The sequence below is a fragment of the Sporotomaculum syntrophicum genome, from assembly GCF_009932395.1.
In the GTDB taxonomy this organism is placed as follows: Bacteria; Bacillota; Desulfotomaculia; order Desulfotomaculales; family Desulfallaceae; genus Sporotomaculum; species Sporotomaculum syntrophicum.
Window position 1 is genome coordinate 703,924 of record NZ_LSRS01000003.1, and the last position, 57,671, is coordinate 761,594.

A 57,671-nucleotide genomic window follows, 5' to 3' on the forward strand; every position below is an offset into this window, starting at 1 on the left:
GGATCATCCCCGCACGCGCGGGGAGCACATAAATATTTAATTGTAGATAATGATAATCCTAGGATCATCCCCGCACGCGCGGGGAGCACTTTGCAATAGTTTAGTTGCTTATGCTTTAGGTAGGATCATCCCCGCACGCGCGGGGAGCACACAAAGTTTACTATCCGAATGAATTTTGGTATAGGATCATCCCCGCACGCGCGGGGAGCACTAACCAGGTACGTGATAAAATGGATGCCATGTTGGGATCATCCCCGCACGCGCGGGGAGCACTAGTATTACAGTGTTCGCAAGTATTGCCGATAGGGATCATCCCCGCACGCGCGGGGAGCACTCTTTTTTATATAATAATCTTCTAAAAGTACCAGGATCATCCCCGCACGCGCGGGGAGCACACTTATTAGTAGATGCCAAGTAAAAAAATCACCAGATCATCCCCGCACGCGCGGGGAGCACCCAATTTATTGAAGATAAAGATAGCTTTAGTTTAAGATCATCCCCGCACGCGCGGGGAGCACACACACTAAGGAATCCCTTATAAAACGGGCATTCCTTCAAACCAAAGTATATCATTTTTATTAGTTTCATGTGCAGTAAATTGAGCATTGTTTTCATGATGACCAACCACGTTAAGGGAATTTTTTGGCCTGCTCAGCGTTGATATTTATTGTTAGCTTATACAATTTTTATCAGTTTCTCGTACAACATATGAATTGTCAAACAATCCGCCAGACTTCGATGAGATGTGTTTGTTTCTATCTGAAATTTTTCAGCTAAGTTTTTTAACGAATAGTTTTTTACACCCAGAACATATTTTTTCGATAACTCCAGCGTATCAATCAGCTCGTTGGCTATCAATCCAACTCCGTGTTTGGCACACGCAGCATTTAAAAAGCCCATATCAAAGGACATATTGTGGGCTACCAATGGATACACTCCGATAAACTCAATAAAAGATTTTAAAGCCATTACCGGTTCTAGGCCCTCTTTTTCAATCAATTGGCCGGTAATGCCCGTTAGTCTCTCGATATTTGGCGGAATAACGCTATTGCTGGCCACCAGTACCTCAAAAGTATCTATCACTTCGTGTTCAACTATTTTAACAGCGCCGATTTCAATTATTTCATTTTTCTCCGGTGATAAACCGGTGGTTTCAATATCGATAACAGCATATGAAGATGGATATTTAGCCGGCGGCCTGCTATTTGCACGGTTAGCCGCTTGCTTAGCCAAGCGGCGTTTGCTAGCCTTACTATAACCCAGCCGGAGCGCAGACAGCTTTTTAACCCGGGCGGGGCTTGGATGCAGGATTAGTTTAATCCCGTCGAAATCGATAGGCTCCCATTCGCTGTTATGCACTCTAAAATCCAGGCGCTGCTCATTACTGGCGTTAAACACCATTGTAGCCCGTCCGTTCTTGGCAAACTTTTTTACCAAGGCCCAGATATTCTCGCGCACCCGCGCGTTTACCCGGCCTACGAAAACACCGGGATTTATTTCCAACAGCCATTTGGTTAAAACGCCTCGCAACGCTGCCGGGCAATCAGTTAAAGTGATGACAACCACTATTCATCCTCCAGTATTGTCCCATACCCTTCTGTTAAAACAAATTCGTCGTCTGCCAGGTCGGGCTCATCCAGCTCTTTACCGTAAGAAACCGCATTTTTAACAAAACCGTTTTTTTCATCCCACAGATTCACAGTATTGGTTATGAAATCTTCTTCTCTCGCATCCGTCAAAAGTAAATTGCGGATATCAGCGGCTATCCGCTCCATGATCTTACCGTCTGCAATGGCGTCGCGCACAGCGCGCCTGGTAACAGCCCCAATATCATCCGGGTTTTGAGAAGCTACGTCAAAAGCAATCGGGATGGTAATTTCGGCTTTGTATAAGTCAGCAATGTCATATACAAAAGAACGCTCGTGGCCGGTATGCACAAAACCCAGCCCCGGCGCACAACCCATGGCTACGATCACGCTATGGGCAACTCCATATAAACAGGCGTGTGCGGCGGAAAGCGCCTTGTTTACCGGATCGCTATCCGAATAATCGTCCGGGTTATACTCCCGTCCGTTCCAAGGCACACCGGTTTTCTTGGATGCGAGCCGATACACCGCGCGTATTCTGGCGCCTTCTCTGCCCCGCAGCTGCTGCATGGTCATTTGGGAAACATCTTCATTGGGAAAACGCATCTGATACATCTGCCGGGCAACGGCAAGTCTCGTTCTGATATTGGAAACCAGCGCTGCTTGAGTTTCCAACAGTCTTGAGGAATGCGTCAGCGGGCGTCCATGTGCATAATAGCGAACGCCCCGCTCGCCTACCCAAATAACGCTGGCCCCGGTGTCGCCGATAAGCTCCATAGCCCGGTGTGAAATATTAGCGCCCGGACCCAGCAGTATCACGCCCAAAGTAGCAGCCGGTACATGAACGGTTCCACGTTCGTCAGTGACAGTAATTGCGCTGTCATGCCGATTGATCAGGCAGCGTTCCAGGTACAGAAATGATATCCGTTCTTTTATTTGCGGCAGTTCTTTCAGCTTTGGCTTATCGATTCCTTCAAACTTGCCCATCATAACCTCGCTAAGGTCATTAAACCGCAACCGTAAGCTTTAGCGCGGCCAATGCCGGCTAACAGTGATTGCACAAACGTTTCAACGTTTTCGATTAATAAAACTCCTTCAAATGCAGCAACGCTGAGAGTTACCGGTTTACCGCTGCGGGTAAATTTTTTCGTCTCCCGCTGTACAACATCGAATCCTGCTGAATTGTCCAGATTAAAACCATTAGCTGTGGCTCTGCCGGATAGCCATTGTTTTTGCTGTTCTACGGTTATATGGCCTAAAACTCGGCCGCGTCCGGGGGCGTCTTTTTCTTTCACACTATGCACCGGATTAGCGCGCAAGCGGAAACGCCATGTCTGGCCATCTTTTAATCGCGCTAAAAATGCGTCGTATTCTTTGGTCTCCCATGTTTGCTCCGCCGCCGGCCAGCCGAATTGCTCTACAATATGTGTAAAATCAGGCTTTTGCCGGCTTTGCAGCAATACATAAAGCGACTGGTTTAATTGATCGACGCGCCATAGATTACGTTTAGTCTCACCCGCCGTATTGGGGAAGCTGCTTTCCAGCGCCGCATGCATAATCTGAGGCGAGCTAAGCGCCAGCATGGTTTGCCTGCGGCGCGGATTTACTTCTATACGCGATAGATACAAATGCTACACCTCCAATTCGGCTAGGGGGTCGTGCGCGGTAGGCTGCTCGGCTGGAATACTAAGCGGCACGGCGTTTAAATCGCTAAGCACATTACGGAAAGCGTATTTTCTGTGCTCCTGGTTAAAAGAGACCGGATAATCGCGGATTGTATAAGCGCCAATATCATCTGTCCCTGCGTCGGATACAATTTCCAGATAAGCAGGATGCTGTTTATTCTTTTGCAATTGTTTTTTATACCAATCTGCAGCTTGCCAGGGTGTAACGGCTAAATCCTTCAACGCGTCCAGCAAGCACACCCCTTCTTTAATCCCTAACGATACCGGACCGACGGGCGGGCAGGCACGACGGCCTAAATACAAAGGGAATACCGGGTTTTTAACGGCTTGATCAATTTTTTGCAATAAATCTTCTTCACCTTCCAGACCCACAACGAATAATGCATCGGCAAGATAATAACGGCTCGAAATAAATGCCTGCTTATTATCGAAAGTATGGGCGGTATGAAAATCCTTTATCAGCTGTCCTTCTTGATCTATCCGCACGCCAAATTTTAAGCTTTGCAAATCGCTGATATCATCGGTGCGGCTTCTGCCAAGGGCTGCGGCAATCATGCCGATAACACCGCTTTTAGTCGGCTCGCGCTCGGTCATTCTTTTATTAAATTTGCTGGAAGAGCCCCAGGCTTGCAGTGGGGCGGCCAGCCTAAGCAATAGAGTACTCATTTTAAAACCTCACTAGCATGTCCTTTTCCAGTTCATCCAACAGTTCCTTAAATGATACATTCTCCGCACCGGTTAATTTTGCCATGTTTTCTCCAACAGCATATGCTTTTTCGGGCGGACACGAAAAACTACCATGTGTATTCATGGCATATGCGGCTAGTTTGCTTACTGACTGATTAGCAAACCCGCCTTCATTTTGTACCGGCTCCTCAAAAGCACCCACTAAATTAAGAGGCTGATCTTTGCGGATGGATACCATAACCGCGTCGGGTAAAGTACGATTGGCAAAGGTGTTTTGTTTGCCGGTGGGCATAGATGTTACAAAAGCGCGGGCAAATTCTTTTATTGTACGGGCCAAAGCCGCCGGTTCCTCAGATAACTGTTTAAACAGCTCATGGGCCGCTACCGTTGCATAGCGATATAAGGTAGCTGAATTAAACTCCACAGTACCTATCATGCCGGCGCCGGCGGAGTCTTCCGGAGACATGTCATCCATGGCAGTGTAATAGTCATATTCGTTGTCTACGCGGTGAGTTGATATGCTATGCGCAACTTGGGATGAAGCGTCGGTATTGAGTGCGGGCTCATCCGCCACCATACGGCCGAATAAGGCTACGTCAATGCCATGATTCTTATTCAGTGCTAATTGAGCGTCTTTTTTATTGGGCGCCCCATCCCGCAAAATCAGCTCCGCTAAGTTCTGCGCTTGCTTGGTACTCATAAAAAATAACGCTTTTGCTGCTTTGTCCTTGGTACTTACTCCCGCTGTGTTGATCACCTTTTCAGCCAAAGATAACGCTTCTTCTTCTGTTTTCGAATCATCTTGAACTCTAATGCATTGAGCTACCAAGTCAATAATCTTCTTGGTTCTGACGCCTAATTCCGACTCGTCAAAATTCTCACGGAACATCATTCTCATGGCCCGCTTCCAACTCTGTGATGAAACCCGAGCCCGCCTCACTCCACCGTACACAGCGGTTTTGGGGCTGCCGGTATCGTCACGGTTCACGCAACTGGGCGGTACGGTTTGAATAACATGAAAATCTACAAATGTTTTTTCCATTTTCTATCTCCTTTACTTGTCTCTAGACCATTATCCTTGTCCATTTTCGGTTTTCTCAGCGCTATCCCTAGCTGAAGCCCAAAAGTCCTGCCCCCAGCGCAATCTAACCTGATCACGCGCATCAGTAAACTGATATCGATACAAATCTGCGGCGAAACGGGGATAATCCAAGGTAACCGGCGGTTCCGCCGCCTTAAAGAGCTGCACCAGCCCTCTGGCGTGATGCGCTAATTCGGGTAAATCTTTGGCTGTTGTAACAGCATCAAACCTTCTTTTAAGTGACTGTTCATTATTCCCGTCGGGAGATTTAAGCTTTCTGGCCGCCGCCCCTAAAGAATTGCCGGCTGCACTCATCGAGGCGCTTTTACCTTGCCGGTGCAAAGCATATAGGGTTAAAGCGGTGTGGATAGCCCATTCTGCAGCAGTGGGTTTGTAGTTATCATCTTTCCCTTTAAACGTGAGCTGTTTCGGCAAATCGCCCAACGTGATCTCCCAGATTTCCGGGTTCTCTCCGGGTGTTTTGCCGATGCCCCGGCGCAGTTTAGCCAGCGCCGCTTTTGCCCAAGGGGAATCTTGATCTAAGACATTAGTTTTGCTTCGCACAAAAGCGTACACCATCTCAGTTTTATTAATCTACACCTACCCCCTTATTATTTTATTAATACTCGCCTTAAATTTCAGATAAGCCTTTGGTGCAGTCTCAATTGTTGTCACCCCTTTATTGGCGTCTTTCTTATAGATACCAATAAAGGCTTTTTCACCGGCATCTTTAACCAACTGCTCGCCCTGCCGGAGAATAATTTTTTTCATTTGTTCCAGCCACACAAACATTGTTTTATCCAGCTCATCCGTTTCCGGATTAATCCTGGCCAGCCAATTTCGGAAGGGGATATCTAAACTAAAGTACGCTTGCTCCCGCGCAGTTGCACTGATGCCCTTTTTGCTCGAAGTATCATCATTGCCTGATGCGGCTGCAAGTTCATAAGCAAGTGTTCCAAGCTGCCACACACATTGATCAGTTATTTTGATGTTATCAAAAATCCGAATAAGCCATGGTTTGCCAAGATTAGTTAAAATATTAATATTTAGTGATAAAGAATCAGCTATTATTTCATTGACTACACCTTGCATAGCGCCGTACTCACTGCCGACCGCATTGATATTCACACGGTCAAAATTGATACATCCATATGTTTTTAAAACTGCCGCCCAAATAACAATACCTGGCGCCACATTACCTTCTACACTTCCATCTGTTTGCGGCAATATAGATTCCAAATCTCTCCACATGCTTCTACTGGAACTGTGCAAGTTAGGTATATACTTATCCGATGCCTTTTTTTCTGTACTCTTATGCCAGCCGCTCATTTGTTCAACGAAGGTATTCTCTTTATCAAAAACATCACCATAGGATGATAAAACACCTATAACAGCGTCATTTTCCTTAAATAATTGAATTCTTCTGGATTGCCAGGTTAACAGTTCTATATAACCATTGGGGCGAAGATCTAATTTAGTAACTGTTTTAGGCTTCTGTTCCCAAATAGGTGTAGCTGTAGCTAATAATTGACCGTCCCGATCCAGCAATATCATATTCAGCAAAAGCGTCTCGAACATATTTTGCTGCTTAGCATAAACTACCCCCAGTTTGCCCAACCAGCCGGTTCCGCCCCCGTTAGGGCTGCCTCCGATGGTGGAAGCTTTTTTACCGGCATAATCCCAAGCTTGCAAATTGATCAGCCATCTGGCAGCTTCCGCAAAACTCAGTTGCTGTGCAGAATTACCACATTTAGTTGTAAAAAATCTTCGTTCTATGCGGCTTGGCACATCAGCAACTACCTGTGCAATAGGATTAATTTTTTTATCACTGGTTGTCAGTCCGGCCACCTGATAAAAAGGTGTCTCGGGGTGAAATAAATAAAACCGCTCTTCATAATACCTGAGATATTGCTCAATGGCCTGATAAGGGAAAATGCCCATTCCCCACAGCCGCTTCCAGCGTTCTAGAGCTTCATCTGTACTTGTAATACCTGCAGCATTGCCGTCCGTATCGACCCTGGTAAAGACGGCATAAAGAATAGCCAGTAATAAGCGCAGCACGGCTACATCCTGAGTTGGCAGCTCGCCGGCTAATGTCTTGAATTGATGAGCGCGCTTGTAGAAATCCAGTAATGATACTTCTTCTTCTCTGCCCTGCATATTTATGACTTTTATCCACGGTTCGTCAATTAAATTAAACTCTTTTTCAGTCATCAACGACCTCCATGCTTTCCGTTAATAAACCATATTTCTCATCGTACTTTAAGGTATAAATTGTCTGGGCAATGCTTATTTCTGCACGGTAACCTTCATCTAAAACAATAAACAGCTCACCTTTGAGCCAGGATGAATCTTGCCAGCAGCCCGGGAGTTCAGCAATATTACTTTTTTCCAGCGCATCTATTGTTTTATTGATCATCCACGAGGCGGCAAGACTACGGGGTAAGTTAACTGTACACGAGGACATCAGCGCCGCCATTTCATCATCAGGCGTATAATCAGTTGGTATTTTTTCTCCTCCTCTGGTTTCCAGCCAAGGCAGCAAATAAAAGCTGCCATTGCGTTTTTTCTGAATTAAAATGACTTCCAGGGAACTATCAATGTCGCGCACGGTTGCTTCCGCCTTTTTCCCGGTATTATCATTAACGCCGGTATCCAGCCATCCGATTAGTGTGCCTAAATTATGACGGCGATCGGGGCTGAAAATTTGAAATTCGCTTGCTTTTTGTTCTTTTTCCTTGATCTTTTTTTCCTGGTCGAGCTTAGCTTTGGCGTATTTTTCTGCCAGTTCGGGCTTAACCTCTACGCCTTGCGGTGCGTATGCTTTTTGCACTAATACCGGAATATCGGCAGGTAAAGAAATTTTCGATTCTAGTAACGCTTGGCTATTCATCAGCAGATACTCGCCATATACTGCTTTAGCGCCTTTATCAAAACCATCTTCTTTTACTCCGGTAACAAAGCACAAAGGAGTTTTTAGCTTGTCGGGCCTTAGTCTATCATGCCTATGCAGACGGCCTATACGCTGTATCAGCAAATCCATAGGACAAATATCAGTTATCAAAACATCAAAATCCACATCAAGAGATTGTTCCATCACCTGCGTACCGACTACTATGACCTTATCCGGTCTTTCTTTGGCCGCAGGTCCAAGCATATCCCTAACTCTTAACTCCTTGGTTACCCGGTCAGTGTTTATAAACCGCGAATGAAGCAAGTGAACCACATCTTGGCCAAAATGGTCGGCCAATTGTTTAGCTAGCATTTGCGCACGTTTAACCGTGTTCATAATAATTCCAGCGCATCCCCCACTGCTGAGCAGTTCATCCAGTTTAGCGATAATGTCCTCATCTTTTAAGTAAGCCACAGTCACATCGTATGAATGTGTGGTAGTCGAAACTTTACACTGTTTCACCTCACCGTCGTCAGAATAAGTAATTATCGGGTAATAATAATTAGTTGCCCATGCAGGCAGTTCTGCCTTTTCTGCGGCAACATTCAGCCAGGGAACCGCCCCATGCTGCGGCGTTGAATCGATGCCCAGGTAGGCGTTAATTAATTTGAAACGCTTGTCCCCCGGCAAAGTGGCGGAAAGCACAAGCACCGGCACATGATAAGCGCCCAGCCAACGCAAAATTTTAAATAAATATTGACTCATGTAAGCATCATAAGCATGGCATTCGTCAATAATCACTACCTTGTTGGCCAATCCTAAATGACGCAAAGCTAAATGCTTTTGCTTAAGGCCACCCATCAGCACCTGATCGACAGTGCCCACCACAAAGTCGGATAATATCCCTTTTTTCCGGCCGTCAAACCAATCATGAACCAATACATTGTCCAATTCCCCGTCCAGGCCGCCAACGTTGGAGTTATATATGATTTTTTGATATTCTTTATTAAAGCGTGATTTACCGTGCGCCAGGAACAAAGAATGCGCTTCTCCGTCAGCACTCAAATTAGTTATCCAATTATGTACGCGATTAAAAATACCGTCCGCGGTTGCTTGAGTCGGCAAGGCAAAAAATACTCCGCCTCTGCCGGTTTTTTGCGCTAACATCTCCGCTGCCGCAAGCGCCGCCTCGGTTTTTCCTGCTCCCATAGGCGCTTCAATAACCATAATCCCCGGCGAAGTTGTTTCCCGTATTATGTCAATAACCGCTTCTTGCACCGGTCTGGGATTGATGCCAAACCTATCCTCGAATAGATCATACATTTCCCAGGCATCCGACGCTTCCCAATAAGACGGCAAATCTAAATCATCCCATGCATCTCTGACCCGCTGTTCAGAAGATTTCATTTTCAAGTTGGGCTGTAAATACTGAAAGCGATATTCATCACTAACCAGCCAATCAACCATAATCACTAACCCGGTCAGCAACACTTGCCCCGGTATATCAACTTCCATATTTCGCGTTTCATCAATATCTACTAGGCCGGCCAGCTTAAGAGCATACATAAGAAGCTCGTCTTGAACCGCCGTCCAGCTCATGTTATTAAATCCTGTGTTATCGCGATAACCGGAGAAATTATTAAGCTGCGTATAAGACGGTGGTTTGCCGTGATGTCCGCCCAGAATAACCGCACAAGTCCTATGCAGCCCATTGCGTTCCAATATCCTTTGCGAAGCTAATGAATGGTGCACGGCATGGGGTGCAGCAAAATCCTCATACGGCTTTAAAGGTAAACCCGTTTCTAAAATCCGGTTAAACAATTGTCCACCTAAGCCTGGATTTTTAAAAGGCTGCTGTGCCTGAAAAACAGGGATCGCTTTTCCCACGTCGTGGGCTGCCGCCAAGAAAACAAACAGCTTAAACGCCCTTTGCATGGCCAAATCAGACCAGGGATCAAGCCCATCGTTTAACGAAACACCGCAGCTGATTACCTCCCTTGATCCCGGCGGCAACCAGTCGTACCATATTCTTTTCGCCATTTCCGCCGCGTCCGACATATGAATATATAGCGGCAACCAGGCATCGCCGCTGTTATCTTTGGTCATTTTAGCCCATAAAGACTTGGCTTGCTCCGATAATTGCATAATTATCACCTATTTGTATAATCTTGTTTTATTATAACTTATTTAGCTTAATTTAACAGCAATGTAATGCCTTGAAGAGCATTCCTTCATTATTTTCTTGGTGTTCGTCTTGACCAAAAAGAACCATCTCCTTGAGTTTCAGAACTTGCGTGCATTAAATTATTTGCCTTTTTTAAACCTTTACGAATGTTCCAAATATACCACTTTTTAATTTCCGGTAGGGCAGCCATTACTAGATCATAAGTCCTGTGATATTCCTCCAAATTTAATTCTTCACCGGATGTGTGTTCATTGTAATATCCGATAGAAAGGTTGACACTTTGAATTCCCATTTTACTCCATACCCTCAAATCCGATATACCACCACGGGTCATTTTATATGAATGACAACCATCCCAGAGAGAACCGGAAACATTTTCAAAAATCGCCCCGTACTCTTTCCCGCAGTACTCCAGCGAGGATGAGCAAATAACAATATCTGATCCATTCCTCCTATCCAGGCTAATAGCGCAATCCACATCCCAAAAGAAAACAGGTTCAATATTTTCTGCCCCGTTCTGTCCGATTTCCTCTTCAACGGTGAAGACGATTTTTAAAGTCCCGGCAAAATCAGTATTATCAATATGGTGAAGTATACTAATTATCATGGCAACACCTGCTCTATCGTCTGCACCCAATATTCCATGCTCTCTTTTCCATATATGTCCATTCTTAACTATTTTACTGTCTTGATTGAAATAACTTTTCACATCCATATGTGCTGAAAGTAATATTGTAGGACCTATTCCCTTTTTTTTGATGGCGAGTATATTCCCATAAGCATCAACAGTTACCTTGTCTACTATGCCCGGCAGAAAACTCATGATATATTTCCTGACACCATCCTCATTTCCGCTTTCCCCGGGGATCATCAGCAACTCTTCCAGCATCTTTTCCTGGCGATACCGGGCAATCCTCAGCAATTCCTCTTCTCCAATATCGCTCAATTCACTCAGGCTTAACCCGAGCTCAAGCAATCTGTCACCAGACTCCGACAATTCAATCCGATCTGCCCCGCGTAGCCTGACATTGAATCCAAGATTATTAATTACACGACAAGCCATACCGGCAGAATACCTGTCACTAAAGTAAATAATAGGCTTTTCTTTGCCGCGCCCGGAACACGAATACCTCGTATGCATACCCAGCCTGTTAAGTTGCCTGACCGGTGCCAGCATTGGAACATCCAGAATAGCCAACTGTAACTCCTGCGGATCGCAGATAAGCTCCCCACATTTTCCTCCCACTTTATGCAAAAGTTCCAACCAGGATTTTAAAACCGGCGGTTCAGAAAACAGGCTTATAACTTTATAGCCCGTTTGATAGCTAATATCGCCTTGGTCCAGTATTTCTTGGAGGAATCTTATATTATGAAAATTTTCTTGCCTCATATCAAAATTGTTTTGGTCCAAAGATTCAATTAAGAATCCTCCAAGTATAAGCAATTCTTTCCAACTAAGATTGTCTTTCATGCACATCACTCCTTTTTTATCTATGACTGAATTATTGCATAGACTGAATGACATGCATGTAACCATCAGGCTTCACTCTTCAATTCGCTTAAACATTATTACTTTCAGGTTAGTCGATACATATGCTCGATCTGTACGAGGGTTAATAATTTCGAATTTGTCCGGTGTTAAACCAAGTTCGGCCAGTTTTTCTCTTAATCTCGCTAATCTTTGATTAAAAGTATTTGCCCTCATCACTCCATAACGATTTCTCGGCCTGATATAATCACTAATTTCGATGGGCTCACCTTTGATTAAATCCCTGAGTAATAACAAACTATCAATTGATATCTTCACTTCTCTTCCGTTAAACCCGGCGCAAGGTTCTCTAGCGTATGCATCCAGGTACATGCTTGATAAACTGCAGTCAGTCTCTTCCTTTATTTCGAGATACTCGTCGTAACTTACTTGTCTCACTTCCGTTTGGTTATTACTAACGCTCTCAACAACTACGGCATAAGCCGTGCATTCTTCTTCCAAATAAGCAATATAAGATTCAATTAAACTGTTTAACTCGGGATAGCTCTCATTTTCCAAAACACCATCTTTGAACTTTTCAAATAGTTTCAGAGCGCAGAAGGAAATGATTTTTCTCGCATTGGCTTCTTGAAAGTCGGCGAGTCCGAATTTACTCTTCTTATATCCATCTGCAAATTCTATTGCTTTCTCAAAATGGGTTACCGCCTCTGCGTATCTTCCTCTTTTATATAAAATATGGCCAATCCTATAGTGCGCAATCGGTAATTTCCGGTCAATTATTAAAGCTTTTTGAAAATAATTTAATGCAGTATTACCCGCATCTTCCCACATTCCCTTAAATCTATAGCCAAGATCAACCAACTTGTTGAGGTAATAATCTTTATATAACTTTTTTTCATTAATCGATATATCAGCTGTTTTAGATTTATGGTAAATTTTTTCGGAATCTGCAATAACCTGATACGGGCTATCAGAATCTTCCCTCTCAAGAAGCTGGTCTATAAAATTATAAAATTCCTCTGCCGACACCGGCATCTTATAAAACCTCTCTCTCATTTATCCAACTCCTTTCCCGACCCGTTAATATAAAAACAAACCCGTTGCACCGCCTGGCCGCTACCCAACAGACCGCCCAAGTTTTATTGTAGCCCGGGATTAAGACAACAGGGTGTCACCCCGCAATCAGTTATTAAAAATACATAATAATGTATCTGCCGAACGCAAGGCGGATACAAAAAGCAAATTTAGTGCAAGAATCAGTGACAAACCGGCACTGGTACGTACCCGCGATTACACAAATTCCCTCAAACGTTCGTCTGAGGGAACATAAAATGCATATTTAATTAATTGAAATTTGATGACTCCATCCCCAAGGCCGGCACCCGCCGCAGTTTATCTCCTACCTCCGCGTTTTTTATAGTCTTCATCGATGCGTGCTTTCCAGTTTTCCGAGATAAACCGGCTGGCGCGCAAATTACTTACCGCCTCGTTAAGCACTTCATAGTTCAGCCGGGTCCCTTCACTATCCGCGTGATAGTTTGCGGCCCTGTCCTGAGCGATGCCGAACCGTTCGGCCGTTTCTGCAGCATCGATATTGGCTCCTAGAAAAATAAACTCCCAGCCATATTTGCTCTTTTGCTGTTCGATCATGTGGCGTACTTGGGCATAGCTGTATTCGCGGCTCGCATTTTCCAATCCGTCGGTGGTTATTACAAACATGACCTGCTCGGCGCGTTCTTCTTCAGCTGTATGCTTTTGTACATTAACCAGCTTATTTATTGTTTTACCGACTGCATCCAGCAAGGCGGTGGTGCCGCGCACATAGTACTCCCTATCTGTGATCGGCGCTATACCTCGAATGTTAATTCTGTCGTGCAGCAATTCATACCTGTCGTCAAACAACACTGTAGTTATGACAGCTTCCCCAGCTTCACGCTTCTGTTTTTCCAGCAAGGCGTTGTAGCCGCCTATGGTATCGCTTTCGAGACCGCTCATCGAGCCGCTTCTATCAAGTATAAAGACCAGTTCAGTTAATCCTTTTTTCATGGTGTTACCCTCCCATCAGATTTGTTGATTATAGGATAACACTTAGCCTGTGCCCGGCGGTCGCATGCCGGGCGACAATTCCCTTGCGGCGGATTTATATGCCCAGCATAGGCTGGTCAAAGGCAAACAATGCCTCGTTAATCTCAAAGATATTGTAGTTGCCGTCTTCAATAAAGTACTGGATGATAATATCGAATTTGCTGCTGTTAGAAAGGGCAAAGCCGGCTTTGCGCAATAAATCACTGGTTTCATCAAGATTCAGCCTGAGCGCTATGGCAAATGCAATCGCCGTAGGTTTGCTGGGCTTGTAATTGATATCGCTTCTGATTTTGGAGAACAGCCTCCGGTCTATGTTGGCTCTTTTGTATGTCTGGGCATCCGTCATGCCTTTTTCGTCAATCAAACGCAGCAGCATCTGTGAAAAGGATTCATCCAGCCGCTTGACGACTTCATTCAAGCTACGTTTGCGTTTGGCCGGCGGTGCGTACGGTGCCGTTTCAGGAGATATCGTTTCCTGCACGTAGTATAGTTCCAGCCTGCGGTTGTATTGCAACTGGTTATTCCGGTCAATGCGATGCTCTTCTATGTATTTATCGTCAATGTATTGGGCGATGGATGAGAAGATTTTTTCAGAAAGCGCAAAGGCCTTTTTGTCGAACACCACCAGATATACCGTAAGATCGTTTTTGAGTAAAAAATCTCCAATGACCGCAATGGCAATTTTGAGTGCCTGGTCTTTGGGATAGCCATAGGCACCCGATGAGATCAGCGGGAAAGCGATGCTCTCAAGTTGATATTTTTTGGCCAGCTCAAGTGAATTTTTATAACAAGCGGCGAGTAGTTTTTCTTCGTTGTAGTTTCCCCCGCGCCAAACCGGTCCTACCGTGTGGATGACATACTTGGCCGGCAGCTTGTACCCTTTGGTAATCTTTGCCTGACCTATCCGGCAGCCGCCAAGCTTGCGGCACTCAGCAAGCAGCTCCGGCCCTGCCGCCTTATGGATCGCTCCGTCTACACCCCCGCCTCCCAGCAGTGATGAATTGGCTGCATTGACAATGGCATCGGCATGAACTTTCGTTATATCGTTGCGTATTAGTTCCAGGGGCATAGCTGTACCTCCAACTTTTAAGGCTTAAAGTCTTGCTCGCTCCCATGAATTTCAAAATATTTTAAATATGGTATTTCCATTAAAATGTTCATATTCCTCCCTTATCACATACCCTCAAAACACCCGGACATAACAAAACCCCCAAGCGATGCTTGAGGGTATATTCTTGTTAAACTTATCGTTTTTTTAACCCCACTCCAAAAAGTGGGCACAGGTTAACAGTCGCTACCGTCCTTTCTCGAGAAGGCTTTGTATTGAACTGCTAAACTAACGTTCCCTTGTTTACATTGTAGGTAAAAAGCAAACAAGGTCATGAACAATGTAGGATTATTTCGTTGTTGCAAGAGCTAATTATACTCAGGATATTTTCATTGATGAAATAGACCCCACCGAGCTTAAGGGCCGGGGTTTTGCGGTAGCGCTGATGGATGACCTGCTCTTTTTCTCCTACACCTCCAGCCCGATAATCTTCATCAAAGCCAAAGCATTGGTCGATTTGGAAACCCCGGGCTTGAGGCGGTAATCAAATGTAATTTCATTACCGCTAATCCGATCGGTAAAATGATAGTTTTTAATCAAAGGAATATCTTGTTCCAGCCGGCTCAACTCCAGGTCGTGGGTGGATACCAATCCGATAGCCCCCAGCTCATGCAAGCTTTTGATTACCGCTTGAGCGCCTAAAATACGGTCCTTGGAATTGGTGCCTTTGAAAATTTCATCGATCAGGAAAAGCATGGGCTTACCGGTCCTGGCGGCTTCCACGAGTAGCTTAATTCTCAGCAGTTCCGCATAGAAGTTGGAGATGTTCTTTTCTAGATTGTCATTAATATGTATGCTGGAATACACATCCATCAAGGAACACTTGAATCGTTCGGCGCACACCGGGGCTCCGGCGCAGGCCAGCACTAAATTTATCCCCACTGTTCTGAGCAGGGTGCTTTTCCCAGACATGTTGGAGCCGGTGATGAGTAAAACCGTACCCGGCGCAGGCAGCTCTACATCGTTGCAAACGCGTATTTCGTCTTTAAGCAGCGGATGTCCCAGCGCAACCGCCTTTATTGCCGGGGGGGCCACACTTATTTCGGGCATCGCCCAACCGGGGTGGTCATGGACCAGTCCGGCCAGACTGGATAAGGCTTCAAACTCGGCAATCACCTCGACCCAGGTTCTCAGTGACCGGCCGGAGGTGCTTCTCCATTTTTGCAGTTTGATCAGCGTTTGCAGGTCCCATAACAGTCCAATATTAATCAGGGGATGCATGCTGGAGTAGCGCAAGTCGCTCCTTTCCACAATGGTGAAGAGCTGTTTAATTTGCTGTGATGGGTCGGCACCGCCCCGGGTTAGCTTTTTCCGTAGGCTGTTCAACAGGGGCGCTGTAAAACTTTCCGGTTCTATACAGGCCAGTAAGGCGGCGTAGCGCCTCAATTCATGAACTGTATTACCGGTTTTAACAAAGGTATGCTGAGCGGTCTTGCCTGTTAAGGCTACAATCACTATTTGTAATGCCAGGGTAAAAGCCCAGAAATACGGCGGGATTATATCAAAATACCCGAGAGCGGCTAACAGTAGGGTGAACAGCGGAATAAGCAAGAGTAGCGATGTATGCCGGTTTGTATAAGACAGCTCCTCTTCGGCCCAGGCCAGCAGTTTTTCCAAATCCCCGGTTTTGTTACTGTTATCCAACATGCCGGTAGCCTGAAAATGCTGACGCCAATCCAGACGCGGGCTAAGTTCTTGGAGAGCCTGCTGGCGCTGCTCAATTTCTGTTAAGTCCGCCGGTGCAATGAGCATCTGAGCTAACCTGGCTTCACCCTCCAAAGAGTTAGCGGCATTGACATATTGAAATAAAGAGGCCTGGCCAAATATATTCAAGTCCGCCGAATAACGGTGTTCAGGATCGACAAACCGCTCCCCGGTATTGGGAAACTCCACCCACTTGCCTTCCAGCCGGCGCATAGCATCTTCGTTAATGCGTACTAACGACTCCCAATAGTTTGCTTGAGCTTTGATGCGCTTGTGTTTACTCACCATCCAGAAAAAAATGATGACCAGCACACCAATGCCAATCAAATAACCAATATTGGCTGTTCCAAAAGAGTAAGCCAGAGAAAAGCCAACCGCGCCCAGAAATACCAGCGGGCGTAGAAGTACAAACATTTCAATTTGCTTGTTAATAGCAGTCAGCCTGGCTAATACCTTTTCTTTTTTGTTTTGATAGCGCCGATAAATTGCTTCATCCATTTTTTATCACCATAACCAGTGGGAACCGTTCTTGCGCAACCACTGAGTTCATCCTCGTTTATTATCAAATGCTGCCCTTGAACCTGGCGTTTGGTTTTAAATCAAGGCTGCCGTCGCGGATCAGCATTTCTCCTGCTTGCAGGCCTTTGGTAATTTCAACACTTTCCCGGTCACCGATACCGGTTTGCACCGTCCGGTATAAAATTCGGTTATCCTTGACCACCATTACTTGCTTACCGCCATCCTTCAGGGTCCGCACGGTTTCTCTGGGGATAACCGGTACACCCTGCCTGGCGGAGGTTTCTATGGCCACTTTTACTTCATAGCCCGGTTTCAAGTTCGCGAAGTCATCCAGGGCAATAATGACCGGCACTCGTCTTTGGATCACTCCCAGGGCGGATTGTTTTTCCTCAGCCTGGGGGTATATTTCCATTACTTTACCGGTAAGCACCCTGGTGCCCAGAACCGGTGCCGTAACTTTGACCGGCTGGCCGAGGCTTACTTCGCCCAGGTCATCACTTAATATATCCGCTTTTATCTCTAGTTTGCCCGCCACCGCCACACTAACCAGCAAAGTGCCCGGGTTCACCACCTGTTCCTGTTCGGCCGGTAAATTCAAGATCTCACCGTCAACCGGGCTTTGCAGCACGAGCTGCATTTCCTTGCGATTGAGATTCTGCAACGACCGGTTTAACCCCTCTTCCTTTTCCCTGGTGCTATCCAGCAGCAATTCCTGTTCTTTCAGGGCTTGCTCTAAAGTCTCTGCTTTCAGCCGAGCAGCCTCAAGGTCAACCACAGGCATAGCTCCGGCGTCAAATAGCTGTTGGGAACGTTCCAGATTGTCTTCAGCATTTTTTAGCTCCAGCCGGGTGCGGTCTACAGCCGCCTTGGCTGCTGCCAGGGAAGCTGCGGATTGGCTCAGCTGCGTGCGAGTATCAGTGATTTGCAAGGATAAGTCCAGGTTTTCCATAATCACCAGCGTTTGGCCTTTGGCTACCCGCTGGCCGTTCGCTACCGGCACCTGAATAATTTTAGCATTCTGGGCAGCCTGCAGGTCGTATTTAGTGGCCGGCTGAACATAGCCGGTGTCCTCAATAGCCTTTATGATATCTCCTGTCCGGACCCGAACTGTTTCCGCCTCAATGCCGCTGTTCTTAATCATATACATGGCGGCTAATGCTAGTATAACCAGAAATACCGACAACAGGAATAATCTTTTTCCATATTTGGCTACCGGCTTCATAACGTCCCCCCCGTTAATCCTTATTCTTCAACACTTCTACCAGCTGAAGTTGTTTAATACCCCTGACGGCAAACAGATGAGCAACAATGATGAAGAAAAAACTGCCCAGCGCCGCATATACATAAGTGACCGGGTAAATAATCACCGGTAAGCTATACAAGTCTGTACTCAACGCACCGATATAGCCCTTGACCATCAAATAACCAAATGGCAGTCCCAGGACCACACCCAGCACTGATTGCAGCAGATTTTCCTTGAGCAGGATGCCGGAGACCTCTTGTATGGAAAAACCCAGCACCCTGAGGGAAGCTAGTTCCCGCTGTCTTTCCGCAAAACTGATCACAGAAGAATTGTAAACTATCGCAAAGCCCAGCAGCAAAGCAAAGAGGACCAGAATTGAAATCGAATATATTGAGGCCTCCAAATTCTTATTAAAATTATCCAGTTCCTTTTGGAGGCTGAGGATGGATGACACCGCGGTCATCTCCTCCAGTTCCGCTTCCAGCCCGGCGCTTAATGCCGAATCCACCTTCAGCATCACCCCGGACACCAGTTGTCGCTCCTGCAGCAGCACATTTGCCTGCTGCAGGGAAACGAAACAACCGCCTCCCACCAGCTGGTTACTTATGCCCACTATTTTAATGGTGGACAGCCGAGAAGGACCAATGCCCAGCAGCGTCTCCACTTCCACCATATCGCCTACCCCGGCTCCCAGTTTATTCGCAGTTCTCTGACTGATTAGCAGTCCTTCCCTGGGCACTTCCAGGGGGCGCTCGCGGGGATCCGCTAGTTTCTTTAAGCTGGTGTCTGGATTTAAGCCTGTAATCGCATCATCTTCGCTTTTGCCGTTATAATTGATTCTAACCGGCACTTCCAGCAGAGGCTCCGCTTTTTGGACGCCCTCGATCCGCTCGATATTCAGCAGCTCGCTTTCTTTAACCGGTGCTGTAAAGCGGACCAGGTAATCATAGCGCTGGTTTTGGTAAAAATGTTTATTAATCATGTAATCAACAGCATCGAGAGTAAATAGAGACACCACCAGCATGCCTACGGCAAAAACTATGCCCACCAGCGTGATCCCGAAGCGGCCCCGGTTCCGGGCAGCAGAGCGGATACTCATCTTCCAGGCGGTATCCAGCCGGCGCCACAGCCATGACCAGCCCTCAATCAGGGTTTTAGCGCCGCCTTTGGGGGGCTCGGGGCGCATGGATTCGGCCGGATTTATCTTCACTACACTGCGGCAGGCAGTCAACCCGGCCAGGCTGCTGATACCGATACTAAGGATAAAACCGTAGATAATGGCCTGGGTGTTCACCGCGCCAATACTAGCGGGTAGGTTGAAATACAAGGCATAAGCCCGGGACATGAACGAAGACAGCACCAGACCTAAAAGCGTGCCTAGAATAGCTCCGCATAAAGCCACCAGCACTGCATAACCTGTATAGTGCAGGATAACCTGCCGGCTGCGATAACCCAGCGCTTTCATAATCCCGATTTGCAGGCGCTGTGCCCGCACCATGCGGCTTATGATGACAAACTGAATAGCGGCGGCAATACCCAGGAAAATAGCCGGCATATAGCGCGATGAAGCCCTGAGGCCGTCCAACTCCGCTTCCAGCATGGCATTGCTGAGCTGTTGTTTACGGGGGTATCCGGCCAGGTTGCCGTAAGGCTCCAGTACTTCTTCTACCTGATCGGTCACCCGCTTCGCATCGGCACCGGGTGCCAGGGTTATCAACACCTGATTTATCTGGCCCTTTAAATTTAGAATTTCCTCGGCCCTTTCCCGGGAGAGCATAATAACACCGAAGGTCGTAGGATCGGGCAGTAGCGTGCCGGCATCCTTCATAAGATAGATAAATTCAGGCCCGGTGGCGGTGCCTACCACGGTCAGCGGCACAACCCTGCCCTCGGCTACAATGCTAACGATATCACCATATTCCAGCCGGTTGCCTTCAGCATACTGGGGGTCCACTAATACTTCGATATCCCCCGTGCGGGTTTGCTCCCCAGGCTGCGCAGCTACCCCTTCTGCGGCAAAAAACCGGCCGGTTAGCAGCTGCAGGCTGTTAATTTCGTATTCCATCGGCAGTGTATAGCTGGTCAGGCGGGCGGTGGCTCGTTGATTAAACTCATTAATCAAAGCAACATCCTTTTGAATCCGCCCGGTGACCCCCGCCACCCCGGGAATGGTTTCAATTTGCTTGGTCACTTGCTGTGGTGCTTTAACCACATGAAAGTAATAGTCCGCAAAATTTCTATCGCGGTAAAATTTTTCTTTAGAGGCATTTAAATTATGATAAGCGGTGGTCATGCCTATATATACGGCTATACCCATCGCCACCACCGCCACTACGGCAATGAATTGGCCTTTAGTTTTTATGATGGTGCGCCACAATTTATGGTTCAGGGCACTCATTACCACTCAATCCTTTCCGGTGGCAATGGAGCAGCATTTTCCCTGATCTCGGTGATGGTGCCGTCCCGCATGCGCACCACCCGGTGGGCCATGTCCCCAATGGGGGTATTATGGGTAACTATCACCACCGTGCTACCCCGTTCCCGGTTTATTTTCACCAGCAGAGCTAAAATTAGCTTGCCGGTCTGGTAGTCCAGCGCACCGGTAGGTTCATCACATAACAACAGGCGCGGATTTTTTACCGCCGCCCGGGCAATGGATACCCGCTGCTGCTCGCCGCCGCTCATTTGCGAGGGAAAATGTTCCATTCGTTCGGCCAGTCCCACCTCTGCAAGCACCTCTTGCACCTTCAGCGGCTCATCCACTAAATCGGCGGCCAGCTCTACATTTTCCCTGCCGGTCAGGTCGGGAATCAGGTTGTAAAACTGAAAGACAAAACCAATTTCGTTTCTCCGGTAACCGGTTAATCGCTTGTCGCCGGCCCGGCTGAGATTTTCGCCCAGAAAAAACATTTCCCCAGTGGTGGGCAGGTCCATGCCGCCCATAATGTTCAGCAAGGTGCTTTTGCCCGAACCACTGGGTCCTAAAATAACCAAAATTTCCCCTTGGAAAACATCCAGGGAGGTTTCCCTGAGAGCATTAACTGTTATTTCGCCCATATGGTATGTCTTGGTAATCCGGTCAAGCTTCATGAGCACGTCCATAACTATAGTCCACGCCCTTCAAGGTTTATTGTTAATCTAAACTGTGTGTTGCCGGTATAAACTATACTTTAAGCTTTATTAACTCATATTCTGAATTTAATGTATTTTACCTGCCTGAATGGGTACGTAATTGTTCCCTTTGAAGAATCGCCGGCAACTTCGTAAAGCCACTGCCGCCGGCAAGAATGTGAGATAAGATTTTGTTTTCCCGGATAAGATAATTATAAACACTCACTATTTTGTTGGGCTAGCAAAACGGCTCAGTTCCACTTAAAGGAGTATTGTATAATGGCGATTAATGTTGAGCTGGAAGCATTGAGAGAGGAAATAATCGAGCTGCTGCAGGAGCTCATTGATGTAGCTGGTGTGACAGGCTTTGAGGATGCGGTGAGGGCAAAAATCTTGACTTTGCTGAAAGCCACCGGCGCAGCTTGCAGTACAGATAATATGGGCAGCCTTTACGTCACTGTGCCCGGCGAGGGCCAGGACGGCAGCAGACTGCCCCGGGTGATGATCTGCGCCCATATGGACGAGGTGGGCTACCTGGTCGGCAGCATTGACGACCAGGGCTTTATTTATCTTTTTCCTCTGGGCGGGATACCTGAAAACCTGGGAGCAGGTGAATGGGTGTCGCTGCACACTGCTGCAACAGTCATTCAGGGCTGCGTTGGCATTTACCCGCCCCACCTCCCTGTCACGGCGCAGCAGGAAATTTTCGTAGATGTGGGCGCACAAAGCCGGGACGAGGTACTGCACATGGGCATAACTGTCGGCACGCCGGTTACCTTTACCCATGGTTTCAAGCAGCTGAACCGGAACCGGGTGGCCGGCCGGTGTCTTGATGACCGGATGGGTTGCGCCTTGCTTATCGCCCTGTTGCGCCGGCTGTCCGCTCACCCCGTGGCCGCCGAAGTCACCGGGGTATTCACCAGTACCGAAGAGCACGGCATGCTGCCGGGCGGCGGCCAGGCTAATGTGCATGGCTCTCGCGGCGCTCAAGTGGCCACCATGAGGCTGCGCCCGGATTTTGCCATTGTGGTGGACAGCATGGTAGGCAGCGATATACCGGGCATTGCTCCCCACCTGCGTCAAATCCACCTGGGGCAGGGGGTAGCGCTGCGCCTGGCGGATGAGCTGGCCATTATGCGCCCACCCATGCGGGCATTTTTAAATGAGGTGGCCAGGTCAACCGGTATTACCCTGCAGGAAGGGGTGTCGCGCTCATACACCGACGCTTCAGTAATCCAGCTGTTCGACGTACCGGTGGCTACCCTGGGCATACCGCTGCGCTATGTTCATGCCCCGGCTCAAATCGCTGATCTTGGCGATTTAATCCAAGCAATGCACTATATGCAAGCCATAGTGGAAAATATCGGTCAATACTTGTATACCGGCCGAAACCATACCATTTAGCGAGATCAACCAGTATCCCCACCCGGTCACAAGCAACAATTTTTAACAGGTATAGCCAATGCATTTAAATTACATACTAACACTTGAACTTGCTAAACCCTAAAACATCTTAAAAACCCAAAGGAGGCAGGCTAATTATGGCCAGAAGGCGTGGCGGCATTATGTCGGACAAGCTGAAAATGGAGTTAGCCGAGGAACTTGGGGTTGCCAATATTGTTCGTGCAGAAGGCGGTTTCGGCAGCGTTTCGTCAAGAGACTGCGGCAATTTAGTCCGCCTGGCTATACAAAAGGCAGAGCAGTCTATGGTTTAGGGAAGCAGGTTCAGGGATGCGCTTAAACAGCGCATCCCTTTTGCATAAGCGTTCAGCAGGCATCATTGCTGTCATCTATATATCCGCCGTTGGTGCAGCGGAATACTTTCCCTTCCCAGGTTCTAATCATCACGTTATCCTTTTCCACAGATAACAAATACTGAGGCAGCAATGGCGTCTTGCCCGCGCCACCGGGCGCATTGATAATATACCACGGCACGGCCAGGCCCGAGGTGTAACCGCGCAAATGTTCCATGATTTCCAGGCCCTCTTGTATGGTAGTGATAAAATGGGCTGTGCCTTTAACATGCTTGGCATGAAAAATGTAATATGGGCGAACATGGATTTTGAGCAGTTCCTGGTTTAATTTTTTCATAACGTTGGGATCATTGTTAATCCCTTTCAGCAACACGGCCTGGTTACCCAGCGGTATGCCGGCCTTAGCTAACATACGGGTAGCTTTTAACGCTTCCCGGGTCACTTCCATGGGATGGTTAAAATGCGTGTTTATAAAAATTGGATGATGCTTTTCCAGCATTTCACAGAGCTCGGGTGTAATGCGCTGCGGCATAGTCACCGGCACCCGGCTGCCAATCCGTTTGATTTCCACATGTTCGATACTGTCCAGTTCGGTCAGTATCCAATCCAGCCATTCGTCGGATAAAGTCAGCGGGTCACCACCGGTAATCAAGACATCCCGCACCTCGGGATTGGCCCGGATATAATCAATAGCTGCTTTGACATCCTCTACCGCTGCGGGTCTGTCCACTTCACCAATGTTGCGCCTGCGCTGGCAGTGCCGGCAAAACATTGCACACTGGTTAGTCACATTAATAATTAGACGGTCTGCGTAACGACGGGTAATCCGAGGCGCCGGTGAAGTAAATTCTTCCGCCATGGGATCTTCTTTACCCCAATTGTCACGTATTTCCCAAATGCTTGGTATACCCTGCATCCTCACCGGACAACTGGGGTTGTCTGCCTGCATGAGGCTTAAATAATAGGGCGAGACTGCCCAGCGGAATTTTTTGCTAACGAATTCAATATGACCTGCTTCTTCATCGGATAGAGGCAATATCTGTCTTAGTTCTTTGACATCGCTGATTCTATTGCGCATCTGCCAGCGCCAGTTATTCCAGTCGGACTCAGTAGCTCCGAAATATTCAAGTATTTTACTTTTTCTTGCCTCGTTTTGTTCGGCTAGTGCAAAACCAGTAGGGATATTTTTAACAGCGTCCAGGTAACCTTCTATGCGATGTTTAAGTTCTTCCGCTCTCTCCAGAGCTACCTGGCGTTTATCCTGCTCAGGTTGCATTGGCAAACTTCTGATAGATCTCTCCATTCAGCCACCTCCATTTTGGAATTAACCCACATAAATAATTAAAACTCACAAACATATTATAAAATTTTACAAGTTGTTTGTTATTAGGGAAATACTTTTCTTTATTATATCAATAAGTGGCAAGCTTGAAAAGCATTTTATTATTGATGAGTGAGCCTGCATTGTACCGGAAGCAGGAAGTTCCTAAAGCGGCTATTCACTAACCGGGGGGTACCGGAAATGACCGGTTATTTCCCATCTGGTTAGACAATCTTCCTCCCTGGCCACACCGGCATTATGTATGGCCAGGGGCACTCCATGCAAATTTTTGCGGTCGCTGATAATACCACAGTGTTCAAGGCCGTTGGCAAAGCGCCAGTAAACGACATCACCCCACTGCCAGGTAAGTAAATCCTCCCCCTGCACCAACAGTGGCAGTGCCTGGCCATGCCTGGCGAAAAATTTCATTTGGTTGGGCACCCGGCGGTGATCGATATTGGTATCCGGCCCCGGCAAACCCCAGAGTTGCGGATAAAGCTCAAAATTTTCCCGCATGTCCTCGTGGATTAGTTGTTGCAAATCAATACCCGCAAAACGAAAAGCTCGGATCACCACATCGGTACAGGCGCCACTTTCGGGTGGTACATCACCGCCCGGATATTTAACTTGACGGTAGGAGGCGTCATAAATCACTCCCCTGGCCACTTCCTCCCGGGCACCGATAACTACCCAATCATATACATTCCGTTCTGCAGGTGTTATCTTTTCCACCGGAGAAGGACCGGAAGGCTTAACCGGCAAACTACCGGTCTGTCCTTGTAGTTGCTGTCCGTTTGCACAACCGGCAGTTAACCAAATAAGCGCGAGCAGTAATCCATATAACCCGGCATGCTTCACTACAACATCTAATCGACCGGCAAATCTTAATTGACCATAGTATTTCTTTAACATCAACGTAACCACAACCACCTGAAATGTGCTAAATCCGTTAATTATTTGCCCGGGACCCCACAGGTTAACCCCGGGCAGTTGTTCATAAAGTTATTAGACAGTTAATTAGTCATATCTAGCTGATTTGGGCAAATTTCCTGGAACCGCAGGGACCATCTGCCTGCAGACAGTAAGCCGGTCACATCTGATTTTCTCAGCCCGGTCAGTTCGGCAATATCAGCATAGGTCAGGCCCAAAATATCGCGCAATACCACCAACAGCCTTTCCATAGGCGGCAATTGCAGCAGCGCTTCTTGTATCCGCGCCCTGCTGCGAGATAACTGATAATTCTTCAACGGAATAGCCTCTTGCTCCAATCCACAAACCGGAACAGCAGTTTTTTTAATAAAAGCGGTGCATAGATTTTTTAGCATATTTCCAGCCCACATATTTCTTTCCATGCTTTGTTCCCGAACGAAAACATTGAAAAATCTATAGTGAACCCGATTGCCTTGCCGGTTCCATGCGCTCATAGAAATATCTATAAGCTCGGCAGTTAACTGATGGTTTCCGGTTAACCTGTAGGCGGTGTTATAAAGCAAATTAAATATCTTATCGTGAGATTGTACTGTGTCAAAAACCTCGCTTGTCCCTGACACGGCCACTCCTCCCCGCACTGTAAGTTGCATAATTTCCACTCCCGAAACTTCCCTATATTGTTGTAACACAGCAATATGTGAAAAAGTATCACCAAAAGTCAAAAAATAAAAAATGTTTTTCAGCGTCATGTGGCCATAATACTAACACAACTGTCACTAATTACAAGACAGATGTGTTATAATAATAAAAATTAACACAGGAGGTGAATTGTTAAATAATTAAATAATTAAGGAGGCATCGTATTTTGTTCATGAAAACTTTACGCCGGGTAACAATTTTGACTATCCTTTTGCTGTTTACCTTATGTTCAGCTGCCTTTGCTGCCAACGCTGCGGATTTAACAAATGTTCTGCCGGAAGAACCGGGAAGTGAATTAACCAGGTCTGAATTTGGCGCCATGCTGGTTGAAGCGGCCAACCTGCAGCCGGCTGGGCAGTCAGCACAATTGCCCGCCGATGTTAAAGCTGACGCCTGGTACGCCAACAGTATACAAACCCTGTTATCCAGAGATGTGCTAAAAGGGTTTGCCGACGGCACGGTTAAGCCCGAGCAACCCATCACCCAGGCCGAGGCTGTAGCTTTGGTAGCCCGGACACTGGGCTTACCCCAAAAAGTATCCGCCCGGGAAAAAGTCCAGTTATCCATTCCTAATCAACACTGGGCATATATTAACTATAGTTGGATGATTAGTGAAGGTTTATTAACTGGGGAAGATGCCAAAAAGGTTTTGACACCTCAGGAAGGGGCTGATCTGCTTACCAAGGTATTTGGAACAGCCGATCAGTGCAGGGAAATCAACGACAAAATAGAAACCGCCAATCAAAACATTACCAGCCTGCGAATGTCCGGGGAAATGGATATGCGAATGAACATGAGGCAGGTTGGAGAAGCTCAGGACATGCCTGCTACCGTCAGCACCACAGTCAACATGGATGCCAAGTTAGTCATGGACAAGGGTCTGCATATGGTTATGGAAACTACTATGTCACCAGGCAGCAACCTGCCCCAGCAATCCTTTACCATGGAACAGTACATGACTCCTGAAGGTATGTTTATGAGCATGCCCGACCCTGAAACCAAACAGGTTACCTGGACCAAGATTCCCGATAGCGTATTCCCCAATATGATGGATTTAATGAAACAGCAAACCAATCCGCTACCGGAAGAAATTAAGAACCTATTCTACTACCGGTATTTGGGTGAAGAGAATCTGGAAGGGAAAGATGTAATTAAACTGGCTTATTACGGGGAAATTACAGATCTAAGCAAAATGATCGCCTCTCTTGGCCAACTAGGTGGTCAGCTGCAACAAACTCTCGACCAGGCCCAAGGGTTACTGCAATCAATAACTTATGTAGGTACTATGTATGTGGACAAAGAAACTTATCTGCCCTTAAGTACCAAGAACTTTTCCGTGATCACTTTTGCCGAGCAGCTGCAAGGCCAGGCTATGCCCATTGATTCAATGCAGGTGGCCTACGATTTCACCTACAGTGACTATAACGCTCCATTGGAGATAGTGCTCCCGCAGGAAGCACTGGATGCTGAAGAAGTATCCTTAACCGGTCCCGACAGTGCAGATAGTAAGACTGAGCAGACGGCCGCTGTTGAGTAATAAAGGAAGTATTAATAACGCAACAAGAAAAACCCCTCCCCCGGCTAACTAACCAGGGAGGGGTTTTCATTTACCTATTTAATCCTCGCGCAAGCGCAAGAGGTGGGCGGGATCATAAATAGAATTAATTTTACTTGCAAATAAGGTTTGATTCTTAATATCCTGGTCGGTTACATAATGGATGTCCAGAAGGCCATCTGTACGGTAACCTGTTTTCAGATAGTTGATTTCCGATAAGGCCATGCTCCAGCCATTAAGCCATAAATCAAGCGCTTGTCTTTGCTCCGGCGTTCCCTCAAAATGAATAATTAAATCAATATCACTGTTAAGTCTTGCAGTACCATAGTTTGTGCTTCCAAACAAATAAATTCCCTTTACACCGAATGCTTTAAGATCCATCTTGGCTGAAATCTGCTCCGCCATATAATGACGCCATTTCCAACCTTGATTATCTTTAGGATCTGCTGTCTTATCTTCTATTTCAAACAGGTTAGCATTAGAGTTTGCGTCGTCTTTAGCCGGATAGTCGAGATAGGCTACTGCCTTTTCTAAGTCAGCATTCATCAGAACAAGGAGTTCCTGGCCATGATAATTATCTGCTACATTAATTACCTTGATAACATGCTCTAAATAAGCATATGCAGGCAAAATCTTGGCTAAAGCATTGCTACTTCGAGTAAAAAAGTAATTGGAAAATAACACTTCGTTGTCTTCCGGATATAACGGCAAATACTTAATATTTTCCTCAACCAGATCTTGAAAAAAATGTGTTCCAAAGGATAACTCCGGTTGGTACTTAGATTCCTTATTAGCGACTTCAATAAGCATTGAAGAGTTATTAATATCGGAATAGGTCACCCTTACACCTAGCTTGATATCTCCGCGGCTACCCCAGCGGCCAGGGCCCATTAAAATAAAGCTTCGTCGCGGCAAGATGCGATTTAATTCGCCGATGGCAATGCCGACATTGACTAAGTCCTGGTGACTTTCCAACTTAACGTATTCTTCCGGGTCAACATAAACAACTGTCTTAATGCCGGTGACCCTCCCATTAGAAACATACCTGTTGGCTGTAAAAATCATATTTTGAACAGCAATATTGGTGGGGATAGCTACAGGAAAATTGCCTTGCGTTGTGCTTTGCGGGCGACACTGCAGCAGGTAAATATTTTCTCCGTCACTTGCAAATTCAATATCAACCGGGTAACCCAATTTTTCCTGTAAAAGCGACATTACAGAATGCAATTGGGCAACAATTGGAGTCTTTTCAATTAATTCATCAAAGGTGATGATTATATTATCTCTTTGAAAATCTGTAGTAAATTTATTAAGTTCAGTGATAAAATCATCTTTTAAGACTGAAGCAATATAATTGAGACGTGGGATATCACTTCCATAATCTTTAATATATTGAGCTATTGATATGGTCAAGAAACGGTTATTCTCTATATCCAGGACATCCATTTTCTGCGGCGAATATTTATGCATTTCCTGTGGTACCTGATTAACACGAATATTTGGTTGTCCGGGCGATATCAGCACTGGAAAATCATCGCCTACTCTATCAACCGCTCGCGTTCCCAGCCCAACAACCATACGCAGAAGGCCATCCTCACGCTTAATTCGCGGGGACCACCGAAACTCGTTGTTACTAAAAGCAACGCCGGAAAAAATAGGAGCGTAATAGGGTCCTATCCTGCAGCCAACAACTTCTTGAATCATAACTCCCATTTGGTCGGTATAATCAAGTAAATTATGTTCTATGCGATACTGGATCGAATCGGGACTAAACATCGAGGCATATACCTCAAGAATTCCATCCACCAAACTCTTAAGGCGTTCGGCTCTTGTCCCTTTATTGGTTAGGAACAAGCTTTTATATTTGCCGGAAAACGAAGAACCTAATTGATCCTCAAGCAAGCTTGACGACCTTATAATTAAAGGCTTGTTCTCACTATATTCAAGAATTTGATAGAGCTCATTCATTACATAAGGCGACAAGCGAGCATTTTTTAGTGTCTGAATAACTTTTGGATAAATAATACGTATCTCTAAAAGGTCTCTGTATTTATGTTCATTCAATTCGTCAAGGCCATTATCGTGAATCAGTTTAACTAATTCATCGGAGGCAATGTACCATGTTTTAGGAACCTTAATGTTAGCGAATCCTGGATTATCTGCGCTGTAGTTCTTAATGATTTGCTTGGCTAAAAATAGCCCTGCAGCCTTCCCCCCGATTTTTCCTGTACTTTTCGGAGAACAAATGAAGGTTTTTAGCAATTCACAAAAGTCTTCAACTAAAGCGTATTTTCTTGCGTTCTCAATTAACTTTGGGTTATCAGTTAAAAATCGGCGTGCCAGTTCCACAATTAGCCATCTCTGCGTAGCCTTATTATAAATGGCGTTGGACTTTACAGTCTTTAAATATTTGCTTAACGCCTTTAAAACATCCTTCACGTCGGCATCCGCTTTATCAACAAGTTTTATTAAGTCATAAGTTTTTCCCTGGTATATCCATAAATTAATATAATGAAATATTTGTGAATCCTTTAAATATGTTTTAGCAACATTAAAAACACTCTCGCTCAAACGCAGAACATCCACAGCCGGCATTTTTTCCAGGGGGAAATTGATTTCCCCCTGGTATTCATACTTGGTCCAGTTCATTTCCTGATAAATTTCTCTGACTGAGTCCTGATTGTCTTTAGCCAAAAGAGCTAGTAGCTTTTCACAGACATAAAGCAGCATTTCATGGTCGGTAATCTGCAATAGTTTAATAATTGCTTCCCAATTACTTCTTGATCCGCTGGTTTCCTGGAAACTTTTTCGCTCGATCATTTGAGATATTTTTTTCGCTACTGTGTTCAGAAGCTTTTCTTCCTGCACTAAAAAGATATTTTTATCTTCTTCATCTTCATTATATGGATAGGCAGCTTGAAGGTAGCCACGCACTTCGTCCCCGACAATAATTGGGGATCGGATTTCACGATGAATTGCTATCTCAGGTTTGGCAGTATAAGTTTGATCATCAAAAACAATGTTTACGACACAAGCCTGTGGATTGCAGAACCCCTGCGGCAGAATACTTGAAATTTCCATTAATATTTCCGGAATTGAATTTTTAGTCAAGGCATCGTCTACTAAATACAGACACTCAAGCTCCTTGGCACGCTCTATAAAGGCTTCAACCGGGATACCCTGTAGTTCATCAACCATCGATATCTCCCCTTAACGCCTTAATGTAATAGTAATTGTTATAAAAATATTTAGACTATACCTGATGAAAGGTATAGTCTAAATAAAAATAAATTAAAGAATTAAACCCAGCCCCTGAGCTTCACAGCCTTCGCAACTCGGTTTATTGCAATAACATAGGCAGCATCACGCATATACAAGTTTTTATCCTGGGCAAGCTTATGAACAGCCCAAAATGCCGCTGTCATTTTGTCATCAAGTTTCTCTAGAACTTCTTCCTTTGTCCAAAAATAATTCATGTTGCACTGTACCTGCTCAAAGTAACTGCAGGTTACTCCTCCGGCATTACATAGAAAATCAGGAACAAGGTAAATATTTCTGGCTTTAATTAATTCGTCGCTTTCTAACGTCGTAGGACCATTTGCACCCTCGCAGATTATTTTAACCTGCTGACTGATCTTGGCAAAGGTCTCGGGCGTTATCTGGTTTTCCAATGCACAGGGCAGAAGGATATCGACGTCCTGGGCAATCCATTCACCACCGTCTAATATTTCGCATCCTAATTCCTGCGCCTTGTATTTATCAATGGTACCAAATGAATCTTTTATTGAAACCATCTGCTCTATATCAAGGCCGTTACTATTACGGAATGTGTAAGCTTTATTATCTTGTTGATCCCAACAGGAGATGGCAATAACCTTGCCGCCCATGCTCGTATATAAACGAGCAGCATATTCCGCAACATTGCCAAAACCTTGAATACTTGCTGTTGTAGAGGTAATATCCACATTTAGTGTTTTCAAGGCTTCACGCAATGTATAAATAACACCATATCCTGTGGCCTCAGTTCGCCCGAGAGAGCCACCCATCCCAACAGGTTTTCCCGTAATAACACCCGGGTAACGCCCTCCAAAAATGACCTCATATTCATCCATCATCCAGAGCATATGCTGCCCGTTGGTCATAACATCGGGCGCAGGAATATCAATAACAGGGCCCATATTCCTGCCGAGCTGTCTTACAAAACCACGGCACAATCTTTCCTGCTCACCTTTAGACAAATTATGGGGGTCACAGATAATACCACCTTTTCCTCCGCCCAGCGGGATATCTACAACCGCACATTTCCAAGTCATCCACATAGATAAAGCTCTTATCGTATCGATTGTTTCATGGGGATGAAAACGGATACCACCTTTAGCCGGTCCACGGGCGTCATTATGCTGAATTCTGTAACCATTAAATACCTTTGTAGTTCCATCATCCATTTTAACCGGGATGGTAAAGTGATATTCATGACTTGGCTGGCGCAAAAATTCACGAACCGATTGATCTAAACCAATAATATCAGCCACATTATCAAACTGTGTCTGAGCTGTTATGTAAGGATTATATCCTTTCTCGGTCATTATAAAGCCTCCTACTTTTTCAACATTAGGTTGATTAATATTATAAAACTTTCTAATATTTAATGTTAGAACAAAAATACCTGTCTGTAAAGTTTTTATTTATCAGATCCATATAATGCCGGGGAGATGATGCGTAATCAACACCCGGCTTCAATTTGTTTTATTTCATCCAAAATAGCTGTAACCGCAGCAACCTTATCTACGGCCTCAGTCACCGGTCGGCCTACCACCAGGTGACTCGCGCCTGCTCGAACAGCCTCTCCCGGTGTCATTACCCGTCTCTGGTCGCCCAGCTGTGCTCCGGCCGGGCGGATGCCGGGGGTGATAATTTTAAAATCCGGCCCACAGGCATCACGCACCAGCCTAATCTCCTGGGGTGAACAAACCACCCCGTCCAAACCCGATGCCCTGGTCAGCAATGCCAAGGAGCGTACCCGCTCGGCGATCTCCCCCGTAAAACCCATTTCCTGTTGATACGTTTGCCGGTCAATGCTGGTGAGCACAGTCACCGCCACCACCAGCGGGGCCGGTACACCCAGCCGGTCGGCTTCTTCCCGGGCGGCTGTCCCGGCTGCCCGCATCATGGCACCGCCCCCCGAGGCGTGCACATTGATTATCGAAGCACCGGAGCGCACCAGTACCCGGGCGGCCTGCCCGACGGTATTTGGTATATCGTGCAGTTTCAGATCCAGAAAAACTTGCGCACCCGCAGCCACTATCTCTTGGACGATTCTGATCCCGGTCGCGTAAAACAATTCCATGCCCACTTTGAAAAAACCCACGTGTGCGGTCAGTTCACCAACTAGTTCCAGCGCCTTTTCCTGGCTGTCTACGTCCAGAGCTACAATTAGTTTTTCCTTTGACAACTACTCATCACTCCTTGTTGTGTCTCGCTGGGCCAGGCCAACCAGTTCACTGATCTCATTAAAACCGTGTTCTTTCATGTATTGCTCAATACCATCTACCACATCCAGGGTAGCCCGGGGATTGACGAAATTACCGGTGCCCACCGCCACCGCCGTAGCGCCGGCCAGGATAAACTCCAGGGCATCCCTGGCGGTCATAATTCCGCCCATGCCCAGGATGGGTATAAGAGGCAGCGCCCGGTGCACCTGCCAAACTGCCCGCACCGCTACCGGGCGTATAGCCGGGCCGCTTAACCCACCGGTAATGTTGCCCAGCACCGGCCTGCGCCGGTCCACATCTATAGCTATGCCCACCAGAGTATTAATCATGGATAGTGCGTCTGCCCCGGCCCCGGCCACGGCTTCGGCCATAGCTACCAAATCCGTAACATTGGGCGATAGTTTGACGATTACAGGCAGACCGGTAACCGACTTGACCGCTCTGGTTACCTCGGACGCAGTAACGGGATTACTGCCAAATTGAATGCCCCCTTTTTTGACGTTGGGACAGGATATATTGACTTCCAAACCCGCCACACCGGTGACCCCGTCCAAACGGCGAGCCACCTGAGCATAATCCTCCAGCGTATCGCCGGCGATATTTATGATCACTGGCACGCCCAGAGCCGCCAGTTGAGGCATGATTTCCTCAGCCACGCGTTCAACGCCGGGGTTCTGCAGTCCAATGGCATTGAGCATCCCTGAAGGTGTTTCAGCAATGCGCGGCGGGGGGTTGCCCTGCCGGGGTTTAAGCGTAGTACCTTTCACCGTAATGGCTCCCAGCCTCTGCAGGTCAACATAAGTCTGGTATTCCAAACCAAACCCAAAGGTACCGGAAGCCGTGGTCACAGGATTTTTCATCACTATGCCGCCTAAATCTACTGAGGTATTCATTACCAGACCACCTCCCCTGCCGCAAATACCGGCCCATCCACACAGGCGTGCCGGAAGGTTTCCAGTCCGCCGGCATCCTTCACCCGGCAAACGCAGGACAAACAGGCTCCCACACCGCAGGCCATCCTTTCTTCCACCGATACCTCGCCCGGCACTCCGGCATTATGCAGCATACCACAAAGCGTCTTTAACATCGGTGCCGGCCCGCAGGCATAAACATAACCCGGTTTGCATTGCAGTTCCTCCGCCAGCAAATCGGTGACGGGACCCTGGTAACCGGCAGAACCATCATCCGTAGCCACGCTAACAGAAAAACCCAGCAATTTAACAGCGTTATGAATCAGCAGTTGCTCAGCATTTCGTGCACCAAGCAGCACCTTTACATGCTCAGCATAGCCCGTTCCGGCCAGCTCCTGCAATAAAAAATACAGCGGCGCAGCTCCAATGCCACCGCCTACCACCAGGCGAGGGACAGCAGCAGTACCGGTTTTTTCCGCGGTTAACATGGTAAATCCGCGGCCCAAAGGACCCATAATATCAAGCCAACCATCCCGGCGGCCGGCCAGCCAAGCCGTACCCTTACCCACCACTTGAAACATTATTTTTACCAGGCCGGACTGCCGGCACACCGCATGAATACTTATCGGCCGTCTCAGCAGCGGATCACTGTCCTCCCCGCAGCGAATATGAATAAACTGTCCGGGCACAGCCGCCTGGGCTAGAGATGGAGCCAATAATTCTGTAACCCACACACCGGGCCCGGTTTCCTGACAACCGGTAATCTCCGCCATCATTAATTGGGACATTAAACCATCACCCCCTGAATTCACTTCCATATTGATGATTCTAACTCAGAAACCATTAGCTGTAAAATTTAATAAACAACTTAACGTACAACCAACAACAAACTATTATGTTAAGATAAGTGATTTTTCCAAAATTTTGCTCAGTACCATGAACATTGTACAACACTGCAGTATACTATATTAATAAAAGGGGGTATTGCCTATGTCGGATAAAGAGCTTGCCATTAATGCACTAACCCAGATGATTAAATCTAACAACGAGAAAGCCGAAAAGAATCGGGAGCTAAAAGATTGGTTTCACAACCTGAACCTAGACCTGATGCAAGCAGTGGAATCCCTCCGAAAAAACGCTTGAAGCAGGTCTTCCTAATCCCCTGAACCAAACCGGGTTAAGGCCCGTTTATGATAAGCCCCGAACGGAATTTTTCTCCGTTCGGGGCTAAGAATTTCAACGACCCGGGCGGTATCCAAGGGAAGTCAGGCAGGGCACGACAAGTTCTACGGCAACCCCGCTTGATTACAAAGCCATTTCGCCAGGGGCTTTTTTACTCCTGGTCAGGTTTTATTACCAGGTGGATAGCAACGGGCTAAATCTTATAGCTATAATGGCCCGACCGGATCGTAATAACCGGCAGTCCTTGCAGGGTGCGTCCGGCAAAGGGGGTATTTTTACCCTTGCCGGCAAAACGCTCGGGGTCCACTGATTCCGTAATACCAGGGTCGATGATGGTAATATCTGCTGCGCTCCCCTCGGTCAGCGTGCCCCGGTTAATCCCCAGTATGCAGGCCGGGTTGTAGGCTAATTTAGCCACTGCTTGCAGCGGGGTAAGGATGCCGGTGTGCACCAGTTCTGTCCAAACCAGCCCCACCGCGGTTTCCAGCCCCACCAGGCCAAAGGGTGCCAGGTCGAATTCCACGTTCTTTTCGTCGTAGGTATGGGGGGCATGATCAGTGGCGATTACATCAATGGTACCGTCGGCCAACCCTTCCCGCAGCGCCTGCACATCCCGGTCCCCGCGCAGCGGCGGGTTAACCTTGGCCGCAGTATTATACTGAGCCACTGCCCGGTCGGTTAAAGTGAAATGCTGGGGCGTGGCCTCCGCAGTCACCGGGTACCCCCGTTTTTTTGCCTCCCGAACCAGGGCTACAGAACCGGCAGTGCTCAGGTGGGCGATGTGGAGCGAACAGCCGGTTTCGGCTGCCAGAATAATATCCCTGGCTACCATCACCTCTTCAGCAGAGGAAGGAATCCCTTTCAGCCCCAGGATAGTTGATTGATAGCCCTCGTGCATTACCCCGCCCGCCGCCAGGCTCTTTTCCTCGCAATGGGAAATCACCGGTGCATCCAGCATCCGGCAGTATTGCATGGCCCGGCGCATCAGCCCGGCATCGGAAACCGGCCGGCCGTCGTCGGAAAAGGCCACTGCTCCGGCGTCACGCATATCACCCAGTTCGGCCAGTTCCTCACCCCGGCTGCCCCGGGAAATCGCGCCAATGGGGTAGACATTAGCCTGGCCAGACTCGGCCGCCCGCCGGCGGACAAACTCTATTATAAAACGGTTGTCTGTTACCGGGTTGGTGTTAGGCATACAAGCCACCCCGGTGAAACCGCCCCGGGCGGCCGCAGCAGTGCCCGTGGCAATGGTTTCCTTGTACTCATAGCCAGGCTCCCGCAAGTGTACATGCATGTCGATAAAACCTGGTGCCACCAATTTGCCGGTGGCGTCAATTATTTCCGTGTTTTCATCCGGCGCAAACGGGCTGCTAATGCTGCCGTCCTGCACATATACATCAGCCGTCTCATCCCTGCCCGAAGCCGGGTCCAATAAACGGCCGCCCTTAATAATCAGCTTCATTGTGAGCACCTCCACCGGTAAGCAGGTATAGTAAAGCCATGCGCACCGCTACCCCATTGGTTACTTGCTCTTCAATCACAGACTCAGGTCCATCGGCAGTATCATGGCCCAGCTCCACTCCGCGGTTCACAGGACCGGGATGCATAACCAGCACATCCGGCTTAGCCAGGGACAGGCGCTCCCGGTTTAGCCCGTATAGCCTGGAGTATTCCCGCAAGCCCGGGAAAAGACCCTGCTGCTGTCTTTCCGCCTGGATGCGCAGCATCATGACTACATCCGCGCCCTCCAGCGCTTCTTCAATCCGGTAAAACACACGGGCACCGGTTTGGGTAAGTTCGACGGGCATCAGCGTGGGCGGTCCGCAAACCCTTACCTCAGCCCCCAGGGTAGTAAATCCCCAGATATTCGAACGGGCCACCCGGCTGTGCAATATATCCCCAATAATTGTCACCGTCAGACCGGCGATTTTCCCACGTTGCTCCCGTACCGTAAACAGATCCAGCAGCGCCTGGGTGGGATGTTCATGTGCCCCATCCCCGGCGTTAATTACCGCCGCTTTGACCGCCTTAGCCAGCATGTGCGGTGCCCCGGCCATGGGGTGGCGCAGCACAATCACATCAGCGCCCTGTGCTTGAATGGTCCGGGCGGTGTCATATAAACTTTCACCCTTGGCCACACTGCTGGAGGAGCTGGATATATTGACACAGTCCGCACTCAGGTACTTGGCCGCCAGCTCAAAGGAGCCGCGGGTACGGGTGCTATTTTCATAAAAAAGATTCATCACGGTACGCCCCCGCAGCGTAGGTACTTTTTTTATTGGCCGGGAAATAACTTCCTTCATGGGCCTGGCTGTATCCAGCAAAAAAATGAGCTCTTCAGCGGCCAAGCCTTTTAATCCCAACAGGTCTTTATGTTTATACAATTAAGGGAACCCCCTCCCTAATAAATAAGCCTCCCCGGTTAATAAAACCCGGTGGAGGCTGACTAAGCAGTGCACAGAGATATGCGTGACTAATCCCTGTTAGAGATTTAAGCTCTCCCTTGTCAGCCTCACAGGACCGCTTAAAAGGAGAAATTTATGTTTTTTCCATAATAACTACTTCATCCACACCATCAAATTCCACCAGACGCACCTCCACCAGCTCTAGGCGGGCGGTAGGTACATTTTTACCAACATAGTCTGCCCTGATGGGTAATTCACGATGCCCCCGGTCAATCAGTGCCGCCAATTGAATATTCTGTGGCCGTCCTAAATCCATTATAGCGTCCATGGCGGCCCGGGTGGTACGTCCGGTGTATAAAACGTCATCCACTAGCACTACCTTTTTCCCCTCTATAGAAAAGTTCACCTCAGTTTGCCGGACAATCGGCTGGTACCCTAAAGTAGACAGGTCATCCCGGTATAGCGTAATATCAAGCACTCCCACCGGCACCTGGCTGCCCTCAATTTCCTTGATATTATCGGCCAGCCGCCTGGCCAGGGGTACTCCCCGCCGCCTGATACCAATTAGCACCAAATTATCCGTACCCTTATTGCGCTCTATGATTTCGTGGGCAATACGAGTTAGGGCACGCCTGATACCATCTTGATCAATGATCCGGTTCTTTTCCCTTAATACCGGCAAAATAAGAACACCTCCTTAGTAATGGCATCAAAAAAACCTGACTATCCGGCAAGAGGCATAGACAGGCACAGCTAATCCCGTTTTACACTATGTATCCTTACCGGTCTCACGGGACCGATTTTAAAGGTGATTTTTCTTAACACATACTATCAAAAACAACAAGATGCGTCAACTTTTTTTGCAACGATTATCAAAATTTTCACACAGCCATAATTATCGAACAAGTTTAAGGATTTAAGCCTATGGCATATGGAGTATTTTATAGTTTGTTAATCCCTAAAAATATCAAGGTCACCCCCAGCATGATCGCAGCCATACCAGGGAAAGACACTTTGCCGGCCAGCCCCACCAGTCCAAGAGTGGTAACGATAATCAGCACGGTGGGACCGACCATAGCCAGCACGGCATTAATTTTAAAGGCTGTCTCCACCTTATTAAAATGAAGCATCAATATTGCCGCTGTAAATTCAATGGTGGCTGATAAAAACCGCATGGCAGCCATAGAAAAGACAATTTTATCAAAGATAAAAAACATTATTATCCACCCCCGGTTATTTACTATCTTTTCTATGCCGGGACGGGCATTAAAATGCATAGCACTTAGCCAGAGGAGGTACAATATCGATGTTCAAGAAAGGATGTGTATTATTATGGGGGCGAAAGCCGGAGCAGCTGCACTTGCCGCCATAGCCGGCGTACCATTTATTATGGTGCTGGGCAATTCCATGCTCATACCGGTACTGCCGCAGCTGCAAGAAGCGCTTAAGCTCAGCGAGTTTAAAAGCAGCATGGTTATAACCGCATTTTCCATACCCGGTCTGCTCATTCCGGTGGCCGGCTTCATATCCGACCGCATCGGCCGCAAAAAGGTTATTATTCCCAGTTTAATTTTATACGGCCTGGGTGGCATCATTGCCGGGCTGGCAGCAATGTTCCTCGACAGCAGGGCCTACGCCTGGATTATTGGCGGTCGTGTTATCCAGGGTATCGGTGCTGCGGGCACCACCTACATCGCTATGGCCTTAACCGGAGACTTATTTACCGGTCACCAGCGCAGCAAAGCACTGGGCGTAGTGGAAGCCGCCAATGGTTTTGGCAAAGTACTCAGCCCGGTACTGGGCGCCGCTATTGGCTTAATTACCTGGTACGCCACATTTTTATTCTTCCCGGCCATTGTCATTCCCATTGTCCTGGGCATCTGGTTTTTAATCAAGGAACCGGAAAGCAACCGCGCTACAAAAAGCATTGCCCAGTATAAAGAGTCCATTAGCAAAGTCTTTAAAGAAAAGTCCGTATTAGTATCCACCATTTTCCTGACCGGTACAATAGCCCTGCTGCTTCTATTCGGTATGTTATTCTTTCTCAGCGACTACCTGGAGGAAACAGTTGGTTTGAAAGGGATAGTTAAAGGAGCGGCCCTGGCTGTGCCTGTATTATTTATGTCGGCAACCTCATATATGACCGGCCTGTTTATTAAGCAAAACGTCAAGCTTATGAAGTGGCTGGTGGTAGTTGGCCTCGGGTTGATAGCTGCCTCATTGTCGGCATTAAACATTTACGAGAACATCTATTTTTTCTTCGCCGGTATATCCATTGCCGGGTTGGGCACAGGATTGCTTCTGCCCTGTTTAAACACCATGATTACCAGCACCACAGCCACCGAGGAAAGGGGCCTTATTACCTCTATCTACGGTAGTGTTCGCTTTTTAGGTGTTGCTGCAGGACCTCCTTTGTTTGGCTATTTAATGGAATTAAGCAAAGCTTACATGTACTGGGGCGGCGCCATACTGGCCGGAGCAACGGCAGTAATCGCCCTGTTTTTCATAAGAGTCAAAGACTTGAGCATGGCGGGCTCTAACGGACAAGGACAGCAACCGCAGCAAGCATATACTCCGCCCACACAGGCTGTTAGAACAGAGTTTGTATTTGCCCCGGCCCGCAAACCGCTGCCTGAACAAAAAGAAGCCGAGGGGAATAACGAGCAGTCTAAATCTAAATCATAACGTCAGCCGTTAAACCATGTATTAGCGTATTTCGATGTTATCGGGTAGTAGTAATATTCGCCGGACAGACATTTAATAATCGCCACAATCGCAAAGATCGCGTAAACCAGACCCGATATAGCCAGGGGAATAATCAATAAAATTCCAATGAGTACCAACGACAGCACCCCCACCGCCATGCACAGAAGCATGGCAATAATGTGCATCGTCAGGGACTCCCGAGCATGGTGGTTAACAAAATCGTCATCCTTCTTAAGCAAATAAACAATCAGAGGCACCAAAATAGGTAAGCCAAAGAATATAGAACCATGACAAATCGCACCCATCAGTTTGCTTTCAGGTGAAACCATAAATTCACCTCCCATCCGCCTGCCTTATTAATGTATATCAAATCTATTGTTCTTGTTAATTGTTAAAAAGTGAGTACCGGGCCATATTTTTTCAACCAGCGGCGGCGATTTTTGTAATCCGGCATTAATGCTTCCACCAGGCCCCAAAATGCCAGACTATGGTCCATCCTTTTTAAATGACACAATTCGTGTATGATCACGTAATCAATGACTTGTTCGGGAGCCATCACCAGGTGCCAGTTAAAGTTCAAATTACCTTTTTCCGAACAACTGCCCCAGCGATGCTTTTGTTCCTTGATCCGGATTTTTGCAAGTTCAATGCCAATCATACTTGCATAAAAAATAATTCGCTCGTTTATAACTATATTTGCTTGTTTTTTATACCATTTGACCAGAGCATTACGGACCGCGCCTGCCCCGCCCTCTAAATACACAGACCGCGGCACCTCAACCAGCATTTGTCGTCCATTTATTATTACTGCCTGATGCTGCACTTGCTCATTAGCCTGCACCTTGATCTCAAACCGGTTACCCAAGTAAAAGAATTGTTCCCCATCCACAAATAATCTGGGTACGGGGCACCCTGCTAAGGCAGCTAAATAGTCCATTTTTTCCAATACCCAAATGCTTTTATCCTGCATAATATCGTTTACCATCATGGCGTTATAGGTTAACGGGGCCGTCACCAGAACCCCATCCTTTGCATCAACCACTATTTTTAAGGAAGATGCCATATGACTGTATTTAATTTTATATTCAATAACTCGATTACTGAATACTACGTGGGGCAAAGCAGCACCAGCTTTCATAACATGTCTATATTATTTTCTCATTAACTTTCCTGTTTAGCAACTCAACTATGTAGCAAATAGCAAGATGACTACCTCCAAGGATCCAAGGATTTAAACATCAAACCTAATCTGTATTTTTGGATATAATTTACCACTTCTCATGATATACACAATAGCGCCTTTATTTGGTAGGCCAACCAGGTAACCAATTAGACAAATATTGAATATTTTTTTACCAGGTGCAAAGCAATCCCTAGCCCGGTTAATAACTCAAAGGGGGTGGGCGCCGCATGCGATAACTTAGCATGCATGCAATTACCGGAGGGGAGTTGATTACAATGTCCGAAGATGCACACATCAATATCTGGCGGGAAGTTATAGCTTATCCGCTTGGAGAAAGGGCAGCTAAACCTAGGAATAAGGGGCTGACCATGGTAATCGACAAAGGTATGGGCATAGGGGAAACCCGTGACTTGTTACAAATCAATAATCAACACATTGATTTTATCAAGCTGGGGTTTGGCACCTCAATGCTTTATGCTGCAGGCACTTTAGAGGAGAAGATACAGCTGGTGCGTTCTTATGGAGTTGATATTTATCCTGGGGGCACTTTTTTGGAAGTAGCAATAACGCAAAACAAAATTAGGGAGTTTCTCGATGTCTGCCAGTTTTTGGGTTTCACGACCATTGAAGTCAGCGATGGGACGATACCCTTAAGCCGGGAGGTGAGAGAAAAAGTCATCAGCTCAGCTGCAGAAATGGGCTTCAGGGTATTAACTGAGGTGGGCAAAAAGATTGATGGCTCAGAAGTTACTGCACAAACGCTGGCGCAAATGGCCCTGCGTGATATAAAGAACGGTGCATACAAGGTTATTGTGGAGGGCCGGGAAAGTGGTTTAAATGTAGGGCTTTACGATACCAAAGGCAAAATGATAGATGATGATTTGCAAGTATTTATGAATTATATTGATGACCCATCTAAAATTATTTGGGAAGCACCTCTTAAAGCTCAGCAGCAGGACCTAATAACCCTGTTCGGCTCAGATGTAAACCTGGGTAATATCCCGGCCCAGGAAGTTCTTGCTGTAGAAGCCCTGCGTGTCGGTCTGCGGGCCGATACCTTTAAGTTAGCCATAGCCAATCTATTGGAAATTTAAAATATACATCAGCAGTTCAATAGGCAGTGATATTTTGCATGTACAATAAAAATGCAAAGTACCATTTAGCTAAAGCTGGTAATACAATGGATAGCGGTGGCATATATTTTACTAATAATTGTCATTGTGAGGCGAGACTATGCATGGGGTACCGCTGCTTGTGGCACTTCTCTTAGTGGGTATCATATCACGTTCCAATTTAATTGCCACCGCTGCCTGCGTATTATTAATTATTAAATTCAGCAATCTGCATTTTATATTTTCAATATTAGAGAGAAGAGGTCTGGAGATAGGCCTGTTATTTTTATTACTGGCCATATTGGTGCCTGTAGCCAGTGGCAAAGTAACGGAAAAGGAATTATTGATTACCTTTACTTCGCTGCCCGGCATACTGGCTATCGCCGGGGGTGCGCTGGCCACCCATTTAAACGGCGAGGGCTTGCGGTTATTACAAATCGATCCGGAAATGATCTTTGGTATATTGCTCGGTTCCATGATCGGTATTGTTTTTTTAGACGGTGTTCCGGTGGGACCGCTGATGGCGGCAGGACTAACCGCGCTGTTTTTGGAAACCATCCGACTATTTCAATGATGTTAAGTTATTTTTTCGTCAATACCCAACTTCTGCAAAATAACGCCTAGCTCTGCCGGCAAAGGAGCCCTGAATTCCAGATAATCACCTCTGCGGGGGTGGATGAACCCAAGTTGGTATGCATGCAAAAACTGGCCTGCTAAACCAAAGTGAGGTTTGCCTGGCCCGTACCTGGTGTCCCCCACAAGCGGGTTGCCAATATAAGCCATATGGACCCTTATTTGGTGAGTACGACCAGTTTCCAGGCGCAGTCTGAGGAATGTATAATTACCCGCCCGTTCCAGCACCCGATAGTGAGTTACCGCCGGCTTACTGTTACGACTTGTTACAGTCATTTTCTGCCGGTCACGCGGGTCCCGGCCAATAGGTGCATCCACCACACCCCGTTCACTGGCCAGTACACCATGGATCAGTGCCACATAACCGCGCCGCACAGTGTGCTTCTTCAACTGGCCCGCCAAATGCTCGTGAGCCAGGTCATTTTTTGCCACCATTAATAAACCTGAAGTATCCTTGTCAATGCGGTGCACAATGCCCGGTCTTAGTACACCGTTAATGCCGGACAGATCCCGGCAGTGCTCCAGCAAAGCATTAACCAGCGTGCCAGTGTAATTGCCTTCTGCCGGGTGTACCACCATCCCCCTTGGCTTATTCACGACAATGACATCACTATCTTCATAATATATATCAAGAGGGATAGACTCCGGGCAAACTTGTAGCTCCACGGGCGGTGGTACGGACACTGCTACCGAATCACCTGCCTTTACACGATAATTGGCCTGGGCGGCCAGCTGATTCACCGTGATAGCACCGTCACCAATCAGTTTTTGCACAAATGAACGGCTCAGCTGCTCTTCTCGGGAGGTTACAAAAACATCCAATCGCGTTCCAGCATCCTCCGCCCCTACCCGGTAGATCTCAGTTGTCGGCACCGGCATCCACCCTTTGTTCTAATTTTTCACTGCGCCAAAGTCCAATGACTAAAAGTAACGCCCCAATCACGATAGATGAGTCCGCCAGGTTGAAAACCGGCCAAACCTGAAAATCCAAAAAGTCAATAACCCGTCCCAGACGCACCCGATCAATTAAATTACCCAGCGCTCCACCCACCACCAATCCGGAAGCAAGACGCAGTAAAATTTTTTCCCGGGGCAAATAACGCTGCCATACAAAAACAGCCGTAATCACCACCAGGGTGAGAAAAATAAACAAAGAAGTCCGGTGGGCCAATATACCAAAGGCGGCTCCCGGGTTTAAAATATAAGTAAAATAAAACACCGGTGGCAATACGGGTATAGATTCTCCCGGCAGCAGGCGCGAGATAATTAGATATTTGGAACACTGATCGAGTAGCAATGTGACCGCCACAATAAAAGTCCAGAGCAAATAAAAACCCCCCTCAATAATACTATATTATGATATAATACCACATATTTGCATATAAAAAACTTGGAGTCAACCGCTATGTACTGGATTCCCGCCATTTTTTGGATGGCCTTGATATTTTACCTGTCCGGTCGCACAGGCAGTGAATTGCAATATTTATTTCCCCTTATAGACAACTTCAATCCGGGTCATTTAATCGCTTACTTTGTGCTGGGACTCTTATTTTACCTGGCCTTGCATAGGTACAACCACCGTCATCCTTATTGGCAAGCCATGTTGTTCTGCTTTTTATATGGTATCACTGATGAAATTCACCAGTATTTTGTCCCTACCCGCTACCCCGACATTTACGATTTGGCCAGGGACCTCTTAGGTGCCGGGTTGGGGTTAGCTACAGTCTATTTGCTGAAAAGAAGAACTAAATCTTAAGGCCGACAATAGCTGCTAACAGAAAACCCGCGTAAGCATGACGCGGGTTTAATTCATGCCCTGGCCGTCTAAAGGGCAAGCTAATTAGAAAAGGGGATGAGTAATATGGATACTGCCTGTGTATTATGCAACTCAATGGAAAAATTGTTTCTTCAATGCACCTGCGGACAAAATATGCATGATTCCGGTCCGGTAACGGACTATAAAGGTCCGTATAGTCCTTATTACAATTTGAGCTTTGAGGATAATCACTGTCATCACCTTTTTACCTGTCCAGAATGCGGAGCTGATCAAATAATCTCCGTTCCCCTGGTAAAAATATAACCCCAAAAAGCAACTATCTAAGGATATATACCGGCGGAAGATAATTTTTGCCTTTCACCATCACACATCTGCGGCATATTATATACAAATTCTTGATCCAGGCAGGCGAGCAACCCTGCCTGAATCTTAGGACTTTTATCCAGCAGCTTAGCGGCGCTTCAAAACCAAGATACATTTTTTCTGCTAAAAAACAGGCGCGCATAAGCAGCGGCTAGTTATCGGGATAAAAGATATATTTGGTGAAAGGAGGCCATATGTTGTCTAATAAAACTAATCCTTTTTCGTTGTTTCTAATTCTTGTTTTACTAATCCTGAGCACCGATAACCAGGCAGACGTCAAGCTAGGATTCGTCAGAGGGTTAATTGACCAGACATCACAATCTTTAAGTGCACTCAGGGAAGGAATTACTGCCATGAACAGCAGTTTTGAACAAGCTAGCGCCTTGTTCATGAATGCTAATAATAAGTCCGGTGACGCCAAATAATAGTTAACCGTGAATCAGCGTCGGCAGGCATTTGGTGCAGACCCAGAGGCTCTGCCCTTTGTTCCGGCCGGGCAACAGGAAAACCTCTTCCTCTGTATTACCGCAGTTAAAGCAGACCTGGGGAATATAAGACCCCGGGTTTTGTTTTACTTGCTCCTCCACTGCCTGCTCATTAAAAGCAGCAGCTTCACGGGTTTCCACGGTTAATGCGCCCTGAGGGCAAACTCCGATGCAGAAACCGGCTCCGTCACATAACTCCTCTCTTTTAACCCTTGCCTTACCGTCTTCAATGGTAATAGCACCTTCCACGCATGGACTTACACATTGCCCGCAACCGTTGCACTTTTCCTCGTCTATTTTTACAATTTGTCTTTTTGCCATGTTCAATCACCTCGTTCTTTATTTTCATCTTTAATATACCCCTAGAACCTGCTGTATAAAGTAATTCAGCTCGCACTATTGACGTGATATTACTCACACCCATATGACCGCCATCTCTCGTATAGCAAGGCAGGGGAACGTAAAAACTAATTAACAAAGAGCATAGTATACCTTAGCCATCATTATTTTGTTTTTTCAAGCAGGTTTTTCAACTTTAAACCAGAAATAACCTAACAGGTTAATCACATTTCAAGAAATATTAAGCAAAGCCTGGCACCTACCACACGCCATCATGGAAGGAGAGTTTTTATGCCTATAGCGCAAAAAATAGAAAGTTCTTTAGCCGGTTCCTCCTGGATCCGTAAAATGTTTGAAGAAGGCGAGAAATTACGTAAAATCTACGGAGCAGATAAGGTTTATGACTTTACCCTGGGCAACCCCGACGTAGAGCCCCCCGAGGAATTCCACCGGGAACTGCAAAGAATCGCCGCCAACCCCATTCCCGGCATGCACAGGTATATGAGCAATGCCGGCTACGAAGAAACCAGGCAAGCTATTGCCGAGGTGTTGGCTGAGGAAAGCGGCCGCCCGGTAACAGCCGGTCATATTGTCATGACCGTCGGGGCCGGCGGCGGACTCAATGTGGTTTTAAAAACACTGCTCAACCCGGATGAGGAAGTGATCGTCACCACCCCTTATTTCGTGGAATATGGCTTTTATGTGAGCAACCACGGCGGTAAAATAAAGGAAGTGCCCACGGCGGCCGGATTTCAACTGGACCTGACCGCATTATCCGACGCCATCGGGCCTCAGACCCGGGCCATCATTATCAATTCACCCAATAACCCTTCCGGAGTGGTTTATCCAGCGGAAACATTAGCCGGCCTGGGCCGGTTGCTGGAGGAAAAAGAAAAAGAACTGGGCACCAATGTATATGTAATTTCAGATGAACCCTACGCTAAAATCGTTTATGACGGCATTACAGTGCCCAATATGTTTAAATATATTAAAAACTCCTTTATTGTTACCTCGCACAGTAAAGATTTAGCGCTGCCCGGCGAGCGCATTGGCTACATCGCCATCAACCCGGACATCACCGACAGCGAGCTTATTTTCAACGGGTTAGTCTTCAGCAACCGTACCCTCGGTTTTGTCAATGCCCCGGCCTTAATGCAGCGTTTAATTACGTCCCTGCAGCGGGTTAGAATAAGTATTGATGACTACCGGGCTAAAAGAGATTTTTTATATGAACTCCTCACCGGGCTGGGCTTTGAGGTAACCAAGCCGATGGGCGCGTTTTATTTCTTCCCCCGCTGCCCCATTGAGGATGACGTGGAGTTTGTCAACCGGGCACAAAAGTATAATCTGCTGCTGGTTCCCGGCAGCGGGTTCGGACTGCCGGGTTATTTCAGAATTTCTTACTGCATGAACATGCAAATTATCCGCAATTCGGTGCCTGCGTTCACTGAACTAGCCAAGGAATTTAACATATTGCCGGCAGGGGTATAAAAAACATAATTGCTCCGTCCAAAAGAAAGGGTCTATCCTTTATGAATTATAAAAGATAGACCTTTTATGATCTCTATCACCGGCAGAAAAAGTTTAATTTTCTTCAACTAATAAAATAACCTTTTCATGCATATGTAAATTTAATTGTTCCAATACTTTGTTCAAAGATTTGGCATCTTTAAGGTAAAAACCATTTTCCCAGCGGGCAACTAGATAGTCTATAAACTCAATATAACCGTTAACCATGGTTAACGTATATAAATCTTTAAAGCGGTTATTTTCCGCCGGCTGGCAAATATGTTCGGTGGAATTTTTATGAGTCAGTGTAAAATTGGCTAGTGTGGCCTCATCCCTGGTCCAGGTCAGAATCCCTTCATGAACGTCAATTTCTTCTCCGCATACATCGCAAACAAACCTGGACATTTAATATACCTCCTTGGTGAAAAAAGACATAAGGACCTGCACCCTATGTTATAATATATCATAACACCGGTAAGCTAACCAGAACCTAAATACTGCAGGCATCACCATGAATGTGCCGCACCGGTGCGTATGGGAGGTCCAACCGAAAAATGCTGCAATGGTACATTGAAGATGCAGGTGGCGGGTGCAGGTCATTTCCGGAAGTACTGGTACTGGTCTGCGAAAACCCACAACTAATCTATCAAAGCTTTCTACCGTTAACCTGGGACAATAAACTGAGCCTGGAAGAAATAGCCCGCCAAAAGGTAGTGGAAATGATGCAACAAGCAGGTGTCACACGAGATGACTATTTGTACGTCTGTTCCGGAAACATTTTTTTTGGATTGCACAAATGGCTCACTGAAAACGGTTACCACTGGGAAACCGTCAAAATGGATGGCCTAGCCCACGAAGTAGCCGAGCAAACTTTTCAACAGCAAATTATTTCAGCGGGCTTTCCCGCGGATATACGGCTTGAAGAACGCAACTACCGGGATTTTTACCGGCAGGTCGATTCCTGGATTAAAGAAGATCCGGCCCGTTTTAAATATTTAAAAGATGCCAAAGTAAGGTGTAAACCGGAGCGCCTGCGCTATATACTAAAAGGCAATTCCGGCAGCGCCCGCACCTGCTGCAAGTGTCGTAAAAAAATATTGCCATACAGCCCCATCGTGCAGTATCGTTTTAGAGAAGTCGGTAAGAAAAAGAGTCATTATTATCACCCGGATTGTTCACCGGTTAAGCCGCACAAAAATAAACTTCAGCAAGCAAACATTGACTGGCAGGGTGAAGTGTTGCATGGGGTCATTTTATCTGCCAGGGAAACTCTCCCATGCCAAATTTGCCACCAGGAAGTCCCTGCCGGTTCCAAAGCAGTGCATGCTCGCAGGGACAAAGACTTTATATTTGGTCACCCGGAATGTTTTAAATACGTTAACCAGGATGGTTAACATTCCATGATTAACCGGGGAGTAAAATTTAGATAATCAGCACTGGTTAAATAAAAGTTTATGCCCCACGCCCGATCGGGCAGCCTGTACCGGCAGGCATTGGCATGTATGTGACCGTAGACGACCGTTTCCACCTCATATTTTTGCAGCAGCTCAATAAAACCTGAGTACTCATGTTTTTCGTTGGTGGGCATATAATGCATCATCACAAACCTTGGCCCCGATTTGGCACTTTGCAGCGAGCTTTCCAACCGGATCAGTTCCCGGCGATAGATCTTCTCATCTTCCGGTTTAAAATAGGTCCCATTGGGGCAAAGCCAGCCCCGGGTACCACAAATATTAACACCATTAATTGCCACGTGATTGTTTTGAATTAGTTCCACGTTGGGAGGCACCGCTTCTCTGGCCCTGGAAATACTCTGCCACCAGTAATCGTGGTTGCCCTGGATACAAACCAACCGCCCCGGTAATGCTCCCAGATAATCAAAGTCCGGACGGGCTTCATCAAGCCGCATAGCCCAGGATATGTCCCCCGGGACCAGCACTATATCCTGTTCTTGAACCAACCGGTGCCAATTTTCATATATCCTGCGGGCGTGATTATGCCAAGTATAGTCCAAATCCTCCATCGGCTTATACTCCCGGTTGGCCTGCCAATTCTTTACGTTGAAAGTACCTAAAAAAGATAAATGCAGATCAGCTATGGCAAATATACTCAATTAGTTTTTTTCCTCCCGTACTTTTCCCAGGCAGAAATATCATCCGATCAGGGCGTGATGATTATTCTGTTCGCTTATCAGGATATTTATTCCTGCCTCGATAAATGCCTCTAGAATAGGAAAACCCGTTCTATAAGCAGAACGGGTTTTTTTACGGGTGGTTATTTTTTACCGTACCCTACGTAGCCCATGCCAAATACCAGCAAGATAAGAATCAGGAACAGAATAAAACTGCCGTCAAAATATGTTCCGCCGCTTGCACCATAACCCATTATTACCCCTCCTTTTAATTAAAAATACTTATGCAACATATCCGAAGAAGCCCATGCCGAATACCAACAGAATCAGTATTAAAAAGAGAATGAAACTACCATCAAAATAAGGCGCTCCTACACTACCTGACATTTAAACTCCTCCTTCGTTTTTTTTGAATCTTGCAATAACATAGTATTTAGCCGGCCAACAAAGTGTTACATTCGCAAGAAGCAACCGGTTAATTTTTTTCACGCCCTTGCTCACAGGGCACTCACCAAACTTTTGCCCGGGTATTTAAACCAGCTTTCGCTGATACACCCGGAAAAGCTTAATCAACTGCCCCCCAAATAACGGCATGATTATTTTCCTTTTAACGGTATCATTGCTTTCAGCTACTTGGGAAGCTTCCCCTTCTGTATAACCATGTTTTTTACACCACGCATAAAAACTCCTCAAAACCTTCCAGTGAAGACCCATATGTCTGAATTCAGGCACTACACCGCCAATGGCCAGCCTGATGATCCCGCCACTGTCTTTCCGACCAGGGTTTTTATACGGAATGGACAAAAACATGCCTGCCGGCTGTCCGTTTACCTCGATAATCATAAACAAATCCGGCGGAACCTGACCAACCAGGCTCATTAAAAACCCCTGGGTATCGGCCAGTGACATTGGTATAAAGCCCCAAATTCCCGACATGGCTTTATTGTTAATTTCCTGGACAATTCTAGCTTCACGGGCATCGGTGTAATTTATCTTTCGCATCACTACACCAGTTTGCCCTTCCGCTTGAGTTAGTACCTCGGGTAGCTCATCGGGCAACATCCATTTAAAGCATTCAAGATCATGTATCTTCTCATGCCCGGCATTCTCAACCAGTTGTTGATAGTAAGGAGGGTTATATGGTATTTCTATTTGAGGTTCATATTCAAAGCCCTTAATCATCAACCCCACTTGCTGGTTTGTATTTAAAGTCGCAGGTCCAATCATTACTGTTTTACCCTGCTCTTTAAGCCAATCGGCTGCAGCGTCAAAAAGGGCCGCAGCGGCTTCGTCATTATCTAAGCATTCAAAACAGCCCCAGAAGCCTTCTTCAGGCCGGGGATTTAATTGATCAATAGATGCGGTTATCCGCCCAACCGGCTGTCCATCGGCAAAAGCCACAAAATTAGCATAATTTAAGTGCTGCAATAACGGATTAACCAGGGGCACAAAACGCATACTGGTGGCATATTTATTTGCAGAAGGCGGCACAGCTTCTGCCCCGTAAACCAGGGCAGGCACAGCCAAAAAGGACCGCATGAGCAGATTGTTATTTACCCTGGTAACTCGCACCTTCATCTTTCATCTCCCTCTCACATAATGTTTAAGGAATCATAACCAGCACAAACATGCATACCCGAGATGTCTTCACCATAGCTAGCCCAAAATAACAGGGTTGCTGTTATCCAGCAACCCTTTCTTGTTATTATCTAGGACATCCTCCACCACAGAACCCCATGCCAAAAACGAGGAGGATGAGGATTAAGAACAGGATAAAGCTGCCATCAAAGTATGTTCCGCCACCACCGCAACCACTACCAAAACCCATTACTATTTCCTCCTAAATTTTAAACGTTACTTAACCAATTTTTTATTCCTTGACATCAGCAACACCGTATCCACAGAAACCCATGCCAAATACCAGTAGGATAAGGATCAGAAACAGTATAAAACTACTACTAGTTCCGCCATAAGCCATTTATAACCCCCCTTTCACCAGCTTTCAAACCATACTATGCGGCGAGAAGGTAAAGTGTTAATTTACGTATAAAAAAGCCGGCCCCATCGAGGCCGGCTAAGTCGTACTGTGTATAAATAAATTCTACTGTTTACATTCCGTTAGCGGTTCGCAACTGCTCAATAACCACCTGGTCAGTGGGAAATGCCAGTGGTGGTGGATCTGATAAATCGAACCAAGCCACTTGTTCCAAATCATCACCTGCTAGGGGCTCCCCACCGGTTACCTGCGCCAAAAACCAGATACCCACGCTGTGTTTTTCCGGGTCGTGAAAATTAGACTGCACCGTAAAAACCCTAACCGGTTCAATATCCAGGTTGGTTTCCTCTTTAAATTCACGCCGTATCGCATCGTATACATCCTCATCATATTCCACATAACCACAGGGAATGCACCACAAGCCGGGATATCTGCCCCCGTTACGGCGTCCCAAGAGTATTTGCCTGCTTGCATTTAAAACAATGGCGGCTACACCCACTACCGGGTTTTCATACATCACATACTGACAGGCTTCACACAACAACCGGGGCCGGTCTTCGCCAATATTCCGATAGGTCAGTTTTCCCCCACATTTGGGACAGAAATAATATCTCTGTTTTTTGATAGCCAATGTTATTTTCACGCTCCCATTCATGCAGTTGCTGTCCGGCGTGAGGTTAGCGCAAACACCAAAACCAACATCAATACCAGTGTCATAACAATGGCTCCTCCAGGCGATAGGTCAAGATAAAAAGAGCACATTAAGCCAACGAGCACAGCTACCTCCCCGGTGGCTACTGCAGCCACCAAGGTACCTCGAAAACTTTTAGCTAACTGCATTGCTACAGCCACAGGCAAAACCATAAGTGACGAAACCAGCAAAATACCAACAATACGCAAAGATACAGCTATGGTTAGAGCTGTTAAGGCCATAAAGCATACGTTAATTAGCTTTACCGGCAGCCCGCTGACCAGGGCGGTTTCCTCATCAAAAGTAATGGCAAATAACTCCTTGATAAAAAACATCGTCAGCAGCAGCACAGGGATGCCAATCAGCGCTATGACATAGATATCCTCCACTGTGATCAGCACTATACTCCCAAACAGGTAACTCATGATCCCACCGTTAAAGCCATTGCCCAAGCCGATTAAAATGGCTGCCACAGCTACCCCGGCAGATAAAATAATCGCTATTGACAGCTCGGAATAATTTTTATATTTTTCCCTCAGTCCTTCGAGTAAAAAAGAGCCGCCCAGAGCAAAGGCCGCTGCCGCCAGTACGGGCTGCGCCCCCATTAACAGACCTGCTGCTACACCGGATAGACAAACATGAGACAGGGCATCCGCAATCATGGACATCCGGCGCAGGGTAACAAACAAACCGATAATCGGGCAGATCACGCCCACCAGCAGGCCGCCCACAAGGGCACGCAGCATAAAATCATATTGAAATATATCCAATCGCCCTTACCCCCTGACCAGGCTATCAACACAGTCCAGGCTAATTTTTTCTTGCCGGCTGTTCATGCAATCCCGCCAGCGTATTCCGTCAGGATAATAGTGGCAGCTACAAGAGCAAATCTTGCGATCCAGGCATACCCTCTTACTGGCAAAAGAGGATAGCCATTCCGATTCATGAGAGACAAGTATCATGGTAACACCATCATTATGTAAATTTTTGAATAACTGAGCCAGCCCCGCCAGGTTAGCGGCATCTACACCATTAGTAGGTTCATCCATGATTAAAATTCGGGGTTGCACTGCTAGAGCGCGCGCTATCATTACCCTTTGCTGCTGCCCTCCGGACAATTCGCTCAACGGGGTGTAGCGTTGGGACAACATATTCACCCGCTCCAGCGCCTCCTCTGCACGGCGTTTATCCTCTCGACCCAAGAAGCGGAACAAGCCGCGCATTGCCGCCCGCCCCGAAATTACAACTTCTAACACCGTAGCCGGGTAGCTGCGGTTAAAAAGAGCAGCTTTTTGGGAAACATATCCAATCTTGTGCCAGTCTTTAAATTTATTAACCGGCACCCCTAAAATTTTTACTTCCCCGGACTGGGGTTTAATTAATCCCATAATTACATACAACAGCGTGCTTTTCCCGGCACCATTGGGACCGGTGATACCTACCACCTCACCCTCTTGCACGTGCAGGGAAATACCATCCAGCACCGGATGGCAGCCGTAAGTAAAATGAACATCAGTTAAATCAATCATCGTATTATTTCACCCCCAGGGCCAGGGCAAGATTCCGTAGATTTTCCTCCATCACTGCTAAATAATCTTTGCCCTCCTGTCTCTCCTCGGGAGTAACGCCACCCAAGGGGTTCAACACCAGTGTTTTAGTACCTGCTTCCCGGGCAATCACTTCCGATACCCGAGGGCTGACCAGGGATTCAAAAAAGACATACTTTACACCGGTCTGACGGGCAATTTGAATTATTTCCGTCATGCGGGCCGGGCTGGGATCTGCATCCGGAGAAAGCCCCCGGATAGCCACCTGTTCCAAATTATACCGGTGGGCCAGGTAACCGAAGGCGGCATGGGAAACTATAAATTTACGCATAGCAGCCCCGTCCAAAGTTGCTGCATATTTATTATCAAGAGCTTTTAACTGTTCCTGATACTGCCGGGCATGGTCACTATAGTAAACCGCATTATTTGGGTCTGCCTTTTGGAGACCTAAGAGTATGTTATCCACCATCAGACTGGCATTATGGGGGTCCAGCCAAATATGCGGGTCCATGTTCGAATACAGCGCCTCATCATCTGCATGGCCATCGCCGGACAACAGTTCAACACCCGCGCTGCAGTCCACCAGTACCGGTCCATCCCCTTTAAATGTGTTCAGCAGCTTTTGCAGCCATGTTTCCATACCCACTCCGTTATAAATGATTACATCGGCCTTTTGTATATTAACCATATCCTGGGGTGACGGCTCCCAATCATGGGGTTCCGCTCCGTCAGGCACCAGCTGCACCACCCGAGCCTTATCACCGCATACCTGCGTGGCAAAATCGTAAACCGGATAGATAGTTGCGTAAACCAGCAACTCATCCCCGACCGGGCCTGTAACTTCCTGCTCGGAAGTACCGGAACAGCCGGTAAGCGAAATACTAATTAATAACCAAATTAATCCCCATAACACAGTTGCTTTGCGCAATTACTTAATCCTCCTTTTTTGAACACCGGGCACAGTAGCCAAAGATTTCAAAGTTATGCCTGGTAATTGCGAAATTTTTATCCTTTATTTGTCCTTGATCAAGATAATCCAAGGGGCAAAAATCTACCTCCTCGGAACTGCCGCATTTCAGGCAAATTAAATGATGCCGGTGACCGACCTTTTCAACCAGTTTATACCTGCCTTTGCCATCGCCAAAATCCGTCTTATCCAGCATCTCCAGCTGCTCCAGTACACCTACATTACGATAAACTGTATCTACGCTCAGGTTCGGGAATCTCGCTGATATCTTGCCGTGAATATCATCAACCGTCATATGCCTGTTCTCCTGTAACATCACATTGATAATTTCCTGGCGCTGGGGAGTTATTTTATAACCATGCTCTTTAAACTTAATTAAAATGTCCTGAATACTCAAAACAGTATCACTCCTAAACAGGAATCTTTCTTAATTAATAATAGAATACACGCTCTTTTTTGTCAAGTTAAGGACGGCTAACCATAAATAATAGTATTTACTATTTAACCTAAATAGACGTTAAGAAAAATAAAAAAAGATAACCACAACTTTTCTTGGGGTTATCTTGGCGAAAATATCAAATTATAATCAGGAAAGCATAAACTGCTGGTTATCTAAGAGCTTCAAAACGTGCGCTGCGGCAATCATTTTGGCATTTAGCACATCCGGAGTTTGGATTCTGGCCAGTTCTACCTGTTCTTTCACTGTAACTCCTTCGTTGGCGCTTTTATTTATCTCATCACTTAAGGTAAACCGGGACTCATCGAACTGTGCGAAACTAATTGCCGAAGAGAAGACATCCCGCAATAAAATATTTTCCATTTGAGGATCAAAATCCGGCAGAAAAACACTGTTACCCCGGTAAATTTCAATTAATGCGGCCAGTAAATAACGTGCATCTTGATTTTTTTCTTCAACCATCAACTCATCTCCTTTGCCCTAATTAATATTAACTTTTATTATACACAATAATCACGTGCTATGCTTTATTTAATTCCTAACTCCTCAAAACAATTGTTTCTATAATTCTCCACGGCAGTTGTTAATTGGTTATTATTTTGTTCCGCTATGTCAAGCAAGCCATGCATTATTTCCGTTAGTTTACTCGGTTTGCTTTCTGCCAATACCTTGGCGTAGCTTTCTTTAGCTGCAGTTGACATTTTCTTATCTTCATAACTAAAGAGAGGAGTGTTGTTGGCGCCCAGTAAACAAAATTGAACATAACGCCCGTAGAGTTTCTGCACATCAGCCAGTTTAGCCGAAGAAGAGAACGTATTGATGAACTGTTCCTGGTTTAATGCCCTGGTGAGCACTTCATCCCAGCCAACCACCAGTGCAGCATCCTTGGCGGGCGGGTTATTCGATTCTACTGCCATAAGATTTATATAAGCTTGGATATCCGGTGTAACCAATTCACTATAGTCTTGATACTGCTGATAGTCGATAATTGGGTAAAACATGCCTTCGGCGGTATCCACTTTATAACCGGAGGCTTTAGTTTGAGCCAACAGCTGTTTTAACTCCTCGTCTTGAACGGCTTGCATATTGTTTATATCAGTACCGGCTATATAAGCCTCAACAAACTTTTGCGTTACAGAGTCACTATAAAATTTTGTTTCAAACTCAGGTAAAAAGTCTTGCTGGGCCTTTTCCAGCTGGATAACTAATTCTGAAGCGTTCTCCGGGGAAAATTTCGCTATATTGCTAGCCACAAATTTATTTAATGCTGCCGGATCACCGCTGTCGTTTGCTACTAGCGCATTAAATTCATTCAACAAAGCTTGCTGCTCTTCTTGATTAATTTTTTCGTTGTCGGCCTGGTTTTGTCCATGCCTGTCACCGTTTGTATCTGGTTGCTTGGTTGACGAACAACCAATTAGTGCCAAGGTAACACACACAATTAATGCGACAGTTAGCAAGACTTTTCTAGACAACATAATTAAATCCCCCCGTCATTCATAGTTTGCTTAACAACATTAGACATGAATTTAGAGAAGATTGTTCCTTCAAAAGTCCATAATTTATTTCCATTATATTCACAGCCCGGTTAGCACTAAGTTTTTATTTACGAGCGACAAAACAGCTAATGAAAACCAGTCTGGGCGGCCATGTGCCGCACGAAAGCTTCCGCCTCCACCCTGGTCTTAACCTTACCCTCCACCTGGGCATCGGCCAGCAGCTCCAACACCCGGCGCACCTGGGGAGAGGGTTTGATGCCCAGCAGAGCGCACACATCATTACCGTTCAACAACCTGGCCGGCTGCACAACCATATCATACTCGTTGAAGTATTTCAGCAGCATATCCTGGATAAACGCTGCGTAAGCTTTGGCTTCCTCCTCACGCCCGGCGGCCAGTCGGGTGGAGCAAATGTCGGCCAGGGATAATAACAGCAGGCCGGGCGCCTCCAGCCCTGACCGCTGGAAAAACCGGCGGACAGCCACCGGTGTCGGGGGAGCTGCCTTATAGAGAAACAGCGGGTCCATATGACCGCCCACCAGCACACCCAGGATATCTTTTTCTCGGGCGCTCATCTTCAGCCTTTCCGCAACTGACTGTACCACAGGCACACCAGCCTGGTGATGCCCGTAAAAGGTGTATTTACCGTTC

General features: G+C 46.6%; 56 protein-coding genes and 1 CRISPR repeat array (1 of these 57 running past the window's edge). Of the genes, 11 read left to right on the forward strand and 45 right to left on the reverse strand.

Translation table 11 applies throughout. The annotated features are described in order from the left end of the window. Window positions 1–518: direct repeats of the CRISPR family, unit length 28 nt; unit sequence GGATCATCCCCGCACGCGCGGGGAGCAC. A 157-nt stretch (window positions 519–675) separates the two neighbouring features. The 16 genes from cas2e to SPSYN_RS08450 form a co-directional block, all read right to left on the reverse strand. Further along, window positions 676–1,566, reverse strand: coding sequence for a type I-E CRISPR-associated endoribonuclease Cas2e (gene cas2e, locus SPSYN_RS08375; RefSeq protein ID WP_161821996.1), 891 nt, complete (start codon window positions 1,564–1,566; stop codon window positions 676–678). Further along, window positions 1,566–2,576 (reverse strand): type I-E CRISPR-associated endonuclease Cas1e, encoded by a 1,011-nt coding sequence (gene cas1e, locus SPSYN_RS08380; RefSeq protein WP_161821997.1) that lies wholly within the window; start codon window positions 2,574–2,576, stop codon window positions 1,566–1,568. The genes cas2e and cas1e overlap by 1 nt, the downstream gene beginning before the upstream one ends. Then, entirely contained in the window at window positions 2,573–3,214 is a 642-nt protein-coding gene (gene cas6e / locus SPSYN_RS08385) for a type I-E CRISPR-associated protein Cas6/Cse3/CasE (protein ID WP_161821998.1), read from the reverse strand. The genes cas1e and cas6e overlap by 4 nt, the downstream gene beginning before the upstream one ends. A 3-nt stretch (window positions 3,215–3,217) precedes the next feature. Next, on the reverse strand, window positions 3,218–3,937 hold the full coding sequence (gene cas5e / locus SPSYN_RS08390) for a type I-E CRISPR-associated protein Cas5/CasD (protein ID WP_161821999.1): 720 nt from the start codon (window positions 3,935–3,937) through the stop codon (window positions 3,218–3,220). Window position 3,938: 1 nt separating this feature from the next. Further along, complete coding sequence (gene cas7e / locus SPSYN_RS08395; protein WP_161822000.1) at window positions 3,939–5,000, reverse strand: type I-E CRISPR-associated protein Cas7/Cse4/CasC; 1,062 nt, start codon at window positions 4,998–5,000, stop codon at window positions 3,939–3,941. A 30-nt stretch (window positions 5,001–5,030) separates the two neighbouring features. Further along, window positions 5,031–5,603, reverse strand: coding sequence for a type I-E CRISPR-associated protein Cse2/CasB (gene casB / locus SPSYN_RS08400; RefSeq protein WP_161822001.1), 573 nt, complete (start codon window positions 5,601–5,603; stop codon window positions 5,031–5,033). Window positions 5,604–5,639: 36 nt separating this feature from the next. Then, entirely contained in the window at window positions 5,640–7,253 is a 1,614-nt protein-coding gene (gene casA / locus SPSYN_RS08405) for a type I-E CRISPR-associated protein Cse1/CasA (RefSeq protein ID WP_161822002.1), read from the reverse strand. Beyond that, on the reverse strand, window positions 7,246–10,077 hold the full coding sequence (gene cas3 / locus SPSYN_RS08410) for a CRISPR-associated helicase Cas3' (protein ID WP_161822003.1): 2,832 nt from the start codon (window positions 10,075–10,077) through the stop codon (window positions 7,246–7,248). The genes casA and cas3 overlap by 8 nt, the downstream gene beginning before the upstream one ends. An 89-nt stretch (window positions 10,078–10,166) precedes the next feature. Then, the gene (locus SPSYN_RS08415; protein WP_161822004.1) at window positions 10,167–11,588 is read right to left on the reverse strand and encodes a M20/M25/M40 family metallo-hydrolase; all 1,422 of its coding nucleotides are present in this window, start codon (window positions 11,586–11,588) and stop codon (window positions 10,167–10,169) included. A 72-nt stretch (window positions 11,589–11,660) separates the two neighbouring features. Then, a complete protein-coding gene (locus SPSYN_RS08420) occupies window positions 11,661–12,662 on the reverse strand; it encodes a tetratricopeptide repeat protein (RefSeq protein ID WP_161822005.1) in 1,002 nt (333 codons plus the stop codon). A gap of 336 nt (window positions 12,663–12,998) precedes the next feature. Then, a complete protein-coding gene (locus tag SPSYN_RS08425) occupies window positions 12,999–13,652 on the reverse strand; it encodes a vWA domain-containing protein (protein ID WP_161822006.1) in 654 nt (217 codons plus the stop codon). A gap of 94 nt (window positions 13,653–13,746) precedes the next feature. Continuing rightward, window positions 13,747–14,760, reverse strand: a complete 1,014-nt coding sequence (locus tag SPSYN_RS08430) for an O-acetyl-ADP-ribose deacetylase (RefSeq protein ID WP_161822007.1) — start codon at window positions 14,758–14,760, stop codon at window positions 13,747–13,749. Window positions 14,761–15,207: 447 nt separating this feature from the next. Continuing rightward, window positions 15,208–17,001 carry a MutS family DNA mismatch repair protein gene (locus tag SPSYN_RS08435; RefSeq protein WP_161822008.1) on the reverse strand — a complete coding sequence of 598 codons (1,794 nt, stop codon included), beginning with the start codon at window positions 16,999–17,001 and terminating at the stop codon, window positions 15,208–15,210. A gap of 64 nt (window positions 17,002–17,065) precedes the next feature. Further along, a complete protein-coding gene (locus SPSYN_RS08440; protein WP_161822009.1) occupies window positions 17,066–18,244 on the reverse strand; it encodes an efflux RND transporter periplasmic adaptor subunit in 1,179 nt (392 codons plus the stop codon). 13 nt (window positions 18,245–18,257) lie between these two features. Further along, window positions 18,258–20,663: an ABC transporter permease gene (locus SPSYN_RS08445; RefSeq protein ID WP_161822010.1), complete on the reverse strand. Its 2,406-nt coding sequence runs from the start codon at window positions 20,661–20,663 to the stop codon at window positions 18,258–18,260. Then, entirely contained in the window at window positions 20,663–21,367 is a 705-nt protein-coding gene (locus SPSYN_RS08450) for an ABC transporter ATP-binding protein (RefSeq protein WP_341478864.1), read from the reverse strand. The genes SPSYN_RS08445 and SPSYN_RS08450 overlap by 1 nt, the downstream gene beginning before the upstream one ends. Before the next feature lie 288 nt (window positions 21,368–21,655). On the opposite strand from SPSYN_RS08450, the gene SPSYN_RS08455 reads away from it, so the two are divergent. Together SPSYN_RS08455 and SPSYN_RS08460 are read left to right on the forward strand one after the other, a co-directional pair. After that, entirely contained in the window at window positions 21,656–22,780 is a 1,125-nt protein-coding gene (locus SPSYN_RS08455) for a M42 family metallopeptidase (protein WP_161822011.1), read from the forward strand. Window positions 22,781–22,917: 137 nt separating this feature from the next. Continuing rightward, entirely contained in the window at window positions 22,918–23,091 is a 174-nt protein-coding gene (locus SPSYN_RS08460; protein WP_161822012.1) for a small, acid-soluble spore protein, alpha/beta type, read from the forward strand. Between the two features lie 52 nt (window positions 23,092–23,143). On the opposite strand, the gene eam is transcribed toward SPSYN_RS08460, so the two are convergent. From eam to SPSYN_RS08475, 3 genes are all read right to left on the reverse strand, one after another. Further along, the gene (eam, locus tag SPSYN_RS08465) at window positions 23,144–24,433 is read right to left on the reverse strand and encodes a glutamate 2,3-aminomutase (RefSeq protein WP_161822013.1); all 1,290 of its coding nucleotides are present in this window, start codon (window positions 24,431–24,433) and stop codon (window positions 23,144–23,146) included. Window positions 24,434–24,625: 192 nt separating this feature from the next. Beyond that, window positions 24,626–25,363, reverse strand: a complete 738-nt coding sequence (locus SPSYN_RS08470) for a DUF1287 domain-containing protein (RefSeq protein ID WP_161822014.1) — start codon at window positions 25,361–25,363, stop codon at window positions 24,626–24,628. 101 nt (window positions 25,364–25,464) lie between these two features. Next, window positions 25,465–26,031, reverse strand: a complete 567-nt coding sequence (locus SPSYN_RS08475; RefSeq protein ID WP_161822015.1) for an RNA polymerase sigma factor — start codon at window positions 26,029–26,031, stop codon at window positions 25,465–25,467. Between the two features lie 221 nt (window positions 26,032–26,252). Between SPSYN_RS08475 and SPSYN_RS08480 the strand changes: the two genes are divergently transcribed. Further along, window positions 26,253–27,617 (forward strand): S-layer homology domain-containing protein, encoded by a 1,365-nt coding sequence (locus tag SPSYN_RS08480; protein ID WP_243152997.1) that lies wholly within the window; start codon window positions 26,253–26,255, stop codon window positions 27,615–27,617. A 78-nt stretch (window positions 27,618–27,695) separates the two neighbouring features. Here SPSYN_RS08480 and SPSYN_RS08485 read toward each other — a convergent pair whose 3' ends face one another. The 5 genes from SPSYN_RS08485 to SPSYN_RS08500 all read right to left on the reverse strand — a co-directional run bounded on the left by SPSYN_RS08485 (window position 27,696) and on the right by SPSYN_RS08500 (window position 34,826). Beyond that, the gene (locus SPSYN_RS08485) at window positions 27,696–30,833 is read right to left on the reverse strand and encodes a PEP/pyruvate-binding domain-containing protein (RefSeq protein WP_161822017.1); all 3,138 of its coding nucleotides are present in this window, start codon (window positions 30,831–30,833) and stop codon (window positions 27,696–27,698) included. A gap of 101 nt (window positions 30,834–30,934) precedes the next feature. After that, window positions 30,935–32,221, reverse strand: coding sequence for a Glu/Leu/Phe/Val family dehydrogenase (locus SPSYN_RS08490; protein ID WP_161822018.1), 1,287 nt, complete (start codon window positions 32,219–32,221; stop codon window positions 30,935–30,937). A gap of 137 nt (window positions 32,222–32,358) precedes the next feature. Beyond that, window positions 32,359–33,087 (reverse strand): orotidine-5'-phosphate decarboxylase, encoded by a 729-nt coding sequence (gene pyrF / locus SPSYN_RS15725; RefSeq protein WP_202623769.1) that lies wholly within the window; start codon window positions 33,085–33,087, stop codon window positions 32,359–32,361. Next, the gene (locus SPSYN_RS08495; RefSeq protein ID WP_202623770.1) at window positions 33,088–34,020 is read right to left on the reverse strand and encodes a dihydroorotate dehydrogenase; all 933 of its coding nucleotides are present in this window, start codon (window positions 34,018–34,020) and stop codon (window positions 33,088–33,090) included. Continuing rightward, window positions 34,020–34,826 carry a dihydroorotate dehydrogenase electron transfer subunit gene (locus SPSYN_RS08500; RefSeq protein ID WP_161822019.1) on the reverse strand — a complete coding sequence of 269 codons (807 nt, stop codon included), beginning with the start codon at window positions 34,824–34,826 and terminating at the stop codon, window positions 34,020–34,022. Before SPSYN_RS08500 ends, SPSYN_RS08495 begins: the two co-directional genes overlap by 1 nt. A 202-nt stretch (window positions 34,827–35,028) precedes the next feature. On the opposite strand from SPSYN_RS08500, the gene SPSYN_RS08505 reads away from it, so the two are divergent. After that, window positions 35,029–35,181 carry a peptidase gene (locus tag SPSYN_RS08505; RefSeq protein ID WP_161822020.1) on the forward strand — a complete coding sequence of 51 codons (153 nt, stop codon included), beginning with the start codon at window positions 35,029–35,031 and terminating at the stop codon, window positions 35,179–35,181. Window positions 35,182–35,413: 232 nt separating this feature from the next. Here SPSYN_RS08505 and SPSYN_RS08510 read toward each other — a convergent pair whose 3' ends face one another. From SPSYN_RS08510 to SPSYN_RS08525, 4 genes are all read right to left on the reverse strand, one after another. Beyond that, window positions 35,414–36,682 carry a dihydroorotase gene (locus tag SPSYN_RS08510; RefSeq protein WP_161822021.1) on the reverse strand — a complete coding sequence of 423 codons (1,269 nt, stop codon included), beginning with the start codon at window positions 36,680–36,682 and terminating at the stop codon, window positions 35,414–35,416. Next, window positions 36,666–37,604 (reverse strand): aspartate carbamoyltransferase catalytic subunit, encoded by a 939-nt coding sequence (locus SPSYN_RS08515; RefSeq protein WP_161822022.1) that lies wholly within the window; start codon window positions 37,602–37,604, stop codon window positions 36,666–36,668. The genes SPSYN_RS08510 and SPSYN_RS08515 overlap by 17 nt, the downstream gene beginning before the upstream one ends. A 154-nt stretch (window positions 37,605–37,758) precedes the next feature. Next, window positions 37,759–38,307: a bifunctional pyr operon transcriptional regulator/uracil phosphoribosyltransferase PyrR gene (gene pyrR, locus SPSYN_RS08520; protein WP_161822023.1), complete on the reverse strand. Its 549-nt coding sequence runs from the start codon at window positions 38,305–38,307 to the stop codon at window positions 37,759–37,761. Window positions 38,308–38,566: 259 nt separating this feature from the next. Further along, window positions 38,567–38,842 (reverse strand): YqhV family protein, encoded by a 276-nt coding sequence (locus tag SPSYN_RS08525; RefSeq protein ID WP_161822024.1) that lies wholly within the window; start codon window positions 38,840–38,842, stop codon window positions 38,567–38,569. Window positions 38,843–38,957: 115 nt separating this feature from the next. Between SPSYN_RS08525 and SPSYN_RS08530 the strand changes: the two genes are divergently transcribed. Next, window positions 38,958–40,310 carry an MFS transporter gene (locus tag SPSYN_RS08530; protein WP_161822025.1) on the forward strand — a complete coding sequence of 451 codons (1,353 nt, stop codon included), beginning with the start codon at window positions 38,958–38,960 and terminating at the stop codon, window positions 40,308–40,310. Window positions 40,311–40,312: 2 nt separating this feature from the next. Here SPSYN_RS08530 and SPSYN_RS08535 read toward each other — a convergent pair whose 3' ends face one another. Further along, window positions 40,313–40,660 (reverse strand): DUF4870 domain-containing protein, encoded by a 348-nt coding sequence (locus SPSYN_RS08535; protein ID WP_161822026.1) that lies wholly within the window; start codon window positions 40,658–40,660, stop codon window positions 40,313–40,315. A gap of 62 nt (window positions 40,661–40,722) precedes the next feature. Next, complete coding sequence (locus tag SPSYN_RS08540; protein WP_161822027.1) at window positions 40,723–41,451, reverse strand: M48 family metallopeptidase; 729 nt, start codon at window positions 41,449–41,451, stop codon at window positions 40,723–40,725. Between the two features lie 338 nt (window positions 41,452–41,789). Between SPSYN_RS08540 and comA the strand changes: the two genes are divergently transcribed. Together comA and SPSYN_RS08550 are read left to right on the forward strand one after the other, a co-directional pair. Then, on the forward strand, window positions 41,790–42,608 hold the full coding sequence (comA, locus tag SPSYN_RS08545; protein ID WP_161822028.1) for a phosphosulfolactate synthase: 819 nt from the start codon (window positions 41,790–41,792) through the stop codon (window positions 42,606–42,608). A 139-nt stretch (window positions 42,609–42,747) separates the two neighbouring features. After that, window positions 42,748–43,200, forward strand: coding sequence for a DUF441 domain-containing protein (locus SPSYN_RS08550; RefSeq protein WP_161822029.1), 453 nt, complete (start codon window positions 42,748–42,750; stop codon window positions 43,198–43,200). A 2-nt stretch (window positions 43,201–43,202) separates the two neighbouring features. Here the strand turns inward: SPSYN_RS08550 and SPSYN_RS08555 are convergent, their stop codons facing one another. Together SPSYN_RS08555 and lspA are read right to left on the reverse strand one after the other, a co-directional pair. Next, the gene (locus tag SPSYN_RS08555; protein ID WP_243152970.1) at window positions 43,203–44,132 is read right to left on the reverse strand and encodes an RluA family pseudouridine synthase; all 930 of its coding nucleotides are present in this window, start codon (window positions 44,130–44,132) and stop codon (window positions 43,203–43,205) included. Next, window positions 44,119–44,586: a signal peptidase II gene (gene lspA / locus SPSYN_RS08560; RefSeq protein ID WP_161822031.1), complete on the reverse strand. Its 468-nt coding sequence runs from the start codon at window positions 44,584–44,586 to the stop codon at window positions 44,119–44,121. The genes SPSYN_RS08555 and lspA overlap by 14 nt, the downstream gene beginning before the upstream one ends. Window positions 44,587–44,664: 78 nt before the next feature. Here lspA and SPSYN_RS08565 point away from each other — a divergent pair, with 78 nt between their 5' ends. Together SPSYN_RS08565 and SPSYN_RS08570 are read left to right on the forward strand one after the other, a co-directional pair. Next, entirely contained in the window at window positions 44,665–45,015 is a 351-nt protein-coding gene (locus SPSYN_RS08565) for a VanZ family protein (protein WP_161822032.1), read from the forward strand. Window positions 45,016–45,596: 581 nt separating this feature from the next. After that, window positions 45,597–45,824 (forward strand): hypothetical protein, encoded by a 228-nt coding sequence (locus SPSYN_RS08570; protein WP_161822033.1) that lies wholly within the window; start codon window positions 45,597–45,599, stop codon window positions 45,822–45,824. A 3-nt stretch (window positions 45,825–45,827) separates the two neighbouring features. Here SPSYN_RS08570 and SPSYN_RS08575 read toward each other — a convergent pair whose 3' ends face one another. Then, window positions 45,828–46,205, reverse strand: coding sequence for an ATP-binding protein (locus tag SPSYN_RS08575; protein ID WP_161822034.1), 378 nt, complete (start codon window positions 46,203–46,205; stop codon window positions 45,828–45,830). Window positions 46,206–46,514: 309 nt separating this feature from the next. Between SPSYN_RS08575 and SPSYN_RS08580 the strand changes: the two genes are divergently transcribed. After that, on the forward strand, window positions 46,515–47,714 hold the full coding sequence (locus SPSYN_RS08580) for a pyridoxal phosphate-dependent aminotransferase (RefSeq protein WP_161822035.1): 1,200 nt from the start codon (window positions 46,515–46,517) through the stop codon (window positions 47,712–47,714). Window positions 47,715–47,807: 93 nt separating this feature from the next. Here SPSYN_RS08580 and SPSYN_RS08585 read toward each other — a convergent pair whose 3' ends face one another. Beyond that, window positions 47,808–48,137, reverse strand: coding sequence for a hypothetical protein (locus tag SPSYN_RS08585; protein ID WP_161822036.1), 330 nt, complete (start codon window positions 48,135–48,137; stop codon window positions 47,808–47,810). A gap of 149 nt (window positions 48,138–48,286) precedes the next feature. Here SPSYN_RS08585 and SPSYN_RS08590 point away from each other — a divergent pair, with 149 nt between their 5' ends. Then, entirely contained in the window at window positions 48,287–49,126 is an 840-nt protein-coding gene (locus SPSYN_RS08590) for a hypothetical protein (RefSeq protein WP_161822037.1), read from the forward strand. Here the strand turns inward: SPSYN_RS08590 and SPSYN_RS08595 are convergent. The 11 genes from SPSYN_RS08595 to SPSYN_RS08640 all read right to left on the reverse strand — a co-directional run. Beyond that, on the reverse strand, window positions 49,123–49,845 hold the full coding sequence (locus SPSYN_RS08595) for a metallophosphoesterase (protein WP_161822038.1): 723 nt from the start codon (window positions 49,843–49,845) through the stop codon (window positions 49,123–49,125). The two genes, SPSYN_RS08590 and SPSYN_RS08595, sit on opposite strands and share 4 nt — an antisense overlap. Window positions 49,846–50,394: 549 nt before the next feature. Next, window positions 50,395–51,441, reverse strand: a complete 1,047-nt coding sequence (locus SPSYN_RS08600) for a GNAT family N-acetyltransferase (protein WP_161822039.1) — start codon at window positions 51,439–51,441, stop codon at window positions 50,395–50,397. Between the two features lie 127 nt (window positions 51,442–51,568). Next, a complete protein-coding gene (locus tag SPSYN_RS16200) occupies window positions 51,569–51,691 on the reverse strand; it encodes a hypothetical protein (protein ID WP_279279251.1) in 123 nt (40 codons plus the stop codon). A gap of 280 nt (window positions 51,692–51,971) precedes the next feature. Further along, the gene (locus tag SPSYN_RS08605) at window positions 51,972–52,490 is read right to left on the reverse strand and encodes an NUDIX hydrolase (protein WP_161822040.1); all 519 of its coding nucleotides are present in this window, start codon (window positions 52,488–52,490) and stop codon (window positions 51,972–51,974) included. Window positions 52,491–52,510: 20 nt separating this feature from the next. Then, window positions 52,511–53,320 (reverse strand): metal ABC transporter permease, encoded by an 810-nt coding sequence (locus tag SPSYN_RS08610; protein ID WP_161822041.1) that lies wholly within the window; start codon window positions 53,318–53,320, stop codon window positions 52,511–52,513. 6 nt (window positions 53,321–53,326) lie between these two features. Then, window positions 53,327–54,079 (reverse strand): metal ABC transporter ATP-binding protein, encoded by a 753-nt coding sequence (locus SPSYN_RS08615; protein WP_161822042.1) that lies wholly within the window; start codon window positions 54,077–54,079, stop codon window positions 53,327–53,329. Between the two features lie 4 nt (window positions 54,080–54,083). Continuing rightward, entirely contained in the window at window positions 54,084–55,025 is a 942-nt protein-coding gene (locus SPSYN_RS08620) for a metal ABC transporter substrate-binding protein (protein WP_243152971.1), read from the reverse strand. A 4-nt stretch (window positions 55,026–55,029) separates the two neighbouring features. Beyond that, window positions 55,030–55,461: a Fur family transcriptional regulator gene (locus tag SPSYN_RS08625; RefSeq protein WP_161822043.1), complete on the reverse strand. Its 432-nt coding sequence runs from the start codon at window positions 55,459–55,461 to the stop codon at window positions 55,030–55,032. Between the two features lie 189 nt (window positions 55,462–55,650). Beyond that, the gene (locus tag SPSYN_RS08630; protein WP_243152972.1) at window positions 55,651–55,983 is read right to left on the reverse strand and encodes a hypothetical protein; all 333 of its coding nucleotides are present in this window, start codon (window positions 55,981–55,983) and stop codon (window positions 55,651–55,653) included. 65 nt (window positions 55,984–56,048) lie between these two features. After that, window positions 56,049–56,999, reverse strand: coding sequence for a hypothetical protein (locus SPSYN_RS08635; protein ID WP_161822045.1), 951 nt, complete (start codon window positions 56,997–56,999; stop codon window positions 56,049–56,051). Window positions 57,000–57,145: 146 nt separating this feature from the next. Continuing rightward, a protein-coding gene (locus SPSYN_RS08640; protein ID WP_161822046.1) for a tRNA nucleotidyltransferase/poly(A) polymerase-related protein crosses the window boundary here: on the reverse strand, window positions 57,146–57,671 show its 3' end. 995 nt of this gene lie beyond the right edge of the window; 526 of the gene's 1,521 nt are visible here — the last part of the coding sequence; its start codon lies beyond the right edge, outside the window; the stop codon is at window positions 57,146–57,148.

Coding starts and splice junctions, on each gene's coding strand:
- cas1e (WP_161821997.1), bottom strand. CDS start 2,576: ATGATGGGCAAGTTTGAAGGAATCGATAAGCCAAAGCTGAAAGAACTG.
- cas5e (WP_161821999.1), bottom strand. CDS start 3,937: ATGAGTACTCTATTGCTTAGGCTGGCCGCCCCACTGCAAGCCTGGGGC.
- cas7e (WP_161822000.1), bottom strand. CDS start 5,000: ATGGAAAAAACATTTGTAGATTTTCATGTTATTCAAACCGTACCGCCC.
- casA (WP_161822002.1), bottom strand. CDS start 7,253: ATGACTGAAAAAGAGTTTAATTTAATTGACGAACCGTGGATAAAAGTC.
- cas3 (WP_161822003.1), bottom strand. CDS start 10,077: ATGCAATTATCGGAGCAAGCCAAGTCTTTATGGGCTAAAATGACCAAA.
- SPSYN_RS08415 (WP_161822004.1), bottom strand. CDS start 11,588: ATGAAAGACAATCTTAGTTGGAAAGAATTGCTTATACTTGGAGGATTC.
- SPSYN_RS08420 (WP_161822005.1), bottom strand. CDS start 12,662: ATGAGAGAGAGGTTTTATAAGATGCCGGTGTCGGCAGAGGAATTTTAT.
- SPSYN_RS08425 (WP_161822006.1), bottom strand. CDS start 13,652: ATGAAAAAAGGATTAACTGAACTGGTCTTTATACTTGATAGAAGCGGC.
- SPSYN_RS08430 (WP_161822007.1), bottom strand. CDS start 14,760: ATGCCCCTGGAACTAATACGCAACGATATAACGAAAGTTCATGCCGAT.
- SPSYN_RS08435 (WP_161822008.1), bottom strand. CDS start 17,001: ATGGATGAAGCAATTTATCGGCGCTATCAAAACAAAAAAGAAAAGGTA.
- SPSYN_RS08440 (WP_161822009.1), bottom strand. CDS start 18,244: ATGAAGCCGGTAGCCAAATATGGAAAAAGATTATTCCTGTTGTCGGTA.
- SPSYN_RS08445 (WP_161822010.1), bottom strand. CDS start 20,663: ATGAGTGCCCTGAACCATAAATTGTGGCGCACCATCATAAAAACTAAA.
- SPSYN_RS08450 (WP_341478864.1), bottom strand. CDS start 21,367: ATGGACGTGCTCATGAAGCTTGACCGGATTACCAAGACATACCATATG.
- SPSYN_RS08455 (WP_161822011.1), top strand. CDS start 21,656: ATGGCGATTAATGTTGAGCTGGAAGCATTGAGAGAGGAAATAATCGAG.
- SPSYN_RS08460 (WP_161822012.1), top strand. CDS start 22,918: ATGGCCAGAAGGCGTGGCGGCATTATGTCGGACAAGCTGAAAATGGAG.
- eam (WP_161822013.1), bottom strand. CDS start 24,433: ATGGAGAGATCTATCAGAAGTTTGCCAATGCAACCTGAGCAGGATAAA.
- SPSYN_RS08470 (WP_161822014.1), bottom strand. CDS start 25,363: ATGTTAAAGAAATACTATGGTCAATTAAGATTTGCCGGTCGATTAGAT.
- SPSYN_RS08475 (WP_161822015.1), bottom strand. CDS start 26,031: ATGCAACTTACAGTGCGGGGAGGAGTGGCCGTGTCAGGGACAAGCGAG.
- SPSYN_RS08480 (WP_243152997.1), top strand. CDS start 26,253: ATGAAAACTTTACGCCGGGTAACAATTTTGACTATCCTTTTGCTGTTT.
- SPSYN_RS08485 (WP_161822017.1), bottom strand. CDS start 30,833: ATGGTTGATGAACTACAGGGTATCCCGGTTGAAGCCTTTATAGAGCGT.
- SPSYN_RS08490 (WP_161822018.1), bottom strand. CDS start 32,221: ATGACCGAGAAAGGATATAATCCTTACATAACAGCTCAGACACAGTTT.
- SPSYN_RS08495 (WP_202623770.1), bottom strand. CDS start 34,020: ATGAATACCTCAGTAGATTTAGGCGGCATAGTGATGAAAAATCCTGTG.
- SPSYN_RS08500 (WP_161822019.1), bottom strand. CDS start 34,826: ATGTCCCAATTAATGATGGCGGAGATTACCGGTTGTCAGGAAACCGGG.
- SPSYN_RS08505 (WP_161822020.1), top strand. CDS start 35,029: ATGTCGGATAAAGAGCTTGCCATTAATGCACTAACCCAGATGATTAAA.
- SPSYN_RS08510 (WP_161822021.1), bottom strand. CDS start 36,682: ATGAAGCTGATTATTAAGGGCGGCCGTTTATTGGACCCGGCTTCGGGC.
- SPSYN_RS08525 (WP_161822024.1), bottom strand. CDS start 38,842: ATGTTTTTTATCTTTGATAAAATTGTCTTTTCTATGGCTGCCATGCGG.
- SPSYN_RS08530 (WP_161822025.1), top strand. CDS start 38,958: ATGGGGGCGAAAGCCGGAGCAGCTGCACTTGCCGCCATAGCCGGCGTA.
- SPSYN_RS08535 (WP_161822026.1), bottom strand. CDS start 40,660: ATGGTTTCACCTGAAAGCAAACTGATGGGTGCGATTTGTCATGGTTCT.
- comA (WP_161822028.1), top strand. CDS start 41,790: ATGTCCGAAGATGCACACATCAATATCTGGCGGGAAGTTATAGCTTAT.
- SPSYN_RS08550 (WP_161822029.1), top strand. CDS start 42,748: ATGCATGGGGTACCGCTGCTTGTGGCACTTCTCTTAGTGGGTATCATA.
- SPSYN_RS08565 (WP_161822032.1), top strand. CDS start 44,665: ATGTACTGGATTCCCGCCATTTTTTGGATGGCCTTGATATTTTACCTG.
- SPSYN_RS08575 (WP_161822034.1), bottom strand. CDS start 46,205: ATGGCAAAAAGACAAATTGTAAAAATAGACGAGGAAAAGTGCAACGGT.
- SPSYN_RS08580 (WP_161822035.1), top strand. CDS start 46,515: ATGCCTATAGCGCAAAAAATAGAAAGTTCTTTAGCCGGTTCCTCCTGG.
- SPSYN_RS08585 (WP_161822036.1), bottom strand. CDS start 48,137: ATGTCCAGGTTTGTTTGCGATGTATGCGGAGAAGAAATTGACGTTCAT.
- SPSYN_RS08590 (WP_161822037.1), top strand. CDS start 48,287: ATGCTGCAATGGTACATTGAAGATGCAGGTGGCGGGTGCAGGTCATTT.
- SPSYN_RS08600 (WP_161822039.1), bottom strand. CDS start 51,441: ATGAAGGTGCGAGTTACCAGGGTAAATAACAATCTGCTCATGCGGTCC.
- SPSYN_RS16200 (WP_279279251.1), bottom strand. CDS start 51,691: ATGGGTTTTGGTAGTGGTTGCGGTGGTGGCGGAACATACTTTGATGGC.
- SPSYN_RS08615 (WP_161822042.1), bottom strand. CDS start 54,079: ATGATTGATTTAACTGATGTTCATTTTACTTACGGCTGCCATCCGGTG.
- SPSYN_RS08630 (WP_243152972.1), bottom strand. CDS start 55,983: ATGGTTGAAGAAAAAAATCAAGATGCACGTTATTTACTGGCCGCATTA.
- SPSYN_RS08635 (WP_161822045.1), bottom strand. CDS start 56,999: ATGTTGTCTAGAAAAGTCTTGCTAACTGTCGCATTAATTGTGTGTGTT.